Origin of the sequence: Vasconcelosia minhoensis LEGE 07310, assembly GCF_015207255.1 — a bacterium.
GTDB lineage: Bacteria > Cyanobacteriota > Cyanobacteriia > Phormidesmidales > Phormidesmidaceae > Vasconcelosia > Vasconcelosia minhoensis.
Genome location: NZ_JADEXG010000046.1, coordinates 1 through 43,922 on the forward strand (window position 1 = coordinate 1; position 43,922 = coordinate 43,922).

The following is a 43,922-nucleotide window of genomic DNA, read 5'->3' on the forward strand; positions in this document are numbered from 1 at the left end:
CAAGTTGAACTATTTCAACACAGACTCAACGACGACCCGATTGCTCTTTCTCAACGCCTTTGGGTCTCGACTCAGCTCGACCCTGTTGTCGAAAAACTCCGGGTCTCTTCCTAGACGCGGTTTAAACACCTTCATGACTTCGTCGCCGAGGTGATTGATCACCTTGACGGCGATGCGGCCTGACTTTGGCTTATCAAACGGGCGAGAGGTCTCACTGTATAAGCTTTCCCAAGCTTCGTGGTCGATCTCAGCTTTGAGGGTGGTTTTTAGGGACTTGTAGGGGTCGTTCGCGCCGAGGAAGTAGGCGTGACGGACGAAGAAGCTTTCTTCATTGTAGTCGGTGTCGATGAACCAGCAGGCTATAGCATCCGTATCGCTGGCCCGCACCTCACCGGACTGGGGATGAAAGACATCAACGCCGTGGATGGTGACCTGAATCTTGTCGTCCTCGACTTCGTCGATGTCAATGTCGGGTTCGCCGAAGATGACAAAGAGGTTGCCTGCGCCAGTGTTCTTAAGGGTGTCGGCCATGTGGAGATCGGCATTCATGCGGGCTTTGAGAATTTGGATGCGGCCCAGATTTTTGAATTCTGAGGAGTGGGCGTCGTAGTTGAAGGCGCAGGCGATGACGACATCAAACCCGGCATCCCCGGCTTCTTTGGCGGCATCTACCAAATCAAGGCGGGAGACGGTGCCAAATTCGGGGCCAATGAAGATGCCCGCGCGTTTTTCGGTGTCGCTGTCGCCTTCGATGTATCGTCCCTCGGCGCAGATGTAGTCACCGGGCCAGCCGGTGAGGGTGGTAAAGCTGATTTTGTCGCTTTTGTCGGTCTGCTGAACGCCAGCTACCTTGAGGGTTTCGAGGATGACGCTGGCGAAGTCGGCTTCTTCGCTGCTGCGGTCTGGATTGGTGACGTTGGGGTCAATCAGCTCGTCGTCTTGGTCTACGGCGAGGACGCGGTGGGGGGAGAGGCTTTCGACGGTGAAGGGGCCAGCGACGCGAACAATGGATTTATCTTCGTAGGGTTTGTCGTAGAGAAATTCCTGGTCGGCGCTGGCGGCGATGGAGGCATCGATCTCTTTTTGGCGGGCAATGCGGGCTTGCAAGAAGGCGGAATGGGGGGTGTGAGTGGCTGGTGGCCAGTGGCTAGGGATCTCGCGGGGGACTTCCCATTCCAGCAGGGCGTTGGCGGGGGCGTCTTCGCCGGAGGGCAGCTTGACCGTGCCGCTGGCGGTGAAGTCGATTTTTTTGCCTTCTCTGCCGCCGGTGGTGACGGGGTAGGGTTTGCTGTGGCCCAAAAGGGCGGCGTTGAGGTCGGCTAAGGCTTGCTCAACCTGGGGCTGATATTGCTCCCAAATCACGTCGATTTCGGCGTTGTTGGCAATGGCTTTAAGGGTGATGTGGGGGACGCGATCGTAGACAAAGCCTTGGCGAATGGAGTTGTGGGTTGGTGGCTGGTGGTTTGTGGGTTGCGATTGGTCTCCAGACAAGCCACTAGCCACTAACAACTTGCCACCCTTCAACTCTGCTTCTTTCTCCTGCCCAGCCGGGGAGTCCTTAAGCAGGTAGTAGGGATAGCGGGCACCCATGATGCGGGCACGGGCGAGGGCGAGGGCAACGCGAGAGGTGTCGATGGTGATCCAGCGGCGTCCCCATTGTTCAGCGACGTAGGCACTGGTGCCAGAACCACACATTGGATCAAGCACAAGATCTCCAGGATCGGTAGCCATTAAAAGACATCTCTGAACAACTTTTGTGGCAGTTTGAACCACATATATTTTCTGCTCAGAGAAGCCACCTGCTGTCTCTGTCCATACGTTTGTTAGTTGGCTGACTGGATAGTCATCTAAAAATGATTTGAATCGAATCCCTTTCCCCAATTTTAGGACCCTATTGGCTAGTAATACGCGATTCATTCCGGATTCATTCGTTTTCCAGCTTCTCCTTGTAGGATTAAATATTTCGCCATGAAAATGTATTGGATAGTCACTGCTGCTAGCATAACCGGTAGCCATCAAGTCCATTCTTTGAAAGACTCTGGCCTCACGATTGTTAACCAGCTTTTCCTCTTTCGAGATTCTCCTATGGGTTCCGTCTGAAAATTGCAAAAGACTAAACTCATTGCTGTCTTCTGTCTCTTTTTCTAGATATATCTGTCGATACTTTAAACAGTCAATAGACTTTGAAAACCATAGTATATAATCATTGACACCCATTAAAAACTTGCTTCCGAGTGGAATTTTTGTGTTGAATGATATCTGAGATACAAAATTCTGTTCGCCAAATACTTCATTAAGAATGCAACGGACAGAATGTACATTGTCATCACCAATCTGCACAAAAATCGATCCACTATCACTCAACAAATCCCTCGCCACCATCAACCGATCGCGCAGATAGGTCAAATACGAGTGAATCCCATCCCGCCAGGTATCCCGAAACGCCTTCACCTGCTCCGGTTCCCGCGTAATGTGATCCGTCTTACCGTCCTTCACATCCCGGCTCGTCGTTGACCACTGAAAATTCGAGTTGAACTTAATCCCATAGGGCGGGTCGAGATAAATACACTGCACCTTCCCCCGCAGCCCTTCCCGTTCCGCCAAGCTCGCCATCACCTGCAAGCTATCGCCCAAAATCATCCGGTTCGTCCAGTGGGCATCGTGCTGGTAAAACTCCGTCCCCTGTGCCTCATCGGGGATACCGTTGAAATCGGCAAACAGGTCAAGCTGGGCATCCTGCCGCGACTCCGTGCGCTGCATCAGGTCATCGATCAGCACCTTCGGATGCACCTTCTCCTGGATGTAGAGCGGCGGCGCACTCACCACCAGATCACTCCAGTCCTGCTCATCCTTGCCGCGCCACACCAGCTGCGGGTCGAGGTCGCGGTTGCGGCGTTCATAGGCCACCTGGATTGGGCTGCGCTCATCCGCCGCCATCACCGACTGATACTCCGCCGTGGGAATGTTCTTGCGGGTGGCATCGTCGTGCTTGAGGGTTTTGACTTGCTTCGGTGATGCTGCCTTGGATTTTTTGGGTGCCATAACGGTGCCTATGGTGGTCTAGAAAACTTGGGTGAAAGCTGGGGGAGATCCCCCTAAATCCCCCTTAAGAAGGGGGACTTTGAGCTCCGGTTCCCCCCTTCCCAAGGGGGGCTAGGGGGGATCCTCTACGGTCGGGAGATGCTTTCGGGCAGCATCATTGTGTTTGAGGTTTTCTTAGGCATAGTTTTAGCAATTTAAAGCTTCAGGGCAGTGGAGCAGACAGGTTGAGGTCGTCAGCAATGTATCAACCATAATTGGCATCTGGGTCCTCCGGCGACGTGGAATATCCTCAATTTCAGGCTCGGAACCCCCTAACTGAGCAAGTGCCAGAGCGGCCTGTTTAGCTTTAAACAGATGCTCTGATTCTGGGGTTGTTTCTTCTAGCACAGTGACGATCACCCGCGCAGTTTTGAGTTCGTGATCTTCAGTGAGCCATTTGAACCAGTAATTCCAAATTCCAGACTAAGGACATCCGAAACCCTTGATTTATCGTTCGCCTCAAATCATGGTCAAATCGGGCTAGCGAGTCTGAATAGCTGGAACCCAGTAACCTCGTTCCCAATTGGGGCAAAATGTATGTCTGCAAGTTGGAATTTGGAATTGCTGCATTTGAACTGACCTTTTCGTAGATGGCTTCGTAGCTTTTTAGCATGGTTTTGAGTGGGTAATGTTGAGTGGGGGAGGGAATGGTAAGCAAGAAAGCGCGTTACGAAAACTGGATATCGGCTTGTTTCTCGATAGCTTTGAGAGTGCCGATGGGAATAACTTTTTTGCTATGGACTGGCACGATGGCGGTACGTCGGGTTTCAGCATTGAATAGCTTGAGATGGGCGCCCGTTTGGGAGGCTTCGACAAATCCGGCAACCTTGAGTTGCTTGATCGCTTGTTTAGCCGTTAGTCGAGGGGTTTTAGAAGACATGCAAACTCCATTACAGTGCCAGTTCGATCACTTCCTTTGAACTGTTGCCCTCTAAAAATTCATCAGGAATCGGCTTTAGCAGTAACTGGATAGCGTCTTTGAGATTGGCGATGGCGTCATCTTTGGTATCACCAAAGGAAGATACAAAATTCAGTTCTGGGCAGGTAGCAGAGTAGGTTTGGGATTCTTCATCCCACTCGATTACGGCTCGAATAATCATGGCGCTTTTCCTCACTCTTTATATGGATTATTCTATTCACTAATTACTACCCACCACCCACCGCTGCTTCGACCACCTGATTAAATTCTGACTCAATCTCAAACACCGCCTGAAATTCGGCAAAGTCCCAGCGGCCATAGCTGCCCAGGTTATTGACACCCGGAATCCAGTAGCTCTGCATCGTGCTGGCCTTATCTTTAGCATCTTCGCCCCGATAGCCCTTGATCTCCACAATCAGGTTTAGCGGATCGGGGCGGCCATCCTCTACCTGGACGATGAAGTCTGGCAGATACTTCCTGGGCGTAGAGCCGTAGAGATAGGGCACCTCCAGCCCCAGATTGTGATTCTTCACATAGGCTCGCACGCGCGGATGCGCTTCCGCCACGCGGCAAAACTCTGATTCCCAGTCGCTGTCCAGCACCACCCAGTTCACATGGCAGCGACGCGGGTCCGTCTTCCAGCGGGCCTGCTTCGACGTATTGAAATTCACATGGACCGTAGAGCCGACGGGGTTATAGGCATCCAGAATCGCCTTAATTGGCTTATCGCCGACGATTGCTTCGGTAATGGCTTTGCGGATGCGATCGCAGGCCATATCAGCAATCTCCTGATAAAGCACCTGAGCTGGATAGGTGCCGCCGGTGCAGCGCAGGTAGCCCTTCATCCACTGGTGGGCAATCCGCTTGAGCTGACCAAACAGGTGCATCTTCGGCTCCTCACCGGGATCGCGATACTTGGTGTAGATCAACCGCTTGGTCAGGTGAAACAGGATGGTCGATTTCCGCATCTTCTCCAGATGTTCAATGTTGAGATCCACGCCTTCACCGATGATGCCCTCGTTGCGAGTAATTGAAGGCCCTACTAGATTGGGCGTTAGCTCCAGCAGCGCGTCTTCACCAAACTCAGCCGTCAGGCGCGTATCCGGCAGCTCCACCCGATAGCCCTCGACCCTAGGAAAAGTGATTTCCAGCGAGTCGCGATCGGGCCGCACGGCGCAGACATGGATGGTTTTAGCCGGAGGCTGAATTTTAGCAATGACCGGCTTAGCGGTGAAGTCAAAGGGGATGCCCAGCACATCAGCATACTCCACATTGAATTTGCCTTCTTCGTTGACCTCGTAGGACTGTCGCCGCAGAGCGCGACCAATCACCTGCTCACACAGCAGCTGGGTCCCAAAGGCGCGCACGCCCAGCACATGGGTGACGGTATTGGCATCCCAGCCCTCAGTGAGCATCGACACCGACACCACACAGCGAATGGATTCGCCTAGCTTGCCTACTTTACCCACGGTGTTCATCACCTCCCGCAGCAGGTCCTGGTCAGAAAGCGTTTCCATCGCCGCTGCCCCCTCCCGCTGGCCGATTTCATAGCGGAAGCGGTCAATCTCATCCGCAGCGGCTGCCCGAAAGTTTTTATCGAGGGAATCGCCCGACTCCAGCTGCTCGCTGTCAATCAGCAGGGTGCGGGGCCGCGCTAACGGGTTGCCATAGTCGTCGGTATTGCAAAACAGGGCGAGGCGACCCTTTTGGGGAATCACTTTGCCGTCATCGCTCACCTGGTCAAAACCAGAGATGAAGTCGTACACCAGCTTTGACGTAGAGGTGTTGTTGCACACCACAATGAATACCGGCGGCACCTCAATGGCCTGTGCTTGCCACAGCTCGAAGGTCTTTTGGTAGTGGCCATAGAGGGCTTCGAGGGCTGTTTGTAGTTCCGCAGGCAGGCTCAGAGGTCTAGCGTCTTGGCCTTGCCGCGCCCCTTCTTCGGCATCCGCGTTCGAATGTGCTCCCACAAATTGCGGAACTTGGGCATCTCGCCCCCTGGCAAGTTGTCCGCTACGGGCACGCGCGGCAGCTTGACAATGCCGCACTCGATCGCATCCATCAGAGAAAAGTCGCTCACCGTCCAGGGAAACAAAGTCCCCTCAACATAGCCCGACCCGCGCAAAAAGAACGGCGTTGCGGAGAGATCATAGACCTTCTGCACCCCCAGCTTGCGCTTCACCACCTCAATGCCAGAAATCCAGAGACGGGCCGCTTCGTTATTTTTCTTAGCCTCGTCCTTATCGTCGCCCTTGAGGTCAGACACATCGTCCGTATCTGGCTTCTCCCGATAGCAGTGATGGGCCTCATCATTCAGCACCAGAATATTTTTCATCCCCATTAGCTCCGGCATTACCCGCTGAAGCATCTGGCCCTCGGTTTCTAGCGTGTCCAGCTCTGGTCCTCGGCCCTGCACCAGCTTTCTGGTACCGGTAGCCAGCTGCATCCGCTCCCGCAGCTTAAAGGCGTGATAGTTGGTGATGACGATCTTGGCCTTCTGCAAATCGGCCAGCAGGTCGCTGGGCACCAGTTCACGACTGGCGTAGTAGCTGTCTGGGTCATTGGGCTGGAGAACGCGGAGGCGATCGCGAATGGTAATCCCCGGCGTCACGACCAGAAAGCCTCGGGTAAATCGACTGCTCTGGGGATGGCGCACCGCATTCACCGTCTGCCAGGCGATCAGCATTGCCATCACCGTAGTTTTTCCTGCGCCAGTCGCCAGCTTCAGCGCCGTCCGCAGCAGGGCGGGGTTCGCCTCCTCGTTTACGCTGGCAATGTGCTCTAGGAAGGCTCGCTCCTTCTGACTACTTTTAGGCGCGACCTCCGCCAGCCAGATCGCTGTCTCCACCGCCTCAATCTGACAGAAAAAGGGCCGAATCGACTGAAACCCATGGTGCCGCCAGTGCTGAAGCAGCCGAGCCGTCTCAGGCGTCACCTTCCAATTCTGCGGGTTAGGCAGCTGCCGCCAGGCATTGACCTTCTCCCGCACGCTGTTGATGAACATCGACAGATCGTAGGTCTGGGACTCGTCAGAAATGCCCACCGTGTCAAACAGCGCCAGCGCCTGCTGCTCCGCCTGAGACTGCTTCCGCTTCTTAGGCTTGGGGATTGTCGTAATAAACTCAGCCGGGCGCCGGCTGGCTACGATTCGATTGGTCGGCTGACCCTCCGCATCTAGCTCCCAACGCTGCGAAGGGTATTCGTAAGGGGAATTGAGAATCGGCTTGTCAAAGAATTGAGACATAAATTTATGCTATCAGTACCCTCGAAATTGCCTAAACATAGGCTAACTTACCCCCAAAGGAAGATTCCATAACAGTCAATTTGCATTCTCATCAGAAGGTAGAAAAGCCAGCTCAATGCAGGAAGATAAGTGAATTTCTAGCTCGCCAAAATCCTTTGTATCAAAGCTCGAAGTCCTAATTATCTGTTGATATGCTACCTATACGGCTTACGTCTACAGATCAGAAAAACGCCTATTATGGTTTGTCTGCTTGACAGCAATTAGTCGTTACTCAATTCACCTCCGGTGGACCCGTCTGACAATCCAATAGCTGATGGAGAGGGAGAGAATCGCGATCGCGAGTCCAATCAAACTCACCCCAGACACTTTTTCTAAATCCAGAATAATAATCTTCCGCGCCACCGCCGTCAGTGAAGTGACGACCACCAGCTCGACCTGCACCACATGCTGCTTCAGGTAGGCGGTAATATTCTCTAAAATCTCTAGGGCAATTAGAACGCTGAGAAACAGGCCGAAAATCTCGCTCAGGGTCGTACTAAAAAAGCCAGCAGGACTGGGGTTAAACAGCGATGTCGAGAGAAACAAAATCAAATCGACAATGGTCACCATCACCACGACCACCATGGCAATAGAGAGAATTTTGGCCGTGAGTTCCTCAAACTTGCCCAGTCCTTTGACAAAACCGCGATCGCTGAGCTGCCAGCGGACCCGCCGCACCAGTTTTTGGAACCCGCTCATAACTGCCTGCTCTAGAACGATGGTCTAAGCCTAGAGCATCACCAGGACCGGTTCAATAGGTAGCAAATCCGATTGGATTTAGGACGCCTCCAAAAAATCCGGGCGCTAACCCCACTACCCCATCACTCCCCTACCCCATCGCTTTCTAGGGCGCATTCACCGTCTGTAAATTCGGCAGGGTATGCGGCACCGTCTGGCTCTCGTCCGCATCCTCCGGTTTCTGAATGGCCGTCAGCTGCACAGCGCAGGCCTTGAGCTCAGGCTGTAGCGACATCGGACAGACCTCTGGGTGGGTGAGGGCATTGACCTCGGCCTGATTGGCCCAGAGAAAGCCCCAGTGCATCGGCATAAAAACCGTACCGCGAGCAATATTCTGGGTGACCAAAACCGGCAGCCGGGCATAGCCTCGGCGCGATCGCACTTCAACCCACTCCTCTGACTGAATTTTCAGCTTCTGGGCATCGCGGGGATTGATTTCTAAAACCGGATGGGGATGCATCTCAGCCGTTTTCTCAATTCGCCCGGTGCGGGTTTGAGTATGCCAGTGACCATAGAGCCGCCCCGTTGTCAGTACAAAGGGATAGCTAGGGTCAGGGGGTTCAGCCAGCCCTTTAGCATGGAAGGGATGAAACCGGGCACGGCCGTCCTCAGTGGCAAATCGCAAATCGGTATAGAGCCGCTTGTCAAACTTATCGGCCGCGGTCTCAGCGCAGGTTGTCGCTGGGTAGGGCCACTGAACCGGGCCTTTGGCGAGCTGGTCATGGCTGAGCCCAGTCATATCGCAGAGCTGCCCCGCCGTCAGCGAAACAAATTCCCGGTACACCTGGGCTGCGTCCTGAAAGTCAAACTGGGGGCCAAAACCAAGCCGCCGTCCCACCTCGGCAAAGATTTCCCAGTCTGCCTTGGCCTCCCCAGGCGGCTGCCGAAAGGCCGGGCAGAGGGTGACCACCCGCTCAGAATTGGTCATCGTGCCGGTCTTTTCACCCCATTGGGCAGCGGGCAGCAGCAGATGGGCATAGGCTGCCGTCTCAGTCGGGTAGTAAGCGTCCTGGCAGATGGTAAAGGGCGACCGGCTGAGGGCAGCCTTAGTTCGCTCAATGTCGGGCATACTCACCGCCGGATTGGTTGCAGCTACCCAGAACAGACCCACTTCGCCGCGCTCTAACGCCAGCATCATATCCCAGGCCGCCAGTCCCGGCTGTGGTGCAATACTGCCTTCAGGCAGCTGCCAGCCCTGCTCAATCGCCCGCCGATGCTTGGCATTTTTGATCACCCGGTAGCCCGGTAGAATATGGCACAGTCCCCCAGCTTCGCGCCCACCCATGGCGTTGGGCTGGCCGGTCAGCGAAAAGGGTCCCGCTCCAGGCTTACCAATATTCCCCGTCATCAGGTGCAGGTTAATCAGCGAGCACACTTTGGCAGTACCATCGATCGACTGATTCATCCCCATCGACCAGAGTGAAAGCACGTGCTTGGACTGGCCCCACCAGTCCGCCGCCGTTTCCAGCTCCTGGACGGAGATGTCGCAGATTTCTGCGGTGCGCTCCGGCGGGTAATGCTGTACCAGTTCGGCATAGTCGCTAAAGCCGGTTGTGCAGTCATCAATCAGGGCGGCATCGAGGCGGCCCCGTTGAAGCAGCAGATGAGCGATGCCGTTGAGCAAAGCCACGTCGCTGCCGGGTCGAATTGCCAGATGCAGATCGGCTTCCTTAGCCGTATCGGTCCGGCGCGGATCGACGACGATCAGCTTTACCTTACGCTTATTTTTTTTGTGGTACTTGCGCAGCCGGTTGAAGATAATTGGATGGCAGTCTGCCGTATTGGTGCCAATCAGAAAGGCACAGTCGGTTTTCTCCAGGTCGTCGTAGCAGGGGGGCGGGCCGTCAGAGCCAAAGCTCTTGATATAGCCTGCCACGGCAGAAGCCATGCAGAGGCGCGAATTCGCGTCAAAATTGTTAGTCCCCAGGCAGCCCTTCAGCAGCTTTTGGGCAACGTAATAATCCTCGGTCTGAAACTGCCCCGAACCGTACATGCAGATGGCTTCGGGGCCGCGCTCAGCTCGGACCTGCTGAATTTCCTGCACAATCCGGCTAAATGCCGTTTCCCAAGTCACCTGTTTAAACGGCTGGTCGAGGGACTCTCGCAGCATCGGGTATTTCAACCGATCCCGGTCGAGCGACTCGCCCACCGTCGCGCCTTTCACACAGACCTTGCCTTTGCTAGAAGGATGGTCGCGATCTCCCCTGGCCTGCCAAATGGGATTGCCCTCGCCGTCGCGATTCACCGGGCGTCCGGGCCGAGCTGGCGGCAGCACTTCTAGACCACAGCCGACACCACAGTAGGGGCAAAGCGTTTTAGCAGGTTTCATAGCGGTACTTCACTTGTAGTCAATCTAAAAAAACAAAGCAGAGTGGGTAACGCTTCGGCGCTACCCACCCCACTGGGTTCAACGATTCAGGTAGGCTCGCCTATCCGTTTAATAGAGCGGCGCCGACTGGTCGTCTGCCACGGGTGCCGGATGGCCAATAGCGCCGGGGGCCTCTTCGCCCTCATGCATTTCTGCAAAGGACCCTTTGGGTTCTTCCAGAATGAAGAAGCAGAGGAAAGCCACAACTAGCCCCGCTACGCCTAGCGTCTGGAAGAAAATTTGGTTACCCGCGTCGCCGTCTGGGAGCAAGCTGTACAGCGTCAGGTAGGCGACTGCACCAACGTTTCCATAGGCACCGACGTTACCCGCCACCTGACCCGTAACCCGACGCTTCACCAGCGGCACCAGCGCAAAGGTCGATCCCTCACCCGCCTGGACAAAGAAGGAGCAGACCATCGTCATCACCACCGCCAGGGCAATCATGAAGCCGCCGCTGCCGCCGAGGGAATCGCGAACCGCCGGAATTGTGCCCATGACCAGGTAGCCAACGCCCATACAGAGGGTGAGAATCGCCATCGTCGTTTTACGGCTGCCCAGCTTATCGGAAATCAGACCGCCGCTGGGACGGGCGACCAGATTCATAAAGGCATAGCTGGCGGCAAGCATCCCCGCGAATTCCTTACTCAGGCCGAAGGTACCTTCAAAAAAGGCGGGCAGCATCGACACCACTGCCAGCTCAGAGCCGAAGTTGACGATATAGGTCAGCTCTAGAATAGCTACCTGCTTGAACTTGTATCGGTCCTCTGCCGGATAGCGCTTGCGACCCGCCAGCAGGTCTTTATTCACAACCCAGCAATTGTAAGCCTGGAACAGGTAGAGACCCAATAGGGCTATCAGCGCGATGATGAAAGCAGTGGGGGAAAAGAAACCGACGTTAGACAAGCGCCAGGCCAGCAGCATCAGAACAAGCGTCAGCGGCGCATTCATAATCATCAGAAACCAGAAATCGCGAATCGTCGTAACTTCTAAACCTCTGGCGCTGGTCGGCCGCTGATAGACCTTACCCGGCGGCGTATCTTCCACGCTAGCGTAGTATAAAATTCCATATAAGGCCGCAATCACGCCGGTGAGCGCGATTGCCATGCGCCAGTTTAGCAAGGGGCCGTCTGCAACTTGCAAAGAACCCGGGAAAAAGCTTAGAGCCGTTGCAACAGTCACTAGGGTAAACGCTGAAAACGCCGAGCCAAAATTACCCCAGCCGCCATAAATGCCTTCGGCTAAACCAATCTCCTTGGGTGGAAACCACTCAGCGACCATCCGAATGCCAATCACAAATCCCGCCCCAACGATACTAAGGGCTAAGCGGCTGATGACTAGCTGTCCAAAGGTCTGGGCTGAGGCAAAAGCAATACAGGGAATTGCCGCGTAGATCAGCAGCAGCGAAAAGGTTAGACGAGGACCATATCGGTCCAACAGCATGCCGATCATGATCCGGGCGGGAACGGTTAGCGCCACGTTGCAGATCGCCAGGGTACGAATCTGCGCCACCTCTAAGCCAAAATCTTCCTGGAGTGCGGTCGCAAGCGGAGCTAGGTTAAACCAGACCACAAACGTGAGGAAAAAGGCAAACCAGGTCATGTGAAGGATCTTGTAGCGTCCCGAAAAGGACCATATTTCTCCAAGCATTTATGTTAATCTCCCAGATAGGTAAACATTTCTTGATTTGAGAGCCCGTGTTCCAGCACGGGCTTTTTTTTCGCCCCAGGCGACTGGGACGACGCTAGAAATCGGCCAGATCTCTAGACGGACTGAACCGAGCCATTCCGCTGGGGAGCGGCGCTGGGTTTGGCGCCAAAATTCTCCGTCAGCAGATCCTTCAGCACCCCGGGCAGGTCCTCGCAGGCGATCCCCTTCATGACTCGACTGCCCAGCTCGGCGTCTTTGCCGACTTTGCCACCCATATAGACATCGACCGCCTCGACCACGTCGCCACTTTTGCGGGTTTTGGTGCCCAGCAGGCCAATATCGGCCACCTGGGGCTGGCCGCAGGAGTTGGGGCAGCCCGTCCAGTGAATTCTCACCGGCTCGGGCAGGTCGAGTTCGGCATCAAGCTGCTGCGCGATCGCGAGTGCCCGCTGCTTGGTCTCGATGATGGCAAAGTTGCAGAACCGGGAGCCGGTGCAGGATACCAGTTTCCGCACCAGGGGCGTTGGCTCGATTGAGAACTTCTGGACCAGCGGCTCTTCCAGAAACGCCGCCAGCCGGGAGTCGGGGATGTTGGGGATAATGGCGTTTTGCTCGACCGTCAGCCGAATTTCGCCATTGCCGTAAACCTCCGCCAGGCGAGCCAGGTCAAACATATCTTCGGCCTGGAGGCGGCCCACCGGCACCAGTAGGCCCACATAGTTGAGTCCCGGCTGCTTTTGAGGATAAACGCCGATGTGGTCGCGCTTCGCTTCTTGGGTAATCTCATCCTCCGGCGCGGCAGGGGCCAAGGATTTACCAAACTCGGCCTCGACCGCCTCGCGGAACTTATCCATGCCCCATTCTTCAATCAGCCACATCATCCGCGACTTCTGTCGATTGGCCCGCAGCCCGTGGTCTCGGTAAACAGTGAGAATAGCCCGACTGAGCTCCACCACGTCTTCATTCGGGGGCACCCAGGCATCGAGCGGTACCGCTGCGGCACAGCGCTTGGATGAAAAGAATCCGCCGACCAGCACGTTGAAGCCAATCTCGCCGTCTCGATAGGCCGGAATAAAGGCGATGTCGTTGATCTCGGCGTGGATTGAATTGTCCCGACTGCCTTCGAGGGCAATGTTGAACTTGCGCGGCAGGTTAGTAAACTCATAGTTGCCCTTGCCATTGCCGGTGATCATGTCCTGCACCATGATCCCCAGACCCTGGGTGTCGATCAGCTCTTCGGCATCGATCCCGGCGACGGGCGAGCCGGTAATGTTACGCACGTTATCCATGCCGGACTGCACCGAAGTCATCCCCGCCTGCTCTAGCCGTTCAAATATATCGGGTACGTCCTCTAGTCGCACGCCGCGCAGCTGGATATTCTGGCGGGTGGTGATGTCGCCACTGCCGTCATCGCCGTAGCGCTGCACAATTCCGGCTAGAACTCGCATCTTATGGCTGGAAAGCACGCCGTTGGGCATCCGCATTCGCAGCATAAACTTGCCTGGCGTAACCGGGCGAAAAAAGACACCTAGCCATTTCAGCCGCTGGGTTAGGTCAGTCTCGTCAACCGCCTCCCAGCCCATCTCGGCAAACTTTTCAAGCTCGTCTCTAACGGCTAAACCGTCTTTTTCGTCCTTAAACCTTTCATACTTATTCTTTTTAGTTTTCGTATCGGTTGATGAACTAGCCACAGCCTTACCTATCAAAATTTGACATTAACTAAAACTATAAAGCGATGCTTATTTTTTGCAATGCTCAATCTCTCTAAAAACAAGTTTTTATATTATTTGACAAAAACTAAATGACTCAACTAAACAACTGACAAAAGAAATTAAGACGTTAACTATTTTTGGTTTACTGACGCTCAGCTTATTCAGCTTTAAAAAGAGGTAGGTGCAAACTTAAAAACATCCCTTTGCACCTACCAAACACACCTATAAGGAACCGCTTCAGGAGTTTCTCAAACTCGCTTGCTGTCGAGTTGTGCCTAGATTAGGCAAGAATGCCAAGATGATTTGTATGCGTTGATACGTTTTTTTGCCTTCGATACGTTTTTTGCATAAATCCTATGCGTATATTGGTGACAAGGTTGGATTGGACGTTCGCAACCTTTGCACATTCGATATTCGCCTGGTCGATGGCGAGCTAATTTTTCAAGCCCGTAGAGCCACTCTATATGCTCTTACTGCATGGAACAGACTGATTATTTGCATCGATCGATCGGCGGTTGGTGATAAACGATAAAGTTAATGAATAAACTATTGTCCAGAAGTTATTGACCTGCTGTCTCCGGAGCTAGATTTTTCTATGCGGCCCTCTACCCATTGTTCTGCCCAAGATTCTGCGCCAGCTGCGATCGCGTCGTTCCAGGCCATCACTACAGCCGAGTTTGACGCTTTGTTTGAACAACTGGTCGCCGGAGATTTTCAAGCCCGTTGGGATCTGGCTAAGCAGTTCCCCGACCTGGGAAAAGTCGCGATCGCGCCCCTGATCTGGCAGCTGCACTATGGCGACTTAGACACCGAGGCTCGCTGGTTTATCATTCGCATCTTGGGCAAGTTCAACCAGCCGGCCGTCGTTGCCGCGATTGCTAAGCTCATGGTGCAGACAGACGAAACCGAGCTAAGCGAGATTGCGGCCAGTACCCTGGCGGAAATGGGACCAACCGCCGTTGCCGCCCTCACCGATCTGCTCGACCAGCCTGAGCAGCGCCCCTTAGCCGCTAGAGCCCTAGCCAAAATTCGCAGCGTGAGTACGATAGAGCCGCTGCTGAAGATCGCCGTTGACCCCGAGCCTGCCCTGCGTAGTCTGGCGATTGAAGCGCTAGGCAGCTTTCACGACCCGCGGGTGACGCCAATTTTGCTAGGCGCGCTGGCCGACCCCGATAGTCAACCGCAGCGGGAAGCGGTGGCCGCCCTGGGTCGCCGACCCGATCTGCTGCCGCGCTATGACCTGCTAGCGGCGCTTACCCCCTGTTTAGCCAATCCCAACCTTCCGGTCAGTACTGCAGCCGCTGTCTCGATTGGGCGGCTGGGCAGTCGAGACAGCAGTCAAACCGGCAGTAAAGCCGCGGTTCAGGTGTTGGGTGAGAGCCTCCTACACCCAGCTCGGTCGGAGTCGCTTCAGGTCGCGGCGGTTCGGGCGCTGGGTTGGATAGAGCACAGCCTGGCGCTGGACTACCTGAGTCGGGTTTTGACCAAGGATCTGGATCTGGCGGAGAGCGCGATCGCGGTTCGCTGTGAGGCCGTCGGAGCGCTCAGCCAGTTTACCCAGCCCGAGCTGCAGGCGGCGGCGGCGGCAGACCTGCTGAACTACCTTGAGCAGCCCGCCTTTCGGGAGCAGCCGCTAGTGCTGAAGCAGGCGGTTGTTCTAGGATTGGCCCGTCTGAATGCGACCCAGGCTGCCGACAGTTTAATCAGGCATCTAGACGAGACCGAGCCCAGACTGCGGCTGCATATCATCGCCGCCTTGCGTCAGCTCGTTCCGCAAACGGCGCCCCAGCGCCTGCGGCAGCAGCTTCAGCAGCCTGACCTGTCAGCAAAACTAAAAGCTGGGCTAGAGGACGGCCTCAAGTTTTGGTAGGCGTAGATCTCCCAAAGCGATTGGCCAAGGCAATCGCCCGAAGCCGTTGCCGGTATCAAACCTTACCAAAAGGGGCCTTGCAATTAGCGTAAACTCAATCAGTTTAATAAATTTTGTCCGGTTGAGCCCTCGGCATTCACAACCCTACGAACAACACTATGCGATTAGAGCAGCTGCAGGCATTTCTAGCGGTATCGGAAACGGGTAGCTTCCAGGCGGCGGCACGGCGCTGTGGGGTGACTCAGTCCACGGTCAGCCGGCAGATTCAGGGCTTAGAAGAAGAGCTGGGGACGGTCGTTTTTCATCGGACGGCCCAGGCTAAACTGACGGTGGGCGGTGAGCGGCTGCTGCCCCGGGCGCGGCGAATTTGCATGGAGTGGCAGCAGGCTAACCAAGAAATTTCTGATTTGGTGGCGGGTAAACAGCCCGAGCTTTGTATCGCTGGCATTCACTCGGTATGCTCACACTTTCTACCGCCCATTATCACTCAGTTCTGTGAGAGCTACCCCAACGTGCAGCTGCGGGTGACGGCTCTAGGCAGCGATCGCTCCCTCAAGGTGCTGCGCGATGGCCTAGTCGATGTGGCGATTGTGATGCACAATCCGCTGCTCACCAGCAATCAGGAAATGGTCGTAATCCCGCTCTATGAAGAGCCGGTGGAGGTGCTGATGGCGGCTAACCATCCGCTCACCCAGTACCAGGCTGTGCCCTGGGCCGCGATCGCGCAGTATCCCCAGGTCGTCTTCAAGGATGGCTATGGGATGCAGCGACTGGTGCAAAAGCAGTTTCAGGACAGCGGTGCCGAGCTCAAGGCCGCGCTGGAACTGAATACCCTAGACGCCTTTCGCGGGATTGTCCGCCAGGGCGACATGGTGGCCCTGCTGCCGCAGTCGGCGCTGACGGAGAGCTACCTCGACTCGGGGCTAGCCGTGCGCCGAACGGCCGACCCCTTGCTGCTGCGCAAGGTCGTGCTGGTCACGACCCACGACCGGCTGAGCATTCCCCCCATCCGCAAATTCTGCGATCTGGTGCAGGAGCTGGTAGAAGAAGGCTTTCAGCAGTTTAACAGCACGCCTGTGCTGCTGGCGGCGAGCTGAGGCGGGCGGATGAGCAGGGTTTTCCGAGATCTGTTAAAAAAGGTCGGCAGCGGCAGCCATACCTCGACCGATCTCAGCCGTGAGGAAGCCGCGATCGCGACTCGCATGATGCTCAAGGAAGAAGCCACCCCGGTTCAGATTGGTGCCTTCATGATTGCCCATCGGATCAAGCGTCCTACCCCCGTGGAGCTGGCCGGCATGCTGGACTGCTACGACAGCCTGGGACCGCAGCTGGCCCTGATTACGGCTGACTATCCGGTGACAATTTTCAATTCGCCCTACGACGGGCGGACGCGCACCGCTCCGGTCAGCCCGATCACGGCGCTAACGCTTGCAGCGGCAGGCGCGCCCGCCATTTTGCACGGCGGCGATCGGATGCCGACCAAGCTGGGACTGCCGCTGATTGAGGTCTGGCAAGGGCTGGGCCTAGCCTGGGAGCGGCTGACCTTAACGCAGGTACAGCAGGTGCTGGAGACCACCGGGCTGGGGTTTGTCTACCTGCCCCATCACTTTCCTACGGCCCAGGCCATGGTGCCCTACCGTGACCAGATTGGCAAGCGCCCCCCCTTTGCTACCGTTGAGCTGATGTGGTCGCCCTACCCCAGCAGTGCCCATAACAGCCATTTGGTCAGCGGCTTTGTCCATCCGCCGACGGAAGACCGGACGCAGATCACCTTTCAGCTGCGTCAGACGCCCTTCTTCACCACGGTCAAGGGCTTAGAGGGCAGCTGCGATCTGGCCCGCAGCCGCACAGCCATCATCGGACTCGGTCAGCTCCGAAACGGCGAACTCAATTTTGAGCGTCTGCTCTTGCATCCCCGAGACTACGGCTTTGAAGGAGCCGATCCCGATTTACTGTCGCTGCCGGAGCTGACAGATACCTTTCAGGTCATCCTTCAGGGCAAGCCGGGGCCGCTAATGACTTCCGTGGTCTGGAATGCGGGCTTCTACCTCTGGCGCTGCGGCGCGACGCCGACGATCGAAGCTGGTTTCAAACAGGCCGAGAACCTGCTCCAGGCGGGTGCGGTGCGGGCCAAGCTGGCCGAGGTCAGGGGCGCGATCGCAGACTGCGCCCCTCAAACCGATTTGCTTACCGCTCACTGAGCTAATTCTTGCCCCAGCTCTTCGGCCAGCATGTCGGCATAGATCTTCGGCAAATAGGCCGACATGCTGTTAGATTCGATTCCATAGCCCAGACTGGTCCAGGTGCCAGACAGTATTGCTAACACCGTCTCTAGCTGTCCCTGTCGCAGCTGCTGCGACAGGTCTGTGCCCCAGGCTGACTTATCTATCAGCCAGTAGTAGACGACCTCATCCTGATACTCCGGCGAAAAGTCGTAGTCGCCCCAAATCGCGTACCATCCAGGCGGGTGGGGATGATATTTTGCTGCCTTGTCATGCCAGGTGGTCGATAAAAACTGATATCGCCCCGCCGCCGTTGTACAGTCCCCCAGGTTGGGGCCGGTGACGATTTCAACGCAGTCGTCGGGATGGTGGCTGAGGTCCTGGACTCGCGCCCCGCCGTAGAGCAGATAGTAGGGATTAGCCGTATTCGACTCTGCCGCAGAGATGGTCCGCATCAGAGCGCGAATGTAGGGATCGCCTCCGGTCATGACGAGCGGCACTGGCGAGTCTACCCAGTCCGGATTTTCCGGCCCTCGTCCCCTGGGGTCAGACGACCAGCGGTACAAAATTATCACAACCATCAGGAACATCAGCGCCGTCAGCAGCAGCGGACCGTGATCCTCGCGACCGCCAGCGCGAACACCCTTCGATCGATCCGCAGCTGACTTTGGGGATGATTCCACAGAAAACGCCGTCCGCTTGAAGCTGTTCAGATTTTAACCAGACTGTTCCCGATCTGCCCAGGGGGTCGGGCTACCCCTATGAAAAAGCGGTGGGAGTTTCGTAAACTCAGCCAACCCGGGCAGAATGCGCTGTAGATTAGAAATAGCGACGGGCCGTCCATGTCCGTTTCTGTGTAAGAGGTTGCACCATGTCGTCAGGTGAAGAAAATCGGTCTAGCATCCCTAGTGCCGCGCCCGAATCGGCGTCCAAAACGGCCATTCTGAAAACTCTGGCAATTGATATTGGCGGTAGCGGGGTCAAGGCGATTGTCCTCGACCCGGCGGGTCAGCCGCTGACTGAGCGAGGGCGGGCGAAAACCCCCAGTCCTGCTACCCCAAAGGCAATGCTAGCCGCGATCGCAGGCCTGACGTCCCAGCAGGGCAGCTTCGACCGAGTCTCCGTCGGGTTTCCTGGCGTGGTCCGGCGCGGCGTCATTTTTACCGCCGTCAACCTCGATTCAAGCTGGGTTGAATTTGACCTTGGCGCGGCCTTGGCCCGTCAGCTTGGCTGTCCTGTGCGGGTTGCCAATGATGCCGACATGCAGGGCATGGGCGCGGTAACCGGACAGGGGGTGGAGCTGGTAGTGACCCTGGGAACGGGATTTGGTTCGGCCCTATTTACCGAGGGGCGGCTGGTGCCGAATTTGGAGATGGCTCACCATCGCTTTCGCAAGGGAGAGACCTACGAGGCCCAGCTGGGCCGGGCGGCGCTTGAAAAAATAGGCGCTAAACGCTGGTCGCAGCGTTTGCTGAAAGCGATCGCTGCGCTCGAAAAGCTGTTCAACTACGACCATCTCTACATTGGCGGCGGCGAAGCCAGTAAGATTCAGGTCGATTTGCCCGAGCAGGTGACTGTGGTACCCAACATTTTAGGACTGCTTGGGGGAATTGCCCTCTGGCGGGACTAGCCTGACAGGGTATGTCATAGAGCCCCGTCGTCAGTGACGACGGGGCTCTATGGTGAGCTTAGATGAGACGGAAAGCGGCGCGAGAGCTAAGGAGCCGAGCTGTCATCATCGATCAGCGCATCGTCGCTAATCATGGACGGCAGGCCCGAGTCAGCCCCGCTCTCGTCCTCCGCACTACCGACCATGCCGTTACCCGAGAGCATTTCCAGACCGCCTTCGCGATCGTAGGCGCGGGCCGTGCGATCGTCTAGCACCATGTCCTGGAGAGATAGGTCGTTGTCTAAGAAAGTGCCGTCAAAGGAGGTATCGACCTCTGGCGACGACGGTTCTTCATAGGCATTAAAGCCCGTCCCGGCCGGGATCAGGCGGCCAATGATGACGTTTTCCTTCAGCCCGCGCAGCCAGTCGGACTTACCCTCGATTGCCGCTTCGGTCAGGACGCGAGTCGTTTCCTGAAAGCTGGCCGCCGAGATAAAGCTGTCGGTATTCAGCGATGCCTTGGTAATCCCCAGCAGGACCGGCGTATAGTCCGCCGGGGCACCGCCGGTAATTGACATGGCCTCATTCACCTGCTCAATCTGACGAATTTCGACTAGCTCACCAGGCAACATAGTGGTATCGCCGCCGTCTTCGACCCGCGCCTTGGAGGTCATCTGACGCACAATCACCTCGATATGCTTGTCAGAGATATCAATCCCCTGGGACTGATACACCGACTGCACCTCGTTCACCAGGAAGTTTTGCACCTGCTGCAGGCTGACCATCGCCGCTCCGTGAGCGCCCTGGCTTTCGCGGTGGTACTTAAAGAAGGACTCCAGAATCTGGTGCGGGTTAGCCGGGCCGTCGGTCAGCGCTTCAGAAACGGCCACCTGCTGACCGTCAGACACAATTACGTTTTGCCCTGGTCCGATCGGATAGTCCGTTGTCACGCCGTCAGCCTCGACCACCTTGACCTCAACGGTTTCGTCGTCGCCGTAAACCACCTGGGCAACGCCGGGGCGCTCTGCGAGCACGCAGGCTTCCTTAGGCTTGCGGGCCTCCAGCAGCTCTTCGATTCGCGGCAGGCCCTGGATGATGTCCCCGGTCTTGGCTCGCTCAAATACCAGCAGCACCAGGTTGTCCCCCCGCTGCACCAGATCCCCATCTTCAATATGCAGGACCGCCCCGGTTGAGATCCGGTAGGGACGGGCTACTCGCAGCACGATTTGACCCTCGCGGGCTGCCACCACCCGGCCTGACTCAGGCGAGCTGATACCGGCCGCCACCTCAGTTTCATCGACGATAAAGTCGCCCACGGCAACCTGGGTCGGCTGCCCTTGGGTATCAATGATCAGCCGGTCGGCATCGCGCACCACCAAAATTCGCCGAATCGCCTCGGTTCCTTCGCGGATACCGCGAACTTCGCCCGCCTCTTTGCTCTGAATTTCGGTGCGAGCAACGACTGCACCGGGCTCAATTGTCTGGCCATCCTCGACCAGCAGCCGGGTCTGGGTGCGGCCCTGGGTCTGGTCGGCAGACACGTCACGGCGGACCGTCAGCGTCTCTAAAATCACCAGCTGTAGCCGCATCAGCTCATCGTCGGTTTCGTCAGGCATGAGCTCGATATCCGCTGCCAGCTGGGTCGCCTCATCGTCGATTTCCAGGACCAGCTGGGTGCGTAAAATCTCCAGCCCCTCGACCGATTTGACCCGCTCACCGTCTTTGTAGACAATGCGCTGTAGCGCCCTCAGCCGAATCGAGTTGTCACCGCTATCGCTGACCGAGTCCTGACTGGGCACCGCTGGCTCATCGGGGACAACAAACTCCTGCACGGGCCGCAGCAGCAGCGCTGCCCCCTCAGGCGTTTCGACATATTCGACATAGCGTAGGTCAGCCGCTACGACGCCCGGCATCACCTCTTCACCCGCACTAACCAGCGATTCGTGCTTGCTTTCGCCCTCTTCCGGTACGTCCACCATGTGAATGTCGCCCGGCTTAATCACAATTTCCCGCAGGATGTCGTTTTTCTGGGTCACCTCAACCACGCCGTTCGTCTGGCAGAAGATGTCTTTGACGACTTCGGTGCCCGCTTCGACATACTGACCGTCTTCAACCAGCAGCAGCGAAATGTCTTTGTTGATTTCGTGGGCCTCTTCAGGAATCCAAAGCAGCGTGCCGCCTTTAGTTACCTCATAGCCCTGCTTAGCCTTGCCGCGCTTGGCGACCTCAACCCCAGAGAACTTAATAATGCCGCCGGTCTGGGTGCGATAGCGATCGTCTACCAGCTCAGCGACTACCTGGCCATTAGCGACTTTGGTCCCCGGCGTCGCAATCAGCGAAAAGCGCTGGCCGCCGGAGGTTTCCACGAAGTAATGCTCCCGACCCTGGCCGCTCTCCATCCTGACCTGGGCCTGGTCGAGCAGCACCGACGCGGTGATGATTTCGACCTCGCGGCCGCCCTTGCTGTCCGTGCTCCCTTCGGGTAGCCGGACTACGCCGCCCCGTTCGGTGACCAGCTTGGTTTCGGCTAAGATGCCGTCAGCGGCGATCGCGTCGCCGTTCTTGACCACCGGTTCAGCGCCAGGCGGTAGGTTATAGACCTCGCCCGAGAGCACCCACAGCAGCCCGCCCCGCTGGGCCAGGCGAGTCGTATTGCCCTGCCGGTCTTTCTTCTCTTCCTGTACCAGGCCGGCAAAGACCACTTCTCCAGAGAGGTCGGAGGTGACGTCCTTGCTGGCCTTTTCAGTGATCTTACGCATCCGACTCATGCTCGGCAGCTCGGCGATTAGGTCGCCTTTCTGGACAGTGTCGCCATCCAGGGAGAATAGGATTGCGCCCTGGGGAATCGACACAGAGTGGTCTTTGCCGTTGGCCGCGATCGCGATCTTGCCGTTAGCTTCAATCACCAGTGCATCTTCCCCGTGGCGGGTGCGGAAGGCACGGCTGCGCAGCTGCGGCGGCAGCTTGATCTGGCCGTCCCGAGGGGCTCGAATCTGGCGGGCCACTTCGCCCGTAAAGGTGCCGCCCGTGTGAAAGGTCCGCATGGTCAGCTGAGTGCCGGGCTCGCCAATCGACTGAGCCGCAATAATCCCCACGGCCTCACCCAGATCGACCAGGTGGGAGTGGGCCAGACTCCAGCCATAGCAGTGCTGACAGACTGAACGAGCTGCCTCGCAGGTGAGCGCAGAGCGCACCATCACCTCTTTAATGCCGCTCTCATAGACGGCCGTCGCCATATCGTCAGACAGGGGCTGGTTGCGCGGCACCACCACTTCTCCAGTCTGGGGATGAACGGCATCTTCAGCCAGCACCCGGCCCAGCAGCCGATCCGAGAGGGGAATCAGCACCCGCTCACCGTCGGTCATGCTGGTTAGCGGGATGCTGCGATCGGTGCCGCAGTCAAACTCCCGGATAATCACATCCTGAGAGACATCGACCAGCCGCCGGGTTAGGTAGCCTGAGTCCGCCGTTCGCAGGGCGGTATCAACTAGCCCTTTACGAGCGCCGTAGGACGAAATCACATATTCCGTTACCGTCAGCCCTTCGCGGAAGTTGGTTTTAATTGGCTGGTCAATAATCGCGCCTTGGGGGTCAGCCATCAGGCCGCGCATACCCACCAGCTGGCGCACCTGGGAAATATTGCCGCGAGCCCCCGAAAAGGCCATCATATAGACCGAATTGAGCGGGTTATTTTCCTTGAAGTTGCGAATGACTTCGTCCTTCAGCTCCTCGCTGGTGCCATTCCAGGTATCAATTACCTTTTGGAAGCGCTCAACTTCGGTGATCTCACCTCGGGTATAGCGCTCCTGGGTAGCCCGAATCTCATCCTCAGCCGACTCCAGCAGCTGTCGCTTGGTCGGCGGCACCCGTAGGTCTTCGATGCTGATGGAAACCCCAGCCCGAGTCGCATACTCAAAGCCTAAGCCTTTGAGCTCATCAGCCATCTGGGCTGTCCGGGCCGTTCCATAATGTTCAAACGACCAGGAAACCAGCTTCTTAAGCTGCTTTTTGTCGATCACCCGGTTGATAAAAACAACGGGATTGGTTTGTTCGGCTTGCTCTGCCATGCTGTCTCTTCGCCCTCAATTTCTGTTCGGTGTCGGTCGGTGTCGGTCAATAGCGGCTGAACGATGGTTTCAGCTTGCCTGCTCGGCTCAGAACTGCGGCTCGCCTAGTCCGCCAGTGCCGTATGAACGGTGTTGTTATAGATAATTCGGCCCGGTGTCGTCTCAATATACTGAGAAATGAGCTGACCCTCGCTGTCTTCTCGTACCCGCCGGAACTTGTAGAGCTTAGTGACTACGCCGTCTTCGCCCTGCTGCACCTCAACCGGCTCGTGGTCGGGTTCATCCGTCTCCACTTCTCCGTCGAATCTCAGCCAGACTTTGGCATGCAGCGCGACCATACCCTGCTCATAGGCCATGATGGCATCGTTCATGCTCGCGAAGTAGCGACCTGAGCCGTCCTGCTGCGTGGGGTTCTCCGCGGTTAGATAGTAGCAACCTAAAACCATATCCTGGCTTGGCGTGATAATCGGCCGCCCGGTCGCCGGGGATAGAATATTGTTCGACGCTAGCATCAGCAGCCGGGCTTCCGACTGAGCTTCCAGCGATAGCGGCACATGCACCGCCATCTGATCCCCATCGAAGTCGGCGTTAAAGGCTGGACAGACCAGCGGATGTAGCTGAATCGCGCGGCCCTCAACCAAGATTGGCTCAAACGCCTGAATCCCTAAACGGTGCAAGGTGGGCGCCCGATTGAGCATCACCGGATGGCTCTCAATCACCTCTTCGAGCACCTCCCAAACGCTGGGATCGTTCCGCTGGATTAGCTTCTTAGCCGCTTTAATATTATTCACTAAGCCCTGCCGAATTAGCCGATGAATCACAAACGGCTGGAACAGCTCGATGCCCATCTCCCGCGGTAGCCCGCACTGATGAATTTTGAGCTTTGGCCCAACCACAATCACCGAGCGACCAGAGTAGTCAACCCGCTTACCCAGCAGGTTTTGCCGAAAGCGTCCCTGTTTGCCTTCGATGATGTCCGACAGCGACTTCAGCGGGCGGTTATTGGCCCCGACTACCGTCCGACCCCGCCGACCGTTGTCAATTAGCGCATCGACGGCCTCTTGCAGCATCCGTTTCTCGTTGCGGACGATGATTTCCGGTGCCAGAATTTCTTGCAAACGCGCCAGTCGGTTATTCCGGTTGATGACCCGCCGGTAGAGATCGTTCAGGTCAGAGGTGGCAAACCGGCCGCCGTCGAGCTGAACCATCGGTCGCAGGTCGGGCGGAATCACCGGGATCACGTCCAACACCATCCAGTCGGGCTTGGAGCCGGTGGCAATAAAGTTGTCGATTACCCGCAGCCGCTTAATCAGCTTGGCTCGCTTTTGCCCCTTGGCGTTAGCAATGTCTTCCCGCAGCTGCTCCGCCGTCGACTCTAGCTCCAGGTCTTCCAGCAGTCGCTGCAGCGCTTCTGCCCCAATCCCGACCTCAATCCCCGAGAGCTGAGACTCCTCATCGTAGAGCTGGTCTTCAATCTCGATCCACTGATCTTCGGTCAGCAGCTGCTTGTAGGAGAGGTTGTCGGCATTGCCCGGGTCGAGTACAACATAGGCATTGAAATAGACAATCTGCTCGACGTCGCGCAGGGGCATATCCAGCAAAATCGCGATATAGCTGGGAATCCCCTTGAGATACCAGACATGGGCCACAGGTGCCGCTAGCTTGATAAAGCCCATGCGGTGACGGCGCACCCGCGACTCGGTCACCTCGACGCCGCAGCGCTCGCAGACAATTCCGCGGTGGCGCACCCGCTTGTATTTACCGCAGTGGCATTCCCAGTCTTTGGCCGGACCAAAAATGCGCTCGCAAAACAAGCCGTCCATCTCTGGCTTAAGGGTTCTGTAATTAATCGTCTCCGGCTTGGTCACTTCACCCACCACCGTGCCGTTGGGCAGGGTGCGTTCGCCCCACTGACGAATCCGCTCAGGGGAGGCTAAACCAATTTTGACGTAGTCAAACCGCTGTTCTAACTTTGGCATCACGCGCTTCCTTATCAATAGCTGGATATAAAGAGGGGGCTCCCGGTTCACCCAGGAGCAAAAGCAGAACGGCTATTCTTCAACCGTCTCAAACTCATCCCTCGAAATCGACTCATAGGTCGGTCGAGACGGCGTCCGGCGGTTGCCCACATCCGCCATCAGATTGACCTCTGTATCGCGGCTGGTGCCGTCTTCCTGGGTATCGAGCTTATGTACCGCAATATCGAGACAGAGCGACTGGAGCTCGCGCATCAGCACCTTGAACGACTCTGGCGTCCCCGGGCGGGGAATCGCCTTACCCTTAACGATCGCGTTTAGAGCCTCATTGCGGCCTTGCATATCATCGGACTTGACCGTCAGCAGCTCTTGCAGCGTATAGGCCGCGCCAAACGCCTCCAGCGCCCAAACTTCCATTTCTCCAAAGCGCTGGCCGCCCTGCTGTGCCTTACCCCCCAACGGCTGCTGGGTCACCAGGGAATAGGGACCCGTCGAGCGGGCATGGATTTTGTCATCAACCAGGTGCACCAGCTTCAGCATGTAGGCCTGACCCACCGTTACCGGCCGGTCAAAGGGCTCACCGGTCCGACCGTCATAAAGCTGGATCTTGCCCGGATCGTCGGGGTTGAAGACCCAGTCCTGACCAGACATTTCCCGGGCTTCCTGGAGCTTACCGTGGGTGGTGTTTTTAGAGGCTTCTTGGCCGTACATCTCATCGAAGGGCGTCACCTTAAACCGGGCATTCAGGTTCTGCCCAGCCCAGCCCAGCAGACATTCAAACACCTGGCCCACGTTCATCCGGGAAGGCACCCCCAGCGGATTGAGCACGATGTCAATGGGCGTACCGTCGGGCAGATAGGGCATGTCATGCACCGGCAGAATCCGGGAAATGATGCCCTTATTACCGTGGCGACCCGCCATCTTATCGCCGACCTGGATCTTGCGCTTTTGAGCCACATAGACCCGCACCACCATATTGGCCCCAGGCGGCAGCTCGTCCCCCTGCTCGCGGGTAAACTGTCGGACATCGACGACCCGGCCCTTTTCTCCGTTAGGCACCCGCAGCGAGTTGTCGCGGACATCCCGCGCCTTCTCGCCAAAAATGGCCCGCAGCAGCTTTTCCTCGGGCGGCTGGTCTGACTCTCCCTTGGGAGTCACCTTACCGACTAAGATATCGCCCGCTTCTACCCAGGCGCCGATGCGAATAATGCCGTCTTGGTCAAGCTGACGCAGCGCATCTTCCCCGACGTTGGGAATCTCTCGGGTAATTTCCTCAGGGCCAAGCTTAGTCTGACGGGCCTCAATCTCATACTTCTCAATGTGAATTGAGGTGTAGACATCGTCAAAGACCAGCCGCTCACTAATCAAGATGGCGTCTTCGTAGTTGTAGCCTTCCCAGGGCATATAGGTGATCAGCACGTTCTGCCCCAGGGCGATTTCGCCCCCCTCGGTGGCAGAGCCGTCGGCTAGCACCTGACCGGCAACCACCTGGTCACCCTGGTAGATCAGGGGGCGCTGGTTGAGGCAGGTATCCTGGTTAGAGCGCTGATACTTTTGCAGCTCGTACCAGTGGTCTGTGCCTTCGGGCGATCGCACCCGGATTTGGTTGGCGTCAACGTAGGTCACCTCGCCATCGGTGCGGCTAATGATCACCATGCCCGAGTCCCGAGCCGCCTGGGCTTCTAGCCCGGTTCCCACCAGAGGACGCTCTGGGCGCAGTAGCGGTACCGCCTGCCGCTGCATGTTAGAACCCATCAGAGCGCGGTTGGCGTCGTCGTGCTCCAGGAAGGGAATTAGCGACGTCGCTACCGAGATAATCTGTACCGGCGAAACCGCAACATGGTCCACCTCGCTGGGCGTGGCGCTAATAAAGTCTTGACGATAGCGCACCGTCACTGTCTCACCCAGAATATTGTGCTCCAGGTCGATTGGGATATCACCCGCCGCCACTCGCAGGTCGTCTTCCTCATCTGCCGTCATATAGACCGGCTGCTCTTCTTTAACAATCCGGCCATTGTCTACTCGATAGAACGGTGTCTCAATAAAGCCGAAAGAGTTCACCCGCGCATGGGTAGCCAAAGAGCCAATCAGACCGGCATTCGGGCCTTCTGGCGTCTCGATCGGACAGATCCGGCCGTAGTGGGAGGGATGAATGTCGCGCACCGCAAACCCAGCCCGCTCCCGAGTTAGACCACCGGGACCGAGGGCGCTCAGCCGACGCTTGTGGGTCAGCTCCGCCAGCGGATTCGTCTGATCCATAAACTGGGAGAGCTGGCTGGAGCCAAAGAACTCCTTAATGGCTGCCACCAGCGGCTTGGGGTTAACCAGCGAAGCCGGGGTAAGGGAATCGGCGTCAGATACCGTCATCCGCTCGCGAATGATTCGCTCTAACCGGTTGAGCCCCACCCGCACCTGATTTTGCAGCAGTTCGCCTACAGAGCGCACGCGCCGGTTGCCCAGATGGTCAATGTCGTCGGGGTTCCCAATATCAAATTCCAGGTTGATCAGGTAGTCCACCGCCGAGAGAATATCCTGCGGCGTCAGTACCCGGGTGCTGTCGGGAATATTCAGCCGCAGCTTGCGATTGAGCTTGTAGCGCCCGACCCGACCCAGGTCGTAGCGCTTGGGATCGAAAAAGCGGGAGTCGAGCAGCTGCTGGCCGCCGTTAACCGTTGGCGGCTCACCCGGTCGCAGCTTACGGTATAGCTCCAACAGCGCTTCTTCTTCACTAAACTGGCCCTCTTTTTCAATCGTTTTCTGAAAATATTCGGGATGGCGCAGCGAGTCAAAAATCTCGTTGTCCGTCAGCCCCAGGGCCTTGAGCAGAACCTGAGCCGACAGCTTGCGCGTTTTGTCAATCCGCACCCAGACCAGATCGTTTTTATCGGTCTCAAATTTTAGCCAAGCGCCCCGGTTAGGAATCAGGCTGGCGTTGTAGGTACGGCGACCGTTTTTATCGGTTTCAGCTTTGTAATATACGCCAGGACTGCGGACGATCTGGTTGACAATAACGCGCTCGGCCCCGTTGATGATGAAGGTGCCGCGGTCGGTCATCAACGGCAGGTCGCCAATGAATACCTCCTGCTCATTGATTTCCCCGGTCTCTTTACTGATCAGTCGAGTCGGTACATACATCTGTACCGAGTAGGTACTGTCTCGACGCTTGGCCTCATCGACGCTGTATTTTGGGCTCTTGAGCCGATAGTCGCGGCCCAGGAAGTGAAGCTCTAGCTTGCCGGTATAGTCGGTGATGGGCGAAAAGCTCTCCAGCTCTTCGACCAGCCCTTCCGCTAGAAACCAGCGAAAGCTAGCCCGCTGAATTTCAACCAGATCGGGCATCAGGTAGGAAGCGGGAGGGGTTGTCGGGGTGGTTAGGTCAGTCATGCATCTCCTCGAGCAGGTTACGCCCCGGGCAAAGCGAACGGTGGGTCAGCATTTGCCTGGATTTAGTTACTTGGCCTTAAACAGGGCCGTTGAAAGGCCCTTGATGAAAGAAAAGGCCGGTGAAAAATCAGATTTTTAGATTTGGACTCAGCAGGGTGGGGGTCAGAGAACGGAGTTTGGCCAGGGCTGTCAAAGCACCGCCTAGAGAGCGACTAGAGGGTTAAGCTGGGCTTTCAAACGAGGCTGCGGGCAGCTTGAATAAGCGACGCGCGTTGTCGGTTGTTTGCGCCGCCAGGGTCTCAAGCGAGACGTTTCTCAGCTCGGCCACGTGCTCGGCCACATGCCGAACAAAGGCAGGCTGATTGCGCTTTTCTTTGCGCTTAGGCACCGGCGAGAGAAACGGGCAGTCGGTCTCGACGAGAAGACGATCGCGCGGGACCCGCTGCGCCGATGCCTTGACCTGGGCAGCATTCTTAAACGTGACAATGCCGCTGAAGCTGATAAAAAAGCCCAGATCGAGAAACCGCTGGGTTTCCGCCGGGTCTCCCGTCCAGCAGTGCATCACTCCGGCCACGGGCCCCTGAACTTGCCAGAACGCCTCTAATAGCTCAGCCATCTCGGCCGCCGCCTCCCGACAGTGAATAATCACCGGCAGGCCTAAGCGTTGGGCCACGGCTAGCTGAGCTTGAAAGGCAGCTTTTTGCAGCTCGGCGTCATCCGATTTAAAGAAGTCCAGACCAATCTCGCCAATCGCAACCACTCGCCCGTCGGACTGAGCGAGTCGGTGAATCCGGTCGGGCAGCTGGTCTGACCACTGGTCCATATCCAGAGGGTGCAGCCCCACCGCAAAGGAAATTTCGGGGTAGCGGTTTGCGATCGCCTGAATCTGGTCAAAGTCAGCCGGAGTCACGCAGGAGTGAACTAAATGCACAATCCCAGCCTGTCTCCAGGCCTGGGCAACCGCATCTAAATCGGCGTCAAACGATTCAAAATTTAAATGGACGTGGGTATCAACAAGCTGCATCAGACCTAGCCTAACGCTTCAGTAAAGAATCATGTACCCCTAACTGCGAGTAAGCAGCAGGGGATGTATGGCCCTTACGAAGCAGCAGACTGGGACCGAGCCTTAAGCGCCTTAGCCAATCGAGATTTGCGTCTGGCCGCAGCGTTGGGATGGATGACCCCCCGCTTGACGGCCTTGTCGATCTTGCTGTATGCCTCTGAGAGGTTCTGATTTACCGTCTTCTGAACCTCTTCGGAAGGATTGGCTGCATAGTCTTCAAGTACGCTGTGGTACCGCTTGGTTAGCGTTTTAACCGCCGACCGATAAGATTTATTGCGCAAACGATTCCGCTCTGCAATTTGAATGCGCTTAAGTGCGGATTTGGAATTTGCCACGGTTCGCCCTAGTAGTTAAGATTGCCGGATATATAATAATAGCACTAAAATTTCATTTATACTCAGCAGATCTTTAATGAAGATATCCAACCCCTCCGAATTTCCACGCTAAGCTTATAGGGAACCGGATAGGTGTATTCGGGCATCAGGCCGTCTCTGTCTCTATTTCTAACGCTGCAATGCTGCGAATTATTCATCAGCTAAGCGACGCTCAAACAGAGCTACAACGCGTTTGCGCGCGCACCCACGATGAGCAGGTCTTCCATAAAGAGGCAACGGTGCGCGAGGTGCTGCAGACGGTGCAGCGGCAGGGAGATGAGGCGCTGTTACGCTACACGGCCGAGTTTGACCACCAGACCCTGACGGCAGAAGAGCTGCGGGTCAGCGGGGCCGACTTAGATGCGGCCTATCAGCAAATCTCGCAGCCGCTGCTGGAGGCGATTCGCTTGGCCTGTCGAAACATTGAGACGTTTCACCGGCAGCGGCTGCCGCAGAACTGGGTGCAGTTTGAGCCCGACGGCGTTGTTTTGGGCAAGCGCTACAGCCCGGTCGATCGGGCCGGAATCTATGTCCCTGGTGGGCAGGCGTCCTACCCCAGTACAGTGATGATGAACGCCATTCCCGCTCGCGTCGCGGGCGTACCGCGGATCGTGATGGTGACGCCGCCCGGCGGTAGCAGCGGCATTAGTCCAGCGGTGCTGGTTGCGGCGCAAGAGGCAGGCATTCACGAGATCTATCGAGTGGGTGGGGCGCAGGCGATCGCGGCCCTGGCCTACGGGACGAAAACGGTTCCCCACGTCGATGTGATCACCGGTCCCGGCAACATCTACGTCACCTTGGCGAAGAAGCTGGTCTACGGCACAGTCGGTATAGACTCCTTAGCGGGTCCTTCGGAGGTGCTGATTATCGCCGACGCCACCGCTAACCCAGCGCATGTGGCTGCCGATCTGCTGGCCCAGGCGGAGCATGATGCCATGGCCGCTGCGGTGCTGATTACTCCCGACAAGGCCCTGGCTGAAGCGGTCGTGGCAGAGGTTTCTCGCCAGCTGCTCGACCATCCTCGCCAAACCCTAACCGAAAAGGCGATCGCCCACTACGGTCTGGCCATTGTGGTCGATTCGCTAGCGACCGCCGTCCAGCTGTCGAACCAGTTTGCGCCGGAGCACCTGGAACTCGAAGTCGAAGAGCCTTGGGAGCTGCTTGAGCAAGTTCGCCATGCCGGGGCGATTTTCCTCGGCCATTCCACCCCAGAGGCGGTCGGCGACTATCTGGCAGGCCCCAATCACACCCTGCCGACGTCGGGCGCGGCTCGCTACGCTTCGCCGCTGAGTACTGAAACCTTTATGAAGCACTCCAGCCTAATTCAATATTCGCCCGAGGCCCTACAACAGGTTGCCGGGGCAATTGATGCCCTGACCGCAGCCGAGGGCCTGCCCTCCCACGGGGATTCGGTGCGGCTGCGCTGCGATCGCGCTTCCGATCGCACCCACTAGGACTGCGCTAGGCCTGCCCCCGCTGGACTGCCGACGAGAAACTGTCGCAGCCGCAGCAGCCCCAGGGTCTGACTGAGGTTGAGCGGTAGCAGTGAAACCCCTTCGAGCCGTGATTGCACCCAGCCATCGCCCCAATGCCAGGCATGGAACCCATCAATCCCCCCGCTGAGTAGCAGGCAGATACTCTGCGGGGTCAACGCTTCGACTCGATGCTGGATGACGATGAGCCCTAGCCGACTTTCAAAGCGTTTGCCAACGGTGAGCGGCCCAGTGGCGCTAAGCTGCTGCGGCCAGAGCCACCGCTGTAGCTGCTCGGCCTGGGTGAGGCTGTTGCTAATCTGCCCGGCGGTCGCGTCAACTTCAATCCGCAGGGTGCTGTGCTGATAGGTGCCAAACATAGATGCCAAAGAGAGGCCAGCGAGAAGCTAGCGAAAACAAAGATGCTGCTACCAGTATGACAAATTGCTCTAAAAGGATGTACGCGCTTTGTCGGGATGTCTGCCGTCAGCTGAGATCAACCCTTCTACAATAAGTAACGAGCAGATAGAACGTAGAGATAGTCAAGAACGTCCCCATGGCAGATCAGTTAATTAGGGCAATCGCAGCAAACGGTGGCATTCGGGTGGTTGGAGTCACGACAACTCGACTGGTAGAGGTTGCAAAGCAGCGGCATCAGCTCTCCTATGTTGCGACGGCGGCCCTGGGTCGCACCCTGACCGCTGGGCTGCTGCTGGCGTCGAGTATGAAACGTCCTGAATCGAGGGTCAATATTCGAGTCAAGGGGGACGGTCCGCTGCGGGGTATTCTGGTCGATGCCGGACTAGACGGCACCGCTCGCGGCTACGTCGATAACCCCCAGGTTGAGCTACCGCCCAACGCTGAAAGTAAGCTGGACGTGGGCGCTGCGGTCGGTCAGAAGGGCTATCTCTACGTGGTGCGCGATGTTGGCTATGGCTACCCCTACTCCAGCACGGTAGAGCTGGTTTCCGGTGAAATTGGCGACGACCTGACTCACTATTTAATGAATTCTGAACAGACGCCATCGGCGCTGGTGCTAGGCGTTTTTGTCGGCGCGGATGGGGTCGAGGCTGCCGGGGGCTTGCTGCTCCAGGTATTGCCCAAGGCTGCGCAGGACGAGGCGCTGGTCTCGACGCTGGAGGCGCGCCTATCAACGCTGACCGGCTTCACTCCCCTACTGCGGGCGGGGAAGACGCTGCCCCAAATTTTTGAGGAACTCGTGGGTGATATGGGGCTCGAAATTCTACCGGGCACTCAGCTCGTCCGGTTTAACTGCCCCTGTACCTATGAGCGCATGCTGGGAGCGCTGAAGCTGCTGGGTCAGGACGAGCTCCAGGATATGATCGAGACCGACGACGGGGCCGAAGCGATCTGTCACTTCTGCAATGAAGTTTATATCGCCAATAGCCAGCAGCTGGCCGACCTGATTACAGAGCTGAAGCAGGAACAGGCTCAGTCCTGATCTCCTCACCTAGGGTCCTAGCGGCATACTAGGGGTCGTTTTAGGGGTCGTGCTGTTGCTATTCCTACTGGGCTACATCTAGCGGGCGTGAGTACTCAGGCGCTGACAGACGGTCGCGATCGCGCCTTCCCCCCCGACATTCCCCGGAAATAGCACCACCGGTAAATTGGGAAACTGGGGATGGTCGGCGGGCGTTCTCACCACCGACACCCCAGGCAAAACCTGCCCCAACAGCCGGGCTGAGGTCAGCGCCAGCCCCCGGCTGAGGGTGTCGTTAGACGTAATTCCGCCTTTGCTGATCAGAAAAGCGATATCCGCAGGCAGCCCCCGCACAATGTCCATCAGCAGGGTTGAAACCGCCGCCCCAAAGGCCAGGCGAGTCTCCTTATCCCCAAACGTCAGCTCCTGACGGCTGGTGTAAATGGCAGGCGTCTGGCCCTGGTCATAGGCCGTATTCACAGCCGCCAATACCTGCTCCAAAATATCGGCATGGGCCTGAGCATCGGCCTTGAGCCGCACGACGTCTACTTCAATGCCGACCACATGAGGCAGCTGGAGCAGCTGTTTGAGCTGCTGAGTGGTTTTCTGCACGTGAGAGCCGACCAAGATCGCGCCCGGATGCGTGCCGCGAGCATACTGACCCATATCTGCCGCCGCGACCGGCTGCGGCGGCAGATTGGCCAGGGAGGTCAGCAAGCTGGCGGCGCTACGAAAGAGAAAGCGCTGGCCCCGGGCAGCAGCGGTGAGCAGATCCTGGGCAAAGCGGTCCATATCCTGCTGGGTTTCGGCATCGACGGCGACGCAGACATTGTCCTGAAGCTGCATTAGCCGCTCCAAGGTGCCCTGGCGAATGTCCTCCAGCCGAAACTGCTCGACCTGCTCGGCGGCAATCTTACCCTGGGTCTTTTCGGCCACATAGTCGGGCAGGTAGCTGTGGTGGTAGCCAAAGACCGAATCCTGCGCAAACTCGGTCTCATGGACCGGCGTCCGGCGATCGCCCGATTGAATGTAGTGCGTACTGTCAACGGTCACCCGCCCGCCCTCAAAGAAGGCCGGGGTCATAAAGTGAGCGTCGAAGGGGCCGAGCTCGGCGGCAATTACGTCGGTTTCAATCGGGTAGTGCCCCCGCAGGGTAGAGTCCGAGCGGCTGACCAAGAGAAATTCTGTGGTGTGAGTATTTTTGAGCGCCTGCTGGAGATTCTGACAGACAGCGCGGGTGACCGCTGCCGCCTCGCCCGGCGGCAGCGCGCGGGTGTTGGTCAGCACAAAGAAAATCGGCGATTCGTCTTGCAGCCCCAGCTCCAGCGTATCTACCTCCCACTTCAGCAGCAGCAGACAGCTGTGGACGGTCTGAGAGCCGGTCGGATCGTCGTCGAGCACAATAATCTTGGGCTGATCGGTCATCAGACGCCTCACGCTAAAATGTCACCTTATTACAGAGTACCTGCTCAGGGATCGGCGAGAGGGCTGGGAGGGATGATGACAGGGATGTAAATGAATAGTGGCCGGGCTAACGCTTTGGCGGCGAGATCGCGTTTTCATCCAGCAGGTCTTTATTTTCGCCGACCCATTTCACAATCGCTTTGGCAATAGAGGCTTTCATCTTGATTGCCCGCACGGCGCGATCGGGGTCAATTTGGTTCAGCGTTTCGGGATGGGACAGATCAAACATATCGGTGAGGACCAGTTCAATCTGATTGAATTCGGCTTCTAGCTGGGTAAAAACATCTAAAAAATAGAGGGCGGTATCCCAGTGGGGGGGATTGATTTTTAATTCCTGGCTATTCGTCCAAAGCGTATTCACAGAATGAGTTTCCTTGATTCGTTGGGGGCTGCATAGGTCTTCTACCCTCTATTTGCCCGCAGAAACGCACTCTGCCGCTATAAAATTTTCAAGATTTACGCTTTCTAGTCAGTTCGCGGCTGCATGGGTTAAGCCAAGGTAAAGAAAGATACCGACCCAATCCTTGAAGGGCAGACCTTCAGACCTGCCCCGAATCAGAAATATTTTTATAGACCTGCCCGAAATAGGCCAGAGGGAAAGAGGGGTTCAGTCAGATTTAGCCAAATCGACCGCTGACGTACCGCTGGGTGGATTCTTCCTGAGGTTGGCTGAAGATCCGCTCGGTGGGGCCGTACTCCACTAGGAAGCCGTAGCGCTTGCCGTCATCAGACGCCTCGGCGTTGAAGAAAGCCGTTTCATCGGCAACCCGGGTGGCCTGCTGCATATTGTGGGTGACGATGACAATCGTGTAGTCATTGGTCAATTCCTGGAGCAGGTCTTCCACCTTCAGGGTCGAAATCGGGTCCAGGGATGAGCAAGGCTCATCCATCAGAATCACGTCCGGGGTAGTCGAAATGGCGCGAGCGATGCAGAGCCGCTGCTGCTGACCGCCAGATAGGGAAAGGCCGTTGGCCCCGAGCTTGTCTTTCACCTCATCCCAAAGAGCCGCCTGGCGAAGCGATTTTTCGACCAGTTCATCCATATCATCGATCTGCATACCCGTGACCCTAGCCCCGTAGGCTATGTTGTTGTAAATCGACTTGGGAAAGGGGTTGGGCTGTTGAAAAACCATGCCGATCCGCCGCCGCACCGCGACCGGATCCACATCGTCAGCAAACAGATCCTGGTCGTGATAGTAGGCTTTACCCTTTAGATGGAAGCTGGGAATCAGGTCGTTCAGGCGATTAAAGCAGCGCAGCAGGGTGCTCTTGCCGCAGCCAGAAGGCCCGATGAAAGCCGTGATTTTGCGCGGCTGAATCTCCATGCTCACACCGCGAACGGCGAGAAAATCGCCGTAGTAAATGTTGAGGTCCTCAGTCCGAAAAACCGGTTCTTTAGATTTTTGGTCCTGGGCGTTAGACTCAGCGGTATGGCTAGAATTCATGGTCGTTGATCTCTGATAAAAAGGTGTATTGAACGGGGTGAGGGATGTAACAGCAAGATGGAAGCCCGCTAGTAAACCTGCTTGCGGGTGGCCCAGCGAGACAGAATGCTGGTCAGCAGCACGATTAGGACCAGAATCAGGGAAGCGGCCCAGGCTAGCTCCCGCTGATTTTCGTAGGGCACCGCGGCAAAGTTGTAAACCAGTACGGATAGGGAAGCAATGGGGCTAAGCAGGTCATCGGTCCAATACTGGGCAAACAGCGCCGTAAAGATGAGAGGCGCCGTTTCCCCCGCCGCCCGGGCGACAGCTAGGGTCAGGCCGGTTGCGATCGCGGGCAGGGCCGCCGGTAGCACCACCCGCAGCACCGTCTGAAACTTCGATGCACCCATCCCCAGCGACGCCCAACGGACGGACTGGGGCACAATTTGCAGCGACTCATCGGTCGTGCGGACGATAATCGGCAGCATCAGTACCGCCAGGGCGGCACCGCCCGCGATCGCGGAAAAGCCAAAGAACGGCAGCACCAGCAGACCGTAGATAAATACCCCCATCAGAATCGAAGGGACGCCGCTTAGCACGTTGGTCGCGAACCGAATCCAGCGGGGTATCTGCCCGGAGCTGAATTCGGCCAGATAAATGGCTGCTAGAACGCCAAAGGGGACGCTAATCAAAGCCCCAATGGCAACCATGATCAGCGTTCCGGCTAGGGCATTGGCAAAGCCCCCCTCATTTGCCGAAAGGGGCGGCGGTGGTAGTCGGGTAAAGGCTGCAACATCGAGCCGGGAAAATCCTTGGACCAGGACGTAGGCGATAACTAGAAAGAGGGGGACGAGCGCCGTGAGCAGACAAAGCCCCGCCACAACGGTCCAGGCTGTCTCGCCAAGCGATTGGCGAGAGCCTTTTTTTCGGGTGATGTTCTTGGCATTCTGATCGGGCTGCCGGGAGTCGGCCTGAGAATGGGAAGTCATAGGTTTTGGTGAGGCAGTTTAGCGAGACGGGCGTAGAGGATTAATCCAAAAGCATAGGCAGCAGCTTAATAGGGCTTGAGCTTCCGAATGATCAGCTCAGCCAGCACATTCACAATCAGCGTCATCAAGAATAGGACCAGCCCGGCATACATCAGCGCGGCCACCTGGAGGCCGCTGGCTTCAGCAAACTGATTTGCCATCAGAGACGCGATCGTATTGGCTGGAGCCAAAATCGAAATATTGAAGTTATTCGAGTTGCCAATCAGCAGGGTCACCGCCATGGTTTCTCCTAAGGCTCGGCCTAGGGCCAGCATGGTGCCGCCGATGATGCCAGAGATGCCCGCCGGAATCAGCACCCGAAAAATGGTCGTCCAGCGGGTCGCACCCATGCCCATCGACGCCTGCCTGAGGCTGGGCGGCAGGGAAGTCAGAGAATCGCGAGAAATTGCCGTAATCACCGGCAAAATCATCACGGTGAGGATAATCCCCGCCGGCAGCATCCCAGGGCCAATGTAATCTGTCCTAAAGAGCGGAAACCAGCCCAGGGTATCGTGCAGCCAGCCGCCAATGGGCTTCAGGAAAGGAATGAGCACGTAGATTCCCCAAAGGCCATAGACCACGCTGGGAATCGCTGCCAGCAGCTCGACCATAAAGGCCAGCGGGGTACGAATCTTAGCGGGCAGAAAATCTTCGCTGAGAAAAATAGCTGTACCGACCCCCAACGGAAACGCCAGCAGCAGTGCGATGAAAGAGCTCACCAGCGTCCCGTAGATCATCGGCAGCGCGCCGTAGACGCTCTCTACTGGGTTCCAAGCGCTTGTATAGATAAAGCTCAGCCCAAATTCGCGAATTGCTGGCCAAGCATTGATTGTGACCTGAATGCCAATAATCACTAGGACAGCTGCTACCGCTAGCGCAAAGCCCTGGGTCACTATCCGAAAACCCCGATCGAGCCACTTGGATTGACCCGATCGAGCGGGGATAGCGGCTTGAGAACTATCGTTGTAAGCGGGTGCGGTCATGCCGGGATACCAATCGGATTGGGAGGGGGACAGGGCAAACTAGGTCAGAAGATTCAGATCAGCTAATTGGCCTACAGGATTATAGGAAATCAAGGTAAAGAGAACATTAACAGCGGAAGGGCTATGTTTTCTGCTGTTCTGGCCTGAAAGCGCTTTTACGCATTCCTTCTCGACAGCTTCTACTTCACAGACAACTGTCTTGGAGGGTATGGAGTCGGGTCACCTCCATCAACAGCCGTATCGCTTGTGCTTATGGAATTGAGCGCTGACATCGTCATTCGCTCCAACCGGTGATCAGCGATTATGTTCCTTATGAAAAAAACATCTACCGAGAGCAAGATTATTGTTCGGAACTCAAGCGACGAAGGATAGAAACGCTATAAGCTTTCCTAATACTGACTGGGCAGGCTGGGTTTTGTTAACCTTCTCTTTACGATACCCACCTATGATTGCTACGAAATAGTTAAGGAACGCAAACTCAGACATGGTACTGCTTAAAAAGTTTGACCCCAAACAAAAAATGCTCTTTGCCGCCTTCGCGGCGCTAGCGCTCGGCACCGCTGGCTGCGCTACCGATACGTCGGAAGCGCCAGCCCCTTCAGAGGACGCCGGAGCGGCCGGTGAAACTACCTCAGACTCCGGTGGACAAGAGTTTGATATGACGCTGAACGGTGCGGGTGCCTCTTTCCCGGCGCCGCTCTATCAGAGCTGGTTCTCTAAAATTCAGCAGGACGTCTATCCGGGGCTGAAGATCAACTATCAGTCCGTTGGTAGTGGTGCTGGGGTTGAGCAGTATCTGGCCGGAACCGTTGACTTTGGCGCTAGCGATGCGCCGCTGACGGACGAAGAAAAGTCACAGTTCAGCAGTCAGTATGGGGCAGACCCGATTCAGGTACCGATGACGGGCGGTCTAGTGGTCTTTGCCTACAATCTGTCGGGCGTTGACAATCTACAGCTCAGCCGCGAAGACTACTGCGGCATTGTGAGCGGTGACATTACGAGCTGGGACGACCCGGCGATTGTCGAAGCGAATCCCGATGCCGAGTTGCCCAGCGAACCGATTAATTTTGTCCACCGCTCTGACGGCAGCGGTACCACCTTCCTATTTACGAATCACATTCAAGCCGCCTGCCCCAATTGGACTGCGGGAGCGGCAAAGACCGTAGACTGGCCCGTGGGCGTCGGCGCTAAGGGTAATGAAGGCATTGCCGCTCAGATCCAGCAAACCAATGGCTCTATCGGCTACGTTGAGTATACCTACGCCAACGAAAATAATATTTCGATGGCAAGCCTGGAGAATCAGGCAGGTAACTACATCGAGCCGTCGCCTGAAGCGGGTGCAGCCGTTTTAGAGGGGCAGGAAATTCCTGACGATTTTGCCTTGACCGTTCCCGACCCGGAAGGCGATCAGGCTTATCCGATTGTCGGCCTGACTTGGATGCTGCTCTACCCGGAGTATGACGACCCTCAAAAAGCCGAGGCGATCAATGCCATGGTTGAATGGGCTCTGCAAGAGGGAGACGAGCAGGCAACGGAACTGGGCTATATTCCTCTGACCGAAGGCGTGCAGGAAAGCGTCGTGAGCACCGTCAAGGAGCAGGTTAAGTAGGTCAAATTGGCCCAAGCTATCTTCACATTGCCTACGGGCGAATGATTCAGCTCAACTTCTGGGGTTGCCTTTTGGGGCAGCCCTTTTGTCTGTTGGGCCAGTCAGGGACTATAGTACGGTTGTCCAGAGCTGGGCTTGAGCAGGCGATGCAGATCCTTTCGGTTACGCTGACCAATTTCAAGACTCACCGCGATCGCCATTTTGAATTTCAGCCTGGTACAAACGCCATCTGCGGCGAAAACGGCGCGGGCAAGTCCAGCATTCTAGAAGCGATCGCCTGGACCCTGTTTAACTACCAGGGCAGCTACCGGCAGGAAGACCTGATCCGCAACGGCAGCAGCAGCGCCCAGGTGAGGATTGCCTTTGTTTCTAGCCGCGATGGTCGCACCTACGACGTGCAGCGCAGCACCGGTAAGGGCTATGTCCTATTTGACCCGCAGCTCAATCAGCGGCTGCCCTACACCCACTATAAAGAGGACGTTGCCCCCTGGCTGCGGCAGCATCTGGGCGTCCCCCCCGGCACCGATCTGAGCCAGCTGTTTGCCAATACCATCGGCGTCCCCCAGGGCACCTTCACCGTTGACTTTTTGCTCAGCCCGGAAAAGCGCAAGCCAATTTTTGACACCGTGCTCAAGGTAGAGGAATACCGGGCCGTATTTACCCAGACCAACGGCCTGCGCAAATACGCCGAGGCCCAGTCGCAGCGGCTGAAGGATCTGATCGCCCAGTACGAAGAACGCCTGGAGTCCTGGGAGGGCTTGCAGACCCGCCATCAGGCCATGCAGCAGGCGATCGCGCAGGCCGAAACCCAGCTCCAGCAGCTGCAAACCCAGCTCCAGCAGCTGCAAACCCAAAGGCAGCAGCTCCAGGCCCAGCAGGCCCAGCTTCAGCAGGTGCAGCAGCAGCTCCAGACCTTGATGAACCAGGCCGAAGCCCAGCGGCAGCGGCAGCAGATGCTCGACCAGGCCCGGACGCGATCGCAGCAGGCCCTCACCCTCTGCCAGACCCATCAGCCTGCCCACGATGCCTTTCGCGCCGCCGAAGCCCAGCTTCAGGTATTGGCCCAGCAGCAGCAGCAGCAAAAAGCTTTGCTCACCCAGCAGCAGCAGCAGCAAAAAGCTCTGACTCAGCGGCAGGACGACCTCACCCGGTTTCAGCTCCAGCTAGAGCAGTTTGAGCAGACCGAGGTCGAGCTGCAGGGGCTGGCCGCTGCCGTTCAGCAGCAGCAGCAGCTCGAAGCCCAGCAGCAGCAGGTGACGCAGCAGCAGCAGGCACTAGCCCAGGTGCGTTTGCAGCAGCAGCAGGCGACGGCCCAGCAACAGAATCTAATTCAGGAAATCGACCAGATTGACCAGAAAATCCAGCAGCTCCAGGCGCTGAGCCCAGCGGTGGAGCCGATTCCCGAGTGGGAGCAGCAGCGCGATCGCGTCCAGCGGCAGCTCAGCCGCATCGCCGCCGCCCAGCAGTTTGCCGCCGACCTAGAAACGCTCTTGGCCAGCGGCCAGCAGCAGCAGCAGGACTATCAGCAGCAGGTTTCGGTCGCTTTACAGCAGCTAGAAGCCCTACCGGCGGAGGGAGCAAGTGCGGCTGCGGTAATTGAGTCGGTACGCAGCGTGATCGCCACCGGCCAGCGGCTGACCCAAGCTAGCCTCAACGGCATTCAGGAAATTTTGCAAGACCTGACCGGCCAGGTTGATCAGGCTCGTTTAAATCAGCAGCTAACGGACTTGCAAACCCGTTTGCAGCAGGGCTACCGCCAGCGAGCCGAGCTGTCCACCCTGGCAGACCGACAGGCCCAGCGATCGCAGCGATCGCAGCAGCAGCGGCAGCTAGAAACTGAGCTGGCTGAACTGGCCCAGACCCTGACGGCAGAGCCCGAGCTCAAAGCTCAGCAGGCCGAGCTGTCCCAAAGCCTCCAGCAGCTGAATAATCCCCAGGGCCGCAGCCGTCTACTGCAAGACCAGCTGAAGCAGCAGCCTAAAGTGCGGCAGCAGTACAGCCAGATGCAGAAAACCCAGACCGACTTAGAGCAGCGGCTGAAAGCGCTAGAAATAGAACTACAGGCGTTTGCAACGCTTGACGCCGAAGTTCAGCAGCAGCAGCAGCACCGACAGACCCACCAGGCCGGGTATCTGCTTTATATCCAAAATCAGCAAACGGCAGAACAGCTGCCCCAGAATGAGGCCGACTTTCAGGGCGCGATCGCGACACTCACCCAGCTCCAAACCCAAATCGACGCCCTCCAAAACCGCCATCAAACCCTCTCCGACGGCTTTGACCCGCAGGCTCTGGCCCAGCTAGAGCAGCAGTGTAGCGAACTCAAGTCCCAGGCCGACCAGCTCAGCGGCGGCCTACCCCAGCAGCGTCAGCTCGAACAGGAGCTGGCTAGCCAGATTGCGGCCCTGCAGGCGACCGCCGAGAAACGCGATCAGGCTCAGGCCGACCTGAAGCAGCGCGATCGCACCAAGCGCTTTATCAACTTTGCCCGTAAGGTTTACAAAACTGCCGGACCCCGGATTACCGAACGCTACGTACAGAACGTCTCCCGCGAAGCTGACCGGCTGTTTCGCGACCTGCTCAACCGGCCCAATGTCGCCCTCACCTGGACCCGGGACTACGAAATCATCGTGCAGGAAGGCGAGCACCGCCGCCGCTTTGTGAATCTATCCGGCGGCGAGCAAATGTGTGCGGCCCTAGCGGTGCGCCTGGCCTTACTGAAGGTGCTAGCCGATATTGACGTGGCCTTCTTTGACGAGCCAACCACGAATATGGATCGGCAGAGGCGCGAAAGCCTGGCCGAAGCGATCGGACGCATCCGCGCCTTCAAGCAGCTCTTCGTCATCAGCCACGATGACACCTTTGAAAAAGTCACCGAAAACGTCATCATCGTAGAGCGAGACGGCGATGCCTAAACTCGGCTGACTTTTACGGAATAGGCCATGGCACTATTATTCTGGTCTGGGGTACTGCTCGTCTCGGTGTGGGCGGCCCACTGGGGCTCAGACAAGCTAGCGGTGCCGTTGGAAAAGCTGCAGCGGCAGTGGGGTTTGAGTGAGGCAGCGGGAGCCGCCTTTGTCGCCTTGGCCACGGCCAGTCCCGAGATCGGCACCAATACGGCCAGCGCGGTGCAGGGACTGTCGGACATTGGCCTGGGCAATCTGCTGGGCAGCAACATTATTTCTGTCCCCGCGATTGTCACCGTGGCTTTCCTGGCGTCGCGCACCGAAGGCAGCGGGCAGAAACAGCGGCCCGAGCTACAGGTTAAAGTGGAGGCGCTGACGATACAGGCGCTGCCCTATATCGCCATCATTATTCTGGCCGCCATTCTGACTGTACCGCCTGCCTGGCGCGGGCTTCAGCCTGTAGACGGCTGGATTATGCTGGCAGCCTATGCGGTCTACGTGGCTCAGGCCATTTTGCGACAGCGACAGCGGGGGCAGCGGGTGCGGTGGGGTCGGAGGGAAATTGCGATCGCCCTCCTCGGTGTCCTCGTCCTCGCTTTGGGCGCCTATTTTGTAGTGACGGCAACCGAGAAAATCGTCTCGATCCTGGGCATTTCCGAACTGATCGGCGGCCTGTTCATCACCTCTACCCTCAGCATTGCGCCGGAAGTTTTCGCCACCTGGAGCGTCGCCCGCAGCGGTCAGGTGACGGCGGCCACCGCCAGCGTGATTGCTGACAATACGGCGACGATGACCCTGGCCTTCTTTCCCCTAGCGCTGGTGACCCTGCCGATTGAGAATATGCTTCTGTATAGCGTCAACCTGGCCTTTGTCGCCATCTTTGCCCTGCTGTACGCCGCCTTTATCCAATGGGGAAAGCTGGCCCACAGCTTTGAGCGTTGGGAAGTGCTGACGCTGATTGCTGTTTATCTCATTTATTTAGCAGTCATTGTGTTCGGCGTATTCAGGGATTTGTTGCATGAATTGAGAAAGGGACAGGGGTTTCCCATCTCGGTCGTTTTCTAGGCTGCAACGCGGTAGCTATCAGGCATTCCGAGCTGCGTCATCCGGTTGAGCGCCTTACATTCAATCATCAACTCGGTGGTTTGAGCTGCTATCTTTCTGGCACACACCTCACCTGTGAAAACGGTTTTGAGTCGGTACATCCCCGTCTCGCTGAGCGAACGGCGGTGATAGTTGACTTCTTCTTTCCAAGCTGAGCGATCCACTTTGCGGATGCGTC

Annotated in this window: 28 protein-coding genes and 2 pseudogenes; 9 read left to right on the plus strand and 21 right to left on the minus strand. The window is 57.1% G+C overall.

The window, feature by feature from the left end:
• Nucleotides 1–9: 9 nt before the first annotated feature.
• From IQ241_RS17350 to IQ241_RS17385, 8 genes and pseudogenes are all read right to left on the minus strand, one after another.
• On the minus strand, nucleotides 10–3,042 hold the full coding sequence (locus IQ241_RS17350; protein ID WP_193909579.1) for a site-specific DNA-methyltransferase: 3,033 nt from the start codon (nucleotides 3,040–3,042) through the stop codon (nucleotides 10–12).
• A 706-nt stretch (nucleotides 3,043–3,748) separates the two neighbouring features.
• Nucleotides 3,749–3,961: a type II toxin-antitoxin system HicA family toxin gene (locus IQ241_RS17355; protein ID WP_193909581.1), complete on the minus strand. Its 213-nt coding sequence runs from the start codon at nucleotides 3,959–3,961 to the stop codon at nucleotides 3,749–3,751.
• A 10-nt stretch (nucleotides 3,962–3,971) separates the two neighbouring features.
• On the minus strand, nucleotides 3,972–4,181 hold the full coding sequence (locus IQ241_RS17360; RefSeq protein ID WP_193909583.1) for a type II toxin-antitoxin system HicB family antitoxin: 210 nt from the start codon (nucleotides 4,179–4,181) through the stop codon (nucleotides 3,972–3,974).
• A 46-nt stretch (nucleotides 4,182–4,227) separates the two neighbouring features.
• Nucleotides 4,228–7,247 (minus strand): annotated as a pseudogene (locus tag IQ241_RS26635) (BPTD_3080 family restriction endonuclease).
• Between the two features lie 276 nt (nucleotides 7,248–7,523).
• The gene (locus IQ241_RS17370) at nucleotides 7,524–7,985 is read right to left on the minus strand and encodes a phosphate-starvation-inducible PsiE family protein (protein WP_193909585.1); all 462 of its coding nucleotides are present in this window, start codon (nucleotides 7,983–7,985) and stop codon (nucleotides 7,524–7,526) included.
• Between the two features lie 145 nt (nucleotides 7,986–8,130).
• Nucleotides 8,131–10,353 carry a molybdopterin oxidoreductase family protein gene (locus tag IQ241_RS17375; RefSeq protein WP_193909587.1) on the minus strand — a complete coding sequence of 741 codons (2,223 nt, stop codon included), beginning with the start codon at nucleotides 10,351–10,353 and terminating at the stop codon, nucleotides 8,131–8,133.
• Between the two features lie 108 nt (nucleotides 10,354–10,461).
• Nucleotides 10,462–12,039, minus strand: coding sequence for an MFS transporter (locus IQ241_RS17380; RefSeq protein WP_193909589.1), 1,578 nt, complete (start codon nucleotides 12,037–12,039; stop codon nucleotides 10,462–10,464).
• A gap of 113 nt (nucleotides 12,040–12,152) precedes the next feature.
• On the minus strand, nucleotides 12,153–13,730 hold the full coding sequence (locus IQ241_RS17385; RefSeq protein ID WP_193909592.1) for a ferredoxin--nitrite reductase: 1,578 nt from the start codon (nucleotides 13,728–13,730) through the stop codon (nucleotides 12,153–12,155).
• 616 nt (nucleotides 13,731–14,346) lie between these two features.
• On the opposite strand from IQ241_RS17385, the gene IQ241_RS17390 reads away from it, so the two are divergent.
• The 3 genes from IQ241_RS17390 (at nucleotide 14,347) to IQ241_RS17400 (ending at nucleotide 17,822) form a co-directional block, all read left to right on the plus strand.
• Nucleotides 14,347–15,621, plus strand: coding sequence for a HEAT repeat domain-containing protein (locus tag IQ241_RS17390; protein ID WP_193909594.1), 1,275 nt, complete (start codon nucleotides 14,347–14,349; stop codon nucleotides 15,619–15,621).
• Between the two features lie 158 nt (nucleotides 15,622–15,779).
• Entirely contained in the window at nucleotides 15,780–16,718 is a 939-nt protein-coding gene (locus IQ241_RS17395; protein WP_193909596.1) for a LysR family transcriptional regulator, read from the plus strand.
• Between the two features lie 9 nt (nucleotides 16,719–16,727).
• Entirely contained in the window at nucleotides 16,728–17,822 is a 1,095-nt protein-coding gene (locus IQ241_RS17400) for an anthranilate phosphoribosyltransferase family protein (RefSeq protein ID WP_193909597.1), read from the plus strand.
• Here the strand turns inward: IQ241_RS17400 and IQ241_RS17405 are convergent.
• Nucleotides 17,816–18,433, minus strand: coding sequence for a glycoside hydrolase family protein (locus tag IQ241_RS17405; RefSeq protein ID WP_193909633.1), 618 nt, complete (start codon nucleotides 18,431–18,433; stop codon nucleotides 17,816–17,818). The genes IQ241_RS17400 and IQ241_RS17405 overlap by 7 nt on opposite strands.
• Nucleotides 18,434–18,714: 281 nt before the next feature.
• On the opposite strand from IQ241_RS17405, the gene IQ241_RS17410 reads away from it, so the two are divergent.
• Nucleotides 18,715–19,473, plus strand: a complete 759-nt coding sequence (locus IQ241_RS17410; protein WP_193909599.1) for an ROK family protein — start codon at nucleotides 18,715–18,717, stop codon at nucleotides 19,471–19,473.
• An 86-nt stretch (nucleotides 19,474–19,559) separates the two neighbouring features.
• On the opposite strand, the gene IQ241_RS17415 is transcribed toward IQ241_RS17410, so the two are convergent.
• From IQ241_RS17415 to rpsT, 5 genes are all read right to left on the minus strand, one after another.
• Nucleotides 19,560–23,519: a DNA-directed RNA polymerase subunit beta' gene (locus IQ241_RS17415; RefSeq protein ID WP_193909601.1), complete on the minus strand. Its 3,960-nt coding sequence runs from the start codon at nucleotides 23,517–23,519 to the stop codon at nucleotides 19,560–19,562.
• Between the two features lie 104 nt (nucleotides 23,520–23,623).
• Nucleotides 23,624–25,498 (minus strand): DNA-directed RNA polymerase subunit gamma, encoded by a 1,875-nt coding sequence (locus tag IQ241_RS17420; RefSeq protein ID WP_193909603.1) that lies wholly within the window; start codon nucleotides 25,496–25,498, stop codon nucleotides 23,624–23,626.
• Nucleotides 25,499–25,570: 72 nt separating this feature from the next.
• Complete coding sequence (gene rpoB / locus IQ241_RS17425; RefSeq protein ID WP_193909605.1) at nucleotides 25,571–28,879, minus strand: DNA-directed RNA polymerase subunit beta; 3,309 nt, start codon at nucleotides 28,877–28,879, stop codon at nucleotides 25,571–25,573.
• Between the two features lie 220 nt (nucleotides 28,880–29,099).
• Complete coding sequence (locus IQ241_RS17430; protein ID WP_193909607.1) at nucleotides 29,100–29,903, minus strand: TatD family hydrolase; 804 nt, start codon at nucleotides 29,901–29,903, stop codon at nucleotides 29,100–29,102.
• A 74-nt stretch (nucleotides 29,904–29,977) separates the two neighbouring features.
• On the minus strand, nucleotides 29,978–30,277 hold the full coding sequence (rpsT, locus tag IQ241_RS17435; protein WP_193909610.1) for a 30S ribosomal protein S20: 300 nt from the start codon (nucleotides 30,275–30,277) through the stop codon (nucleotides 29,978–29,980).
• Between the two features lie 179 nt (nucleotides 30,278–30,456).
• On the opposite strand from rpsT, the gene hisD reads away from it, so the two are divergent.
• Nucleotides 30,457–31,770, plus strand: a complete 1,314-nt coding sequence (gene hisD / locus IQ241_RS17440) for a histidinol dehydrogenase (RefSeq protein ID WP_193909613.1) — start codon at nucleotides 30,457–30,459, stop codon at nucleotides 31,768–31,770.
• Here hisD and IQ241_RS17445 read toward each other — a convergent pair.
• Nucleotides 31,767–32,168 carry a hypothetical protein gene (locus tag IQ241_RS17445; RefSeq protein ID WP_193909635.1) on the minus strand — a complete coding sequence of 134 codons (402 nt, stop codon included), beginning with the start codon at nucleotides 32,166–32,168 and terminating at the stop codon, nucleotides 31,767–31,769. The two genes, hisD and IQ241_RS17445, sit on opposite strands and share 4 nt — an antisense overlap.
• A gap of 176 nt (nucleotides 32,169–32,344) precedes the next feature.
• On the opposite strand from IQ241_RS17445, the gene hslO reads away from it, so the two are divergent.
• Nucleotides 32,345–33,250 carry an Hsp33 family molecular chaperone HslO gene (gene hslO / locus IQ241_RS17450; protein ID WP_193909616.1) on the plus strand — a complete coding sequence of 302 codons (906 nt, stop codon included), beginning with the start codon at nucleotides 32,345–32,347 and terminating at the stop codon, nucleotides 33,248–33,250.
• Between the two features lie 78 nt (nucleotides 33,251–33,328).
• Here hslO and IQ241_RS17455 read toward each other — a convergent pair whose 3' ends face one another.
• The 5 genes from IQ241_RS17455 to pstC all read right to left on the minus strand — a co-directional run bounded on the left by IQ241_RS17455 (nucleotide 33,329) and on the right by pstC (nucleotide 38,128).
• Nucleotides 33,329–34,654, minus strand: a complete 1,326-nt coding sequence (locus IQ241_RS17455; protein WP_193909619.1) for a four-carbon acid sugar kinase family protein — start codon at nucleotides 34,652–34,654, stop codon at nucleotides 33,329–33,331.
• A gap of 106 nt (nucleotides 34,655–34,760) precedes the next feature.
• A complete protein-coding gene (locus tag IQ241_RS17460; RefSeq protein ID WP_193909621.1) occupies nucleotides 34,761–35,054 on the minus strand; it encodes a hypothetical protein in 294 nt (97 codons plus the stop codon).
• A gap of 256 nt (nucleotides 35,055–35,310) precedes the next feature.
• The gene (pstB, locus tag IQ241_RS17465; protein ID WP_193909623.1) at nucleotides 35,311–36,138 is read right to left on the minus strand and encodes a phosphate ABC transporter ATP-binding protein PstB; all 828 of its coding nucleotides are present in this window, start codon (nucleotides 36,136–36,138) and stop codon (nucleotides 35,311–35,313) included.
• 68 nt (nucleotides 36,139–36,206) lie between these two features.
• On the minus strand, nucleotides 36,207–37,106 hold the full coding sequence (gene pstA, locus IQ241_RS17470; RefSeq protein ID WP_193909625.1) for a phosphate ABC transporter permease PstA: 900 nt from the start codon (nucleotides 37,104–37,106) through the stop codon (nucleotides 36,207–36,209).
• 65 nt (nucleotides 37,107–37,171) lie between these two features.
• On the minus strand, nucleotides 37,172–38,128 hold the full coding sequence (pstC, locus tag IQ241_RS17475; protein WP_193909627.1) for a phosphate ABC transporter permease subunit PstC: 957 nt from the start codon (nucleotides 38,126–38,128) through the stop codon (nucleotides 37,172–37,174).
• A gap of 484 nt (nucleotides 38,129–38,612) precedes the next feature.
• Here pstC and pstS point away from each other — a divergent pair, with 484 nt between their 5' ends.
• From pstS to IQ241_RS17490, 3 genes are all read left to right on the plus strand, one after another.
• Nucleotides 38,613–39,737: a phosphate ABC transporter substrate-binding protein PstS gene (pstS, locus tag IQ241_RS17480; protein ID WP_228021803.1), complete on the plus strand. Its 1,125-nt coding sequence runs from the start codon at nucleotides 38,613–38,615 to the stop codon at nucleotides 39,735–39,737.
• Between the two features lie 146 nt (nucleotides 39,738–39,883).
• A complete protein-coding gene (locus tag IQ241_RS17485; protein ID WP_193909629.1) occupies nucleotides 39,884–42,649 on the plus strand; it encodes an AAA family ATPase in 2,766 nt (921 codons plus the stop codon).
• A gap of 27 nt (nucleotides 42,650–42,676) precedes the next feature.
• Nucleotides 42,677–43,705: a sodium:calcium antiporter gene (locus tag IQ241_RS17490; protein WP_193909631.1), complete on the plus strand. Its 1,029-nt coding sequence runs from the start codon at nucleotides 42,677–42,679 to the stop codon at nucleotides 43,703–43,705.
• Here the strand turns inward: IQ241_RS17490 and IQ241_RS17495 are convergent.
• Nucleotides 43,702–43,922: pseudogene (locus IQ241_RS17495) on the minus strand (IS5-like element ISLesp5 family transposase); the annotation flags it as partial. The gene IQ241_RS17490 and the pseudogene IQ241_RS17495 overlap by 4 nt on opposite strands.

Coding starts and splice junctions, on each gene's coding strand:
- IQ241_RS17350 (WP_193909579.1), bottom strand. CDS start 3,042: ATGGCACCCAAAAAATCCAAGGCAGCATCACCGAAGCAAGTCAAAACC.
- IQ241_RS17355 (WP_193909581.1), bottom strand. CDS start 3,961: ATGTCTTCTAAAACCCCTCGACTAACGGCTAAACAAGCGATCAAGCAA.
- IQ241_RS17360 (WP_193909583.1), bottom strand. CDS start 4,181: ATGATTATTCGAGCCGTAATCGAGTGGGATGAAGAATCCCAAACCTAC.
- IQ241_RS17370 (WP_193909585.1), bottom strand. CDS start 7,985: ATGAGCGGGTTCCAAAAACTGGTGCGGCGGGTCCGCTGGCAGCTCAGC.
- IQ241_RS17375 (WP_193909587.1), bottom strand. CDS start 10,353: ATGAAACCTGCTAAAACGCTTTGCCCCTACTGTGGTGTCGGCTGTGGT.
- IQ241_RS17380 (WP_193909589.1), bottom strand. CDS start 12,039: ATGCTTGGAGAAATATGGTCCTTTTCGGGACGCTACAAGATCCTTCAC.
- IQ241_RS17390 (WP_193909594.1), top strand. CDS start 14,347: ATGCGGCCCTCTACCCATTGTTCTGCCCAAGATTCTGCGCCAGCTGCG.
- IQ241_RS17395 (WP_193909596.1), top strand. CDS start 15,780: ATGCGATTAGAGCAGCTGCAGGCATTTCTAGCGGTATCGGAAACGGGT.
- IQ241_RS17400 (WP_193909597.1), top strand. CDS start 16,728: ATGAGCAGGGTTTTCCGAGATCTGTTAAAAAAGGTCGGCAGCGGCAGC.
- IQ241_RS17405 (WP_193909633.1), bottom strand. CDS start 18,433: ATGTTCCTGATGGTTGTGATAATTTTGTACCGCTGGTCGTCTGACCCC.
- IQ241_RS17410 (WP_193909599.1), top strand. CDS start 18,715: ATGTCGTCAGGTGAAGAAAATCGGTCTAGCATCCCTAGTGCCGCGCCC.
- IQ241_RS17415 (WP_193909601.1), bottom strand. CDS start 23,519: ATGGCAGAGCAAGCCGAACAAACCAATCCCGTTGTTTTTATCAACCGG.
- IQ241_RS17420 (WP_193909603.1), bottom strand. CDS start 25,498: ATGCCAAAGTTAGAACAGCGGTTTGACTACGTCAAAATTGGTTTAGCC.
- rpoB (WP_193909605.1), bottom strand. CDS start 28,879: ATGACTGACCTAACCACCCCGACAACCCCTCCCGCTTCCTACCTGATG.
- IQ241_RS17430 (WP_193909607.1), bottom strand. CDS start 29,903: ATGCAGCTTGTTGATACCCACGTCCATTTAAATTTTGAATCGTTTGAC.
- hisD (WP_193909613.1), top strand. CDS start 30,457: ATGCTGCGAATTATTCATCAGCTAAGCGACGCTCAAACAGAGCTACAA.
- IQ241_RS17445 (WP_193909635.1), bottom strand. CDS start 32,168: ATGTTTGGCACCTATCAGCACAGCACCCTGCGGATTGAAGTTGACGCG.
- hslO (WP_193909616.1), top strand. CDS start 32,345: ATGGCAGATCAGTTAATTAGGGCAATCGCAGCAAACGGTGGCATTCGG.
- IQ241_RS17455 (WP_193909619.1), bottom strand. CDS start 34,654: ATGACCGATCAGCCCAAGATTATTGTGCTCGACGACGATCCGACCGGC.
- pstB (WP_193909623.1), bottom strand. CDS start 36,138: ATGAATTCTAGCCATACCGCTGAGTCTAACGCCCAGGACCAAAAATCT.
- pstA (WP_193909625.1), bottom strand. CDS start 37,106: ATGACTTCCCATTCTCAGGCCGACTCCCGGCAGCCCGATCAGAATGCC.
- pstC (WP_193909627.1), bottom strand. CDS start 38,128: ATGACCGCACCCGCTTACAACGATAGTTCTCAAGCCGCTATCCCCGCT.
- pstS (WP_228021803.1), top strand. CDS start 38,613: ATGGTACTGCTTAAAAAGTTTGACCCCAAACAAAAAATGCTCTTTGCC.
- IQ241_RS17485 (WP_193909629.1), top strand. CDS start 39,884: ATGCAGATCCTTTCGGTTACGCTGACCAATTTCAAGACTCACCGCGAT.
- IQ241_RS17490 (WP_193909631.1), top strand. CDS start 42,677: ATGGCACTATTATTCTGGTCTGGGGTACTGCTCGTCTCGGTGTGGGCG.